Genomic DNA, 54688 nt, shown 5'->3' with positions numbered 1-54688 from the left:
CGAGGTAGTCCAGTAGCCGGCCGATCTGCGCGTCGGTGTGCGCCAGGAAGCCGGCGTACACCTCTGCCATGCGGCTGAACAGCCGCTGCTCCTCACCGGACAGCGAGTCCCACGGCCTGGTGTAGTCGAGGGCCGGGTAGGGCTGGTCGTTGGGGCCGGTGCGGCTCTCGGGCGTCCCGATCGGATTCAGCGGCGGCAGGTTCGTGTCGGGCGGGACGATGCCCAGCTCCTTCTGACGAGCCAGCGTCTGCTCCCGCAGGACTTCGTAGCCCATGTCGAAGCGTCCCTTGAAGCGATCGATCCACTCCTTCGGCGCGTGGTGCGGGGCGTGACAGGCGCCCGGGGCGTAGTAGAGGAAGAACGGCTTGTCCGGGGCCATCACCTTGGCGTCCGTGATGAACTCCAGCGCCCTGTCGGTGAGGTCCTCCGTGAGGTGGTATCCCTCCGCGGGCGAGAGCGGCGGGTCGACGGGGTGGTTGTCGTAGACCAGGTCCGGATACCACTGGTTCGTCTCGGCCCCGAGGAACCCGTACCACCGTTCGAAGCCCCTGCCGCTCGGCCAGTTGCGCCGCGAGGAGGCCAGGTTCATCTCGGACTCCGGACACAGGTGCCACTTGCCGACCATGTACGTGTTCCAACCCTGGGCTCCGAGGATCTCCTGGATCTGACCGTTCCCGGGCGGGATCACCCCGTTGGCATTGGGGAACCCGCTGGCGCACTCGGTGATGCACGCCATGCCGTTGCGGGTGTGGTTGCGGCCGGTCAGCAGGCAGGAGCGCGTCGGCGAGCACAGCGCCGTCGTGTGCCACTGCGTGTACCGCACCCCGGCGCCGGCGATCCGTTCGATGTTCGGCGTCTCGACCGGACCGCCGTAGCAACCCATGGCCGAGAACCCCACATCGTCGAGCACGATGTACACCACGCTCGCCGCGCCCTCAGGCGCCTTCGGCGGCTCGAACGGCGACCAGTCAGGCACCGAATCACGGATGTCGGTATTGATAACTCCCCTGAACGGCTCACCCATGATCGACTCCCTCGAACCAGCCTCCCCGGGGCGCAGCATCACGCCACCGGGCTATGCCACCGACACTTGTCGGTCCGCGCCCGCCTCGCGTCCCCCGCCGCGGATGAACAGCGGATCGCAGACCGGGCGACCACAAAGCGGAGTGAAGTCAAGAACGGTCGGACTGAAATCCTGCTGGGGGCACCGCTACAAGCGATCGCGGCAGGCCGAAGATCGACAGGACGGTGTCTTCGAAGCGCGTCATGGCGCTGATTCGGTCGCCGGTGAGGGTGATGGTGAAGAGGCCGACTCCGTGGGTGCCGGTGGGGGTAGGTCGATAGACCCCGAATGCCGGTTGACCATTGGCTCGCGTCGGTACCAGTTCGAATCTTTCCACCGAGCCGAAGATGAACTCGAAGAAGCGGGCAACACTGTCCCGGCCGCGGTATTCCCGCGGCATCGGTGGCATCGACATGAAGACGTCGTCGGTCAACAGAGCCACCAGTGCGTCGATGTCGGCAGATTCGTAAGCGCTCACGAACTTCGTCACGATCGCGTCCTCGGCAGGAGAGTCGCCAGCAGGCGGTTGCTCTCGAGCAGTCATGACCGGCAGTCGGCGCTGCATTCCTGCACGCGCGCGTTTGAGGGCACTTTTGACCGATTCGACGGTGGTATCCAGCATGTCGGCTACCTCGTCCGCGTGGAATCCGAGGACGTCGCGCAGGATGAGGACGGCGAGCTGGCGAGGCGGCAAGATCTGCAGGGCGGTCACGAAGGCCAGGGAAATGGACTCGGTCTGCTCGTAGCGCGCCTCCGGACCGAGCGGCACAGTGATCGCACCGTCCAGTAGGGCGTCGGGATAGGGCTCGAGCCAGTGGATCTCGCCAAGCCCAGTGGGTTCTGGTGGTTCAGTTCCCGGGATGTCCCACTGCTTGGCAGGACGTCGGCGAGCGGAGCGCAGTGTGTCGAGGCAGCGGTTGGTGGCGATGCGGTAAAGCCAGGTGCGGAGTGAGGCGCGTCCGTCGAATCGTTCGAGGCCTCGCCAAGCGGCGAGCATCGTGTCCTGGAGAGCGTCTTCGGCATCCTGGAACGATCCGAGCATCCGGTAGCAATGCACCTGAAGCTCTCGGCGGTGCGGCTCGGTCAGTGCTCGGAATGCGTCTCCGTCGCCGGCCTGCGCCCTCGACATCAGATCCGTTCTCGCCAACTCCACTCCCGCCACACCTTTCCTTGTGTGCAGTCCCATCCTGTATGGACGCCGACCAAGGCGCGAACGGGGCGGTCGCGCAGCGCCTCCTTTCTGATGACGGCGTCGTCTAGAGCAGTGATAGCCGACAACATCGTCAAAGGAGCACGGAGATGGGAAAGATCGTCATCAGCTCGAATGTCACCCTCGATGGAGTGGTGCAGGACCCGGACGGTTCGGAGGGCTTCGAGCGGGGCGGGTGGTTCCACCAGTTCGTGGGGAGCAAGGACCTCGAGGACTGGCAGGCCCGCGAGACGCAGGAAGCGCTGGATGTGGAGGCGCTGCTGCTGGGCGCACGGAGCAGTGAGTGGTTCGCGTCCCGGATGGTGTCGGGCGTCGGCGCGGCTGTCCGGGTAAGCCCGGAGTGGGCGGACAGAATCAACAGTCTTCCCAAGTACGTCGTCTCGTCGGCTCTCGACGAGCCTCTGTGGACCAATGCCACGGTTCTGAGCGGCGATGCGGTGAAGGAGATTTCGGAGCTGAAGCGGAAGGTGGACGGCGAGATCCTGGTCTACGGCAGCTATCAGCTGCAGCGCACGCTGATCGAAGAGAACCTGGCCGACGAACTACGGCTGGTAGTTTTCCCGGTCATGTTGGGAACCGGCCGGCGTCTCTTCGACGAGACCAGCGACAAGAAGCCGCTGCACCTGGTCAACACCCGGAAGCTCGGTGACAGCCTGGTGTTCTACACCTACGAGTTCGTGCGGAGCTAGACCTTCAGCGGCGAGACGTGCGGCGGGACTTGCAGTGGCGGTACCAGGCGTAGGCGAGTAGGGCGCAGATGGAGCCGTTGAGGAAGCCGGCGCCCACGTCGGTGACGTGGTGCATGCCGCGGTAGAGACGGGCGAACGCCACGAGCAGCGGCATGGCCAGGCAGAGGACGACGGTTGTCCAACGCAGCCAGGGGCGTTCGATGCCTAGGGCGAGTAGGGCGAAGGCGACGTACAGGCCGGTGGACGCGCCGGTGTGGCCGCTGGGGTAGCTGGCGGTCGGTGGGGATGCGTCGAGCTTGTCGACCTGGGGGCGGTCGCGATCGACGACCCTGGCTGCGATCAGGAAGATCAGGCCCTGCATGGCGATCGCGATCGGGGCGACGAGGGCCAGGCGTAGGTCGTGGGTTCGCCAGAGCAGTAGGGACGAGACGACGATGCAGACCGCGATCACACCGGCGGTGTTGCCGATCTGGGACCAGATCGCGGTGATCGTGTCCCAGGTGCCGGTCCGGTTGGCGGCAAGATCCTTGTTCACCGCCTCTTCGCTGTGGGAGAGCCCGTCGAGTGGTCCTTTGAGGGCGAGGCCGATCCCGATGATGAGTCCACCGAGTGCTACGCCGGGTGCGACGGTCCTGGTGAGGAGGTCGACGCCGTCTTGCCGATGAACCCGATCCATGAGGCGAACATAATGCCTAGACCGAGAATGTGCCCGGCGAGAATGTCGGACGGGAAGTGCGCGCCGATGAAAAGCCGGTCCAGACCGACGATCACCGGCACCACGATCGCGAGTACGACGGCGACGCGCCGCCAGGTCGTCGACAGCAGCGGCCAGAGCAGGAAGACCATGACGGCGGCCGCCAACGTGATGTTCAGCGTATGGCCGGAGGGGAACGAGTAGCCGTGGGCATGCGGCACCTGACCGTCGACCACGGGCCGTGCACGCTGTGCGATCGGTTTGGAGATGCCGCCGATTCCCCAACCGACCATCATCGTGACGAACGCCCACAACGCCCGGCCCTTGAGCTTCTTCGACGTCCACACCCAGACAGCCACCCCGGTCGCGACGATGTACACGACGAACGGCTGGCTGACGGCCTGGAGCACAGTCAGCGCCGGCACCAGCCCGTGCCGAAGGCTGAACCCGGTGGCCGCCCGGCTGAGCGCGTTGTCGGCCCTGATCAACGGCTCGAACTGCTGCCGCACCGCCAGCCCGAGAAACACCACAGGCAGCGCGAACACCAGCATCGCCAGGACACCACGGAACAACCGCCAACCCCGCGTCCGAACGACAGCCGCCGCACCTGCCCGCCGCGTCGTCATAAGCCATCCTGTACCCACCGAGAGCTAGATCATGGATAGGCGAGAGGGATCTGACGTGCACGTAGTGGTCGGGGCTGGGGCTGTGGGCAGTGTGGTCGCTCGGCTGCTGGTGGCGCGGGGGGAGCGGGTTCGGGTGATCACGCGGTCTGGGGGTGGGCCGGATGGGGTCGAGCGGGTTGCGGCGGATGCTGGGCAGGGGCTGACGGAGTACGTCGAGGGGGCGACGGCGATCTACTCGTGCGCGGGGCCGGCGTACAGCAAGTGGACTGCGCAGTGGCCGCCGCTCGGCAGAGCGTTGATTGCGGCGGCCGAGGCGTCCGGTGCGACTCTTGTGACGACGGGCAACCTCTATGGGTACGGTGCTGTGGACCGGCCGATGACCGAGGAGCTGCCGTTGCTGCCCAACACGGTCAAGGGGCAGGTGCGCGCGAGGCTCTGGGCCGATGCGCTCGCGGCGCATGAGGCCGGACGGATTCGGACTGCGGAGGTTCGTGGGTCGGACTACCTCGGGGCCGGCGCGGTGTCGCCGTTCAGCGTGACCGTGTTGCCGAAGGTGATCGCCGGTAAGCGCGGGATGATGCCGGGCGACCTGGACGCGCCGCACAGCTGGACGTACGTCGGCGACGTCGCGCGGACCCTGATCGCCGTCGCCGGCGACGAGAGCGCGTGGGGCCGAGCCTGGCACGTGCCCACGCCCGCTCCGGTATCGGTCCGCCAACTCGCCGACCGCGCCGCCGAACTGGCCGGCGCGCCGAAGGCGAAGGTGGCCGCGATGCCGCCCTGGATATTGAAGCTGGCCGGGTTGGTCGACCCCGCCGCGCGCGAGATGGTGGAGATGCAGTACCAGTGGCAGCGGCCGTTCGCGCTCGACTCGACTGCCGCGACAGTTGCCTTCGGCATCAAACCGACGGCGACCGACGATGCACTCCGGGAGATGATCGGCCGGCCCTGATGCGATGCTAGCGTCCCGGGTTCGCCGAATTGTGGAAGGGCAAGGATGAGTTCACCGAGACCGCGCCGCTGGTTGCGGCGGTTGGTGGTCACCGTGTTGGTGCTGGCGGTTCTGGCGGTCGTCGTCGACCGGGCGGCCGCGTACGTCGCCGAGAACCAGCTCGCCTCGATGGCGGACAAGAAGGCCGCGCAGTACGACGTACGCTCGGCCGACACGTCGGTCAAGATCGGGGGCTTCGGGTTCCTGCCCCAGCTGGTCAAGGAAAACTTCTCCAAGGTCACGCTGACGATGGAGCGGCCGACGTTCTCCGGGATCCCGGGCGAGGACCTGAAGGTCCAGCTGCACGACGTACAGGTGCCGCGCGGACTGCTGACCGGGCAGGCCGGCGCGGCGGTCACGATCGACTCGAGCGACCTGAGGCTCCAACTGTCGCCGCGCGAGCTGAGCCGGCTCGCGGTGGCCAGCACCGGGCTGGACGGTCTGTCGCTTGAGGTGGTCGACGGCCAGCTGCACGCGAAGCTGTCGGTGCGCGGCTTCAACGCTGATGTGCCGATCACGCCGCAGGTCCAGAACGGGCGGATCACCTTGGCTCTCGGACAGCTGTCCGACTCGATCCCGTCGTTCGTCCGGACGGCCCTGCAGAACCAGCTCGCCCGCGGCATCACGATCCCCGAACTGCCGTTCGGCGCCCAGCTCACCGGCATCAGCATCGTCGACAATTCGATCGTCCTGACCGCGGCGGCGAAGGAGCTCAAGTTCAGCGCCTGACTCCCTTGGGTTGCGATGGTTCGCGATATATCGTCGAACTATCGCAATCACTTTTCGTAGGGACGGGTGGTCGAGATGACCGGATCGGCGTACGCCGCGGGCTGGCCTTGGCAGCAGTTCGCGCGGCATTGTTCGAACTTCGACGACATCCTGGACGAGCTGCGCGCGGCGATGACCGGCCGGCGCGGGCACCAGGGCCATCGGCAGCAGCAGCACTTCGGTCCCCAGTGGGGGATGTTCGGTGGCGGACAGATGTTCGGTCCGCCGTGGGGCCCGCCGCCGCGGTGGCGCGGTCCGAAGGCCCGCAGGGGTGACGTTCGGGCCGCGATCCTCGCCGTACTGGCGGAGCAGCCGATGAACGGGTACCAGATCATCCAGGAGATCGCCGAGCGCAGCGGCGGCGTGTGGAAGCCGAGCCCCGGCTCGATCTACCCGACGCTGCAGCAGCTCGAGGACGAGGGCCTGGTGACGGCTGACGCCGAGGTCGGCCGGCGGACGTTCCAGCTGACCGACGAGGGTCGTGCGTACGTCGCCGCGCACCAGGACGAGGTGTCCGCGCCCTGGGAGGCGATGAGCGCTCCCACCGGTGACGACGAGAACGGGTTCAAGCCGGTGCTCGGGCAGGTGGCGTCGGCGATGTGGCAGATCATGGCCAGCGGTACGCCGGAGCAGCAGGCGAAGGCCCGCGAGGCCGTCGGTGACCTGCGGCGCAAGCTGTACGGCATCCTCGCCGAGGACGACGACAGCCCGGAGAACAACGAGCAGGACCGGGCATGACAGCGGCCGACCGGGGCCGACCCCATCGGGGCGGTCCCGGCGCTCGCGGCAACCGCCGCGGGCGCGAATGGCAGGGCTGGGGCGGCGAGAGCTGGGACGGTCGCGGCTGGGGCGGTCCCGGTTGGGGCGGTCAGCGTGGTCCCGGCTGGGTCGGTGACTGGCGCGAGACCAGCTGGGACGACCCACGGACCGCCGGCTGGAACCGCGCCGAGGACGACCGCGGGCAGGCCGGCGCTCGGCGGCGTGACGACGTACCTGTGAAGCGGGTGCGGATCGGCGACGCCGAGCGGGACCAGGCGGTTTCGTTGCTCAGTGACCACTTCGTCGCCGGGCGGTTGACGCAGGCGGAGTTCGAGGAGCGCAGCGAGCAGGCGACGCGCTCGCGGTACAACGACGAGCTCGATCCGCTGTTCGACGATCTGCCGACCTCCACGGACCTCCAGGTCGCACAACGCGGCCCGGCAGGTGTACGCCGGAGGCCCGGCCCGCCGCCGCCGATCCTGATGCTGATGCCGTTCCTGATGCTCGGTCTGGTGATCAGCTCGCTCGCGCTGGCCGCGCCGTGGCTGTTGTGGGGCGTGTTCTGGATCGTCCTGATCAGCGGCATGTCCAAGCGCCGCTGGCACAACTACCGCCGCTGACGAGCCCGCGGGATCTCCTCCGCGAACTCGACGACAAACCCATCCGGGTCGGCAACGTGGACCGTCCGATGTCCCCACGGACGGTCCGCCGGCCCGCTCAGCACCTGTACGCCGGCCGCCGCCAGCCGCTCGGCGTACGCATCCACGCCGTCGACCATGACGACCACTTCCCCGCCCGCACCCGGCGTCACGTCATGCCCGGTCAACCACTCCGCACGCCGCCGCTCGTACAACGCGAACCGCACTCCCCCGGCGTCGAACTCCGCATACCCCGCATCCGTGAACTTGTACGTCAGCCCTACCACATCCCGGTAGAACGCCACGGACCGTTCCAGCTCCCCGACATACAAGATGACGTACCCGATCTCCATACCCACAATTGTCGGTATGACGACTGTGCTCCGGTACGCCGCTTTCACGCTCGACCCGGCTGGTGGGAATCCGGCGGGGGTGGTGCTGGATGCACGCGGGCTGGATGACCAAGCCATGCAGGCGATCGCGGCGGAGATCGGGTACTCCGAGACCGCGTTCGTGATCGACCGATCGGTGCGCTACTTCTCGCCCAAGGCAGAGGTGCCCTTCTGCGGGCACGCGACGGTGGCGACCGCGGTCGCGCTGGCGGAGCGGAACGGGCCGGGTGAGTTCGTGTTCTCGACCCCGGCCGGTGTCGTCCCGGTGACTGTGGACGACGGACTGCGCGCGACCCTCACCAGCGTGGAGCCGTCAGTCGAGCCGGCTGGTGATCTGACGGATGTGCTTGACATCCTCGGATGGAAGCCCACCGACCTCGACCCGGACCTGCCGGCCAGGATCGCGTACGCCGGGGCGCGGCATCTCGTGCTGAGTACGGCGACCAGGCAACGACTTGCGGATCTGGACTACGACTTCGATCGCCTGCTCGCGTACATGCTCGAGCGCGACCTGACCACGCTGCAGCTCGTCTGGCAGGAGTCGCCGACCGTCTTTCACGTGCGGGATCCGTTCCCGGTCGGTGGTGTCGTCGAGGATCCGGCGACCGGTGCGGCCGCGGCCGCGTTCGGCGCCTACCTGCGGGAGCTCGGACTCGGGCAGCCGACAATCACGCTGCACCAGGGCGACGACCTCGGTCGGCCCAGCCTCATCACGGTCGAGCTGTCCGACGAGGACAACCGCGTGCGTGTCAGCGGGAACGCCGTACCGATCACGACACCCGCGTGAGCCACTCCTCGGTGCCGAACTTCTCCGCAACCCGTTCCTGAGCAAGCTCCACGGTCGCGGCGTCGATGGCGCCCGACGTCAGCCCGTAGCGGTTCCGGAACGTTCCGACCATCCGCTCGATCACGTCCGTACGGTCGAGGCCGGTCTGGCTGCGCAGCGGGTCGACACGCTTGTTCGCGCTCGTCGTCCCCTTGTCGGACAGCTTCTCGCGGCCGATCCGCAGTACGTCGAGCATCTTGCCGGCGTCCATGTCGTACGCCATCGTCACGTGGTGCAGGACCGCGCCGCCCGCGAACCGCTTCTGCGCCGCGCCCGCGATCTTGCCCGCCGGCGAGGTGATGTCGTTGATCGGCTGGTACGTCGCCGCGATGCCGAGATCGTTGAGTGCACCAATGACCCAGTCGTCGAGGAACGCGTACGACTCGATGAACGACAGGCCGGACACGAGCGACTCCGGAACATACAGCGAGTACGTGATCGTGTTACCCGGCTCCACGAACATCGCCCCGCCACCGCTGATCCGCCGTACCACTGTCACGTCATGCCGGGCGGCGCCGTCCAGATCGACCTCGTTGCGCAGCGACTGGAAGCTGCCGATGATCACCGCGTTGGAGGCCCATTCCCAGACACGCAGCGTCGGCGGACGTTCACCGGATCCGACCTGCTCGGTCAGTACTTCGTCGAGCGCCATCTGCAGCGCAGGCTCCCGCGGTACGTCGTGCACGAACTCCCACTCGTGATCGCGCCAACCCGTTGCCCCGGTCAACGCACGCCGTACGGCGACCGCGACCGCCTCCGGGGAGAAGCCGAGCATCTCGACGCCATCGCCCAGCACACCACGCACGCGCGCCGCGATCTGGGCCGCGGGCAACGCGATCGGCAAGCCGGCCAAGGCGCCGTTGATCCGCTCGAGCGCATCGTCCGGTTCGAGGAAGAAGTCGCCGGAGATCTGCGCGTTCCGGACGTGCTCGTCGACCACGTCGAGATCCGCGACGACGAGCTTCCCACCGGGCACCTTGTACTCACCATGCATACTCAGCAACAACTTGCGCTGGTCAACGGTTGTTCCCGGGGCGCATACTCCCGGTCATGGGGGAAATGAGCATGAACAAGGCGATCCACGCCGCCGTACGGCGCGACCTCGATCGCTTCCTAGACGCACTGGACCGGTTCCGGGACGCGGACCGGCGGCGGGCCGAGCAGTTGGCGGTGGCCTGGCAGAACTTCGACGAGCAGCTCGTCCGGCATCACGAGGGCGAGCACGAGATCGCGTGGCCGGCGCTGGAGAAGGTCGGTGTGAGCCGGGACCTGCTGACACAGCTGGATGCCGAGCACGACACGATGGCGACCGCGCTCGCCGCGACCCGGACGGCGATGGGCAAGCTGCGGAAGTCCGCGAGCGCGACGGATGCGGCCGCCGCACACGCCGCGATGCTGGAGCTGCGACGGGTCACCGTCGTACACCTGGACCACGAGGAGGCGGAGATCGAGCCCGTCTACCTCGCGAAGAAGGACGCGCCCGAGATCAAGGCGATGGGCCGCGAGTTCGCCAAGGTAGGCCCGGTCCAAGGCGGCACCTTCTTCGCCTGGGCCCTCGACGGCGCCGGCCCCGAGGAATCCGAGGCCATCACCCACACCGTCCCCAAACCGGTCCTCACAGTCATAGCCGGCCTCTTCGGCCGCACCTACCGCAAATCAGTAGCCCCCACCTGGCAACAGTGAAGGTGCGCACAGCAACTGGTTCAGGCGGCGGGTTTTAGTTCTACGGCGACCTGCCAGACGCGGGTGCGGACGGTGTCTATGTCGGCGGAGGCGTCTACCTCGTGGTGGATGCCCCGGTTCGCGTAGAAGTTGATCAGGGGTGCGGTCTGCTCGTGGTAGATCTCGAAGCGGCGGCGGATGACCTCTTCGGTGTCGTCGGAGCGGTGCTCGATCTCGGCGCGGCGGAGGAGCCGGTGGACCAGCGAGTCGACCGCGACCTGGAGGACCAGGGCCGCGTCGAGCTCGCGCCCTTGCTCGTCGAGGATGTCGTCCAGGACGCCGGCCTGGGCGAGCGTACGAGGGTAGCCGTCCAGGACGAAGCCCGCGGCGGCGTCGGCCGCGGCGAGCCGGTCGCGAACCATTTCGTTGGTGACCTCGTCGGGCACGTACTCGCCCGCGTCGAGGTAGCGCTTGGCCGTCCGCCCGAGCTCGGTGTCGTCCGCGATGTTGCGCCGGAACAGATCACCGGTGGAGATGACCGGCACCCCGAGATGGTCGGCCAGGTGACCCGCGTGCGTCCCTTTACCCGCCCCCGGCGGCCCCATCAGCAAGACAGTGGTCACGGCACCCTCCTGACCCTCGGTAAGTCCCAAAGAATATTGGACCTTCCGCAACTGCGGTACGGCGTACGTCACTCCGGATGCCCGAAATACGTCACACCGCGCGTTACTGTCCGGAATCACTGGTTCTCGAGCAAATCCCACGTCGAGAGGCAGAACGGATGCCCGGCCGGGTCCGCGAACACCAGACAGTGATCGGCATTCGGCTGATGTTCGTACTGCGTCGCACCCGCCGCGAGCACCAACTCGGCGGCGGCCGCGAGGTCCTCGACGTAGAAATCGAGGTGGAACTGGATCGGCACCGCGGGATCCGGCCAGGTCGGCGGCACATGTGCCGGGTCGCTTTGAAAGTCGATCCGCCCGCCCGGCCCGTCGACGGTCGCCCAGACCGGGTCGGTGTAGACCACCTTCCCGCCGGTGATCCGGGCGTAGAACCGGCCGAGCGCCGCCGCGTCCGGGCAGTTGATCGTCGGCGAACTCAGCCGGATCCCGGTGCCGTTCATCTCAGAAAATCATCTCTGGGCGGAGCTCGATGACGTCGCCCGGCCCGGCGAACTTCGCCGCCAGCTCCTCGGCCCGCTCCCGGGTCGCGCAGTCCAGCACGAAGAACCCGGCCAGCTGTTCCTTCGACTCGGCGTACGGCCCGTCGGTGCTGACCGGCCGCTTCCCCTCCCACCGGTACGTGCGTGTCGTCGACGGCGCGTCCAGCGCCAGCCCGCTGACCAGCTCGCCGGACGCGGACAGCTCGGCCAGCATCGCGTCGAACTCCTTGCCCATCGCCTCCCGCTCGTCCGCGGGGATCGAGCGCCCCACCTCGGTGAAGTCGATCGTCGGGTGACCCCACGGCTGCGGGTTGGAGTGGATCAGAACCACGTACTTCATCTTTGACCTCCAGTCTCAGCCGGTACGCCGTACTGCGCCCCGGCACCGATGACGTCGGAGGCCCTCGACAGACCTCGACATTTCTCCTCGATGTATTCCAGCTCACATCCGGTCACACTCGCCCCGCCGGGTTCCGTCAGCCGGTTAGACGCGAAGAGAGAGGAACGAACACATCATGAGCACGATTCTGGTGACGGGTGGGACCGGAACGATCGGACGCCACGCCGTACCGCTGCTGCAGGCGGCCGGTGCCAAGGTCCGGGTCCTGAGCCGGCACGCGCACGACCGCGGCGACGGTGTCGAGTACCTGGCGGTCGACCTGCTCAAGGGCGACGGTCTGGACCAGGCGGTGGACGGCGTGGACGTCATCCTGCACCTGGCCGGCGGCCCGAAGGGCGACGACATCGGCACCCGCAACCTGGTCAAGGCCGCCGAGCAGGCCGGGGTCGGCCACTTGGTCCACATCTCGGTGACCGCCGTCGACCAACTCCCGCTGACGTACTTCAAGTCCAAGCTCGGCGCCGAGCAGGCCGTCCTGCAGTCGTCCGTCCCGTCCTCCGTACTGCGGGTCGCCCAGCTGCACGACTTCGCCTGGAACACGGTCCGGATGATGGCGAAGATGCCCGTCCTGCCGATGCCCGGCGGCGTCCGGTTCCAGCCGGTCGACGGGCGGGACGTGGCCCAGCGCCTCGTCGAGCTCGCACTCGGTGAGCCGCAGGGCCTCGTCCCGGACCTGGTCGGCCCGAAGGTTTACAGCCTGTCCGAGCTCGCTCACGACTACCTGCACGCCACCGGCAAGCACCGGTTGTCGCTGCCGATCCACGTGCCCGGCAAGGCCGGCAAGGTGTACCGCGCCGGCGGCAACCTCAGCCTCAGCGGCGCCGACCGCGGCACTCACACCTGGGAAGACTTCGTCGCCGCACAGGTGTAGGGCTCCAAGAGTTCCTCCAGATCCGGCGTACGACGCCGCGCGATCCCGGCGAGGAAGTCCGCCACCTGCACTCGCGGATCGTGCTTGGAATCAACCTGTGTGAACGACCGCAACGGCGGTGGCTCCGCCTGCTCGGCCAGGAACGCTCCCAGCCGCGCCACCCGACCAGGGGTCAGCGCACTCTGCTCGTCATGCACCACGTCGATCGATCGATGGCCGGCGCTCCAGTACAAGACAGTCTCCGCGAGCGCCGGCACCAGCGGCTCGAGAGGTGGCGGGATCTCCGGATCCTCGTCGATCAGCCGCTGCATCACCTTCTCGACACGCGCGCGAGTCACCGCACGCAACGCCGGTACGTCGGAGGGCATCGTCGCGAAGAAGCGATCCACGGCCTCGTGATCCATCAGCCGCACCCGCTTGGTCCGGGCCAGATCCACGAACGCCGTCAGGAACCCGGTCCGCTGCCGGAACGTTGCCACGGCCTCGGAGTGATCCGTCCCGAGGCTGGTCCCCGCGCCGTACGACGGCTCCTCGGTGAACAGCTCCAGCACCCGCGCAGCGACGTACGACGTCTTGTCGATGACGTGGACGTGCGCATGGCCGCGGAGGGTGGTGAGCAGCCACTCGAGCGCGGGGCGCTGCTCGGGGCGCAGTAGCTGGTTGGACTTGTACTCGGTGCGCTGGCGCAGACGGGTTCGCAGTACGGCGATGATGCCGGCGGCCGCGGGTTCGTCGAGGTCGACGCTGGCGTGGGTGATGACGGGCGAGGCGGGGTCGAGCAGGTTGGTCCCGGAGAACCCCGACTCGTCACACGCGACCTCGAACTGGGTACTCATACACAAGCTCCAAGGCTGAAGGACTGCACGCTACGGAGCCCGTCCGCAGGACGGGCGTGATCAGGTCGCGCGCCAGGGTTCATCGGGGCGCGATGCGATCAGTGAGCGGCAGCAGCCTTGGCAGACACGCGACCCATCATGGTCCGGCCGACGGCCGGACACCAGTGAATTCCTAGGGCTTGCGGCCGAGGGCGACCATGAGGAGCTGGCCGGCGCCGGTGGAGCTGAGGGTCTGCTCGTCGTGCGGCCACCACGCGGTCAGGTCGACGAGCCCGGGCTTGACCAGCTCGAGCCCGCCGAGGAGCTCCTCGGTCTCGGCCCTGGTACGGAACCGGATCTGCGGGAACGGCTCCTGCAGCTTCTCCTCGATCGCGGTCGAGAACTCCGCCAGCCGACCGCCGTCGCGCGGGTTGAGCGGATTGGTCAGCGCAATGTAGGAGCCGGACGGTACGGCGGCCACGTAATCCGCGATGACGCGAACAGCCTTCGGGCTCGGGACGTTGTGCAGAACCAGCCCGAGCAGGATCCCGACCGGGCGCGTGAGGTCGAGCCCCGCGGTCACGTCCGGGTGGTTCAGTACGGCGGCCGGGTCGCTCAGGTCGACACCGGCGAAGAAGGTGCGCTTGTCGTCGGCGAGCAGGGCCTGCCCGTGCGAGATCGCGGTCAGGTCGTGGTCGACGTACACAACCTTCGCGGCGACGTTGGCCTGCTGCGCGATCTCGTGCGTGTTCAGCGCGGTGGGCAGGCCGGCGCCGAGGTCGAGGAACTGGTCGATCCCGCCCTCGGTCGTCATCCGGCCGATCACCTCGGCCAGCCAGCGGCGGTTCTGCTTGGTCAGCTCGGGCAGTTCGGGCGCGATCTTCAGCAGCTCCTGGACGAACCGCCGGTCGACCTCGAAGTTGTTCTTCCCGCCGAGCAGCAGGTCGTAGACCCGCGCCTGGGACGCACGGTCGAGGTCGATCAGGTCCAGCTGCCCGTAGTCCGGCATGGCCTGCTCCACCTCGTTCCGTCATCCGAAAAGCGGGATTGCCGGAAGGCTATCCAGCAAATCCGCCGAGCGCTGCACCGGGGGCGTCTTGCCGGCCTCGCGATGAGTTTTCTCCGGCTCGTTCGTCTCAACACCTACCAACGAAACGAGCAGGAGGATTCATGGCGAAGGTGTTGTACTCGGTGACGATGTCGGTGGACGGCTTCATCACCGGGCCGGACGGTGACATGCAGTGGATGCGCCCGTACCTCGGTCCCAATCCGGAGGTCGACGAGCTGATCCCGCGGATCGGATCGATCCTCGTCGGCCGCCGGTCGCACGACGGGGACGATCCGTTCAAGGGTGAGTCCGGAGAAGGTCAGGCGTTCGGCGGCGGGTGGAGCGGACCGTTGTACGTCGTCACCCACCGCCCGCCGGCCGACGCGGAACCCGACGTCACGTACGTCGACGACTTCACCAAAGCACTCGCTCAAGCCAAGGAGGCGGCCGGCGACAAGTACGTCAACGTGATCGGCGCCAACATCGCCAAGCAGTGCATCGAGGCCGGCGAACTGGACGAGGTCCTGCTCCTGTTCGCGCCGACGATGCTCGGCGACGGCACCCGTCTCTTCGACTACCCCGGCGGCCACACGGTCCGGCTGGAACGCAAGAGCGTCACCGAGACGGCGATGGCCACCAGCATGTGGTTCACGGTGGTCTAGAAGTCCGCAGCGGTCGGGTGCATGACCGCGCGGATCTCGACGGAGCGACCAGCGGCTCGCGCGTCTGGCAGCAGGCGCGCGAGCTCGATCGCTCGTTCCCGGGTCTCCACGTCGATCACGTAGTACCCGTCGATCTGGCTCGGCTCGCACTCGGGGAGCTGGACGGACAGCTGCGGATCGGCGAGCAGTTCGCCGCCGACCAGTTCGCCGGCGTCGTGGGCAACTCGCTCGAACTCGTCGCGCTGCAGGCGCGGCTCACCATCACCCTGCAGGAGCAGTAGGAACTTCATCGGCGCACTCCTCTCCACTGATAGGACGGAGTCGAGCGCGCGGTTTTGACATGATGGCCCGATGTTCGTGCGTACCGAACGGCTGACCTTGCGCCGCTTCCTGCCGGCCGACGCCGAGCGCTTCGCGGCGTACCGCTCGGATCCTGACGTCGCCCACTACCAGGGCTGGGAGGCGCCGGTGCCGCTCGCCGACGCCCAGGAGACGGTCGAGCGGTTCGCGGGCGGCGATCCGGAGGCGCCCGGCTGGTTCCAGTACGCCGTCGATCTGGACGGTGTGTTGATCGGCGACCTCGGTCTGAACCTGCACGAGAACCTGATGCAGGCCGAGCTCGGCTTCACGCTCGCAACGGAGTACCAGGGAATGGGGTATGCCTCGGAAGCCGTGCACGGGCTGCTCGAGCACCTGTTCGTCGAGCGTGAGTTGCATCGGATCTCCGCCGAAGCCGATGCCCGCAACACCGCATCGGCCCGGCTGCTCGAGCGGGTCGGCTTCACGCGCGAAGGCCTGCGGTTGTCCAACTCATGGTTCAAGGGCGAGTGGACCGACGACCTGCTGTTCGGCTATCTCCGCGACGACTACCTCAACCGATCGCGGCCCACGCCCGCGCCGTCAGCCTGATCGAGCCGTCCGCCTCGATCGGCAGCCGCTCGCGGACGCCCTCGCGCATCGCGTCCTGGTCAGCCGGATCGAGGCTGCGCAGGTACGCCGGCGCCACGCCCGTCCCGCCGAGGAACGGCTTCCAGTAGTCGTCGAACGACGTGAACACCGTCGGTACGACGATCTCGCGCGTCCGCACGTCGCCGAATCCGGCTTCGCGGAAGAGACCTTCGAGCCCTTCCGCGGTACAGAAACCGAAGCGGGAGCCTTCGTCGTGGTGCGCATCCTGTGGGCGCAGCTCGAGCATCGTGTCGAAGAAGTAGCGGAGCAACTGCATGCCTTCGGCGTAGTCCCACACGTAGACCGCGACCGTCGACCCGATCTCCCGCATCCGGCGCAGCGCCTCGACCCGCTCGGGGATGAAGTTGAGCACCAGCCCGGCGACCACCACGTCGAACGGACCGTCCGGCAGCTCGGCCGCCGAGCGTACGTCGAAACTCGCGCGCCGATCCTGGACGGCCTGCTGGGCGTACTCGACGAAGCCCGCCGAGGGGTCGACCCCGAGCACCGTGGCCGGGTCGGCCGCACGAAGGATCGTGTTGGTCAGAACGCCCGTACCGCAGCCGACATCGAGCCAGCGCAGAGCCGCCGGCTGCTGCAGCCAGTCGACGAACTCCGCCGCGACGAGCCGGCTCCAGCGGCCGATGAACGACTCGTAGACTCCACCGTCCGACCACTCATTCACTTGGGCAGGATAGACGGGAGCGACACCCCCGTCAGGCCTTCGGCGACACTCCACAGCCGGGCGCTGGTGGCGGAGTCGAGCGCGGCCTTCGGCTCGCCGACCTGCTTGGTCGGACCGACCAGACCGAACCGGCCGGACGGACCGTAGTACGCGCCGTGCTGGGCCGCGGGATCGGCGGCGGCGAAGAGCAGCGGCTCGGTGCCGACCTCCACGCCCTGCGACGGAAGCGGGTTGAAGCGGAACAGGAGCTCGGTGAGAACCGACGGACGCTCCCGGCCGAGGCTGGCACCCGCGCTCTGCAGGTTGGTGCGGGTGTAGCCCGGGTGCGCGGCGACGCTGAGCAGACCCCAGCCGCGATCGGTGGACAGCTTGGCCAGGTGGTTGCTCAACATCAGGTCGGCGAGCTTCGACTGCGAGTACGCCGCCATCCGGCGATAACGCTGCTCCCACTGGAGATCGTCGAAGTTGATCTTGCCGAAGTTGGCCGCACCGCTGGCCATCGTCGCGACCCGCGGCGCCGGAGCGGCGAGGATCAGCGGCAGCAGGCGGACCGTGAGCGCGAACGGGCCGAGGTAGTTCGAACCGAACTGCAGCTCGAAGCCGTCCTTCGTGGTCTGCCGGGTCGGCGGGTGCATCACGCCGGCGTTGTTCACCAGCAGATCGAGGTGAGACTCGTCGGCCGCGAGCTTCTCGGCGAACTCCTGGACCGAGGCCAGGTCGGCAAGGTCGATCCGCCGTACTTCGAGCTGCGCGCCCGGGTGCTCGGCGAGGATCTCGGCCTTCGCCGCCTCGCCCTTGGCCGGAGTCCGGACCGCCATCACAACCCGCGCGCCCGCGGCGGCGAGCCGCTTGGTGGCCTCCTTGCCGGTGCCGCTGTTGGCGCCGGTGACGACAACGAGCTTGCCGGTCTGATCGGGAACGTCGTACATGATCCACACTCCGTAAGAGACTGATGGTCTGTTATGGCTCCGACGTTATCAGACCACCGGTGTGATAACAACAGACCGATGGTCTGTAGAATGTGAGCGTGACGACATTCCAGCGCGCGCGAAGCGCGGAGCAGCGGGCCGAGCGGCGGCGGGCGATCCTCGCGACGGCCGCCACGATGCTGACCGAGATGCCGGTCGCCGACGTCAGCCTGAACGAGCTGAGTCGCCGCGTCGGCCTGGCGAAGTCGAACGTGCTGAACTACTTCGACTCCCGCGAGGCCGTCCTGCTCGAGCTGTCCAGCAGCGAGCTCGCGGCCTGGGTGAAGGATCTGGACGATGCGGTCGGCGACGCGCTGCCCGAGCTGTCGATCGATGATCGGGCGGAGCAGCTGATCACGGCCATCGTCGGCACGCTGTCGGAGCGGCCGGTGCTCTGCGACCTGATCAGCGCGCAGGCGGGCGTTCTGGAACGCAACATCACCACGGAGACGGCGCTGACGTTCAAACGCGCGGCCGCGACGGCGTACGAAGACATGATCGCGGCGGTCGTCGGCGTACTCCCCGAGCTGGGCCGGGACGGGGCCGGTCAGTTCATCGCTACTGCCAGCCTGCTCGCGGGCGCCATCTGGTCCCACTCGCATCCCGTCCCGGCCATCCTCGCGGCGTACGAGGCCGACCCGTCCCTCGGCGCCATCCGGATGCGGTTCGAGCCGGCGCTCACCGACTCGCTCCGCACCCTGCTGTACGGCGCCCTACCCCGTGATCAGGGCAGGTAGTAGTTCGGGTTCGGGAGCTTGAACGTACGGTCCGCGAAGCCGCCCTTCAGGTCGGAGAACTGGTCGCCGAAGTTCGCGACGATGTCGTAGCCGAGCGACTCGATATGCGCGCGGGTCGCCGACTTGTAGTGGATCGTCGTACACGAGCCGTTCGGGTCGGCGGCGCAGGCCTTCTTCAGGTAGTCCGGGTAGTCGGCGACGGCCGGCTTGGTGAACAGGCCGTCCTCACCATTGCTCAGCTTGGTCGGCTGCGGGTAGCCGGCATCGACGCCGATGCCGTCCGAGGTCAGGTTGCCGAGCGTCGCCGGCTCCTGCGCGGCGCCCCGGCCGGTCAGGAAGAAGATCGCGTACCCCTCGTGCGAGGCCTTCTTCACCAGGTCGACCATGCCCGGTACGGCCGGGAACCGCTGGTTCAGCACGTAGTCCGCGTTGGTGGTCGGGTTGAACGCCCAGTTGCTGAAGATCTCGTAGTTCCAGGTCGCCAGCGAGGTGTCGTCGACGTCCAGCAGGATCGCCTTGGTCTTGTGCGTGTGGTGCTGCGCGGCGAGGTACCGCGAGCCCGCGGCCGCGACCGAACGAGCTTCCTTGGCGTAGTTGCTGTCGTCCGCGAACGTGCCGCTGCCGAGCGGATCGCCGTAGTAGTTGCGCAGCTGCTGACGCAGTACGTCGATGTTCGTGACCTGCTTCTCGCTGCGCGGTGTCGACGTCTGGATGGCCGGCTGCGGGTTCGCGGCACCGGCCGAGTACGCGACCCCGCCGACGACCGATGTCATCGCGACTGCTGCAACGCTGGTCAGAACCATCCGGCGGGACGGCCGGCGCCAGGAACGGAATGCCATGGTGACCTTCTTCGGAGTACGGGAATGCTTGCCAAAGCAAACTAACCCCGGTCCGGCCGGGCTGACCGCCCGACAGCCTGAAGTGCAGGGGAATCCTGCGTCTGTTCAGACCGACTTCACGTAACGGTGGCACGGGACCGGTACAGTTCCGCCCTCCACCGCGGCTGGGTAGTCGAACGCGCCGCCGTCCCTCCAGCCGCTGCGCTCGTAGAACCGGCGGGCCCGCGCGTTCCCGGTCGCCACGGCCAGCCAGGCTTCGCTGTGCCCTCCTGCTTTCACCTGCCGTTCAGCTTCGGTGAGTAGCGTCCCGGCTACTCCCGATCCGCGGTGATCGCGCGACACGTACACCTGCTCGACCTCGTCCCCCACGACCATCACGAACCCCGCGACCTCGTCCCCCGCCAGGGCAACGGTGGTGTCCGGAACCCGTTGTGCAGCACGCGTTCCGAACGATTCCTCGGTCCGGAAGGCGACCAGTTCGTCCGGCACATTCCCGAGATGCCCGTCCCGCCAACCGGCGTACCAGATCGCCGCCACAGCATCAGCATCACCGGCAACAGCAGGTCGCACGATCACAGTCATGCGGTCAGCGTAAATGAACCCGGTGCGCCCCTACGCTTGCTCCGTTCGGCCTCCCTCACGAAGGAGAACACGCCATGGCCACTGGCCTGGTCAAGACCAACGATCCGTGCTTCCCGTGGGGAGACTCGATCGTCGAAGCCGTCAGCGAGACCACCGATCGCCTCGTCCGTTGGCGCGGCATCGACTTCGTCGTCCGGCCGGACGACCGCCCGGGAATGAACGCAGTCGACGCACTCCGGTCGAACGACAGTCCCCTGGTCCTGCCGGAGGAACTGGCCGACGCGGTTCGCCGGTATGGCGCCGGGCAGCCGGCGCAGGGCGACCGGGAACGGCTGGTCCAGGCCACCGCACACACGACGTCGCAGTCGGTCGGATTGAGCAGCCCGCTGTTCGACAACATCGGCGGACTTCACCAGCCGGAAGCGGATCTGGACGACGGGCTGGCCGATGTCTGGACCCAGGAACGCCTGCCGCAGCTCTGGTCGAAGACCGAATCCAGCAAGTTCCTCCCGGCCGCAGAGGTGCCCGACTTCGCCTTCGCCGGCCGGAACCCGGCGGCGGCCGCGGCAGCGCGCGCACTGATGGCCGAGATCGTTCGGCGGCAGGGCGGCACACCGGCCGAGCCCGAGGACTACGCCGCGCTCTCCGACTGGCTGATCTCGGTCAAGCCCGAGGAGCGGTACGGCGAGATCCTCTCGCTGCTGCCCGGCACCGACGAGCTGTCGCCGCGAGACCTGTTCCGGGCCGAGGTCACGCTCCGGAACGGTTTCACCGAGGCCGTCGCGAAGAACGACCCGTCACTCGCGTCCGCTGCCGTCCAGGCGGCGTCGGAGAAGATCGACCCCCAGCTACGCAGGCTGATCGAGGATTCCGCCCTGGCCTCGGCGAGCGGCGCGATCACCGCCGGTGCCGGCTACAGCGCGACCGGGCCGTCGACGATCCAGCCCGGTCGCGAGCAGCGAGGCCTCGGCGGCTAGGCCGGGTCGTAGGAGAGGTTGGGGCGGAGCCAGCGTTCGACTTCCTCGACCGACAGGCCTCGGCGTACGGCGTAGTCCTCGATCTGGTCGCGGCCGAGGCGGCCGACGCTGAAGTAGCGGGACGCCGGATTCGCGAAGATCAGGCCGCTGACCGCAGCGGCCGGCGTCATCGCGAACGACTCGGTCAGTCCGAGACCGAGCTTCTCCGCCTCGAGCAGCTCGAACAGCTCCTTCTTCTCGGTGTGGTCCGGGCTCGCCGGGTACCCGAGCGCGGGCCGGATCCCGCGGAACCGCTCCGCGTGCAGATCCTCCAGCACCGGCTGTACGTCGGGCTCGAACCAGGCCTTCCGCGCCTCCAGGTGGATCCACTCGGCGAACGCCTCCGCCAACCGGTCGGCCAGCGCCTTCACCATGATCGCCCGGTAGTCGTCGTTCTTCTCCTCGTACGACTTCGCCAGCGCCTCGGCACCGTGGATCGCGACCCCGAACCCGCCGAGGTGGTCACCGGCCGGCGCGACGTAGTCCGCCAGGCAACGGTTGTGCCGCCCCGCAGGCTTCTCGGTCTGCTGCCGCAGCATCGGGAACGACACGTCCAAGCCGTCGAGAATGATGTCGTCCCCGGAACTGTGCGCCGGCCAGAACCCGTAGACGCCCTCGGCCTGGAACGACCCGTTCGCGATGATCTCGTCCAGCAACGTGTTCGCGTCGTCGAACAGCTCGCGCGCGACGGGGTTGTCGAGGATCGCCGGGTACTTGCCCTTCACTTCCCAAGCCAGGAAGAGGAACTGCCAGTCGATCATCGCGCGCAGCGTCTCCAGCGAAGGTGTCTCGCGGCGCAGACCGGTGAACGCCGGCACCGGCAGCTCACCGAACTCGACCGGCTCGTTGTTCGCCCGCGCCTCGGCCAGCGTCAGCAGCGGGCTGCGCTGCTTGTTCGCGTGCTGCTCGCGGAGCCGCTCCTGCTCAATACTGTTGCTCTTGGCAAGCTCTTCCGCGCGGGTCTCGTCGAGCAGGTCCGACACCACGCCGACCACCCGCGACGCGTCCAGCACGTGCACAGTGGTCTTCTCGTACGCCGGTGCGATCCGGACCGCGGTGTGCTGCTTCGACGTGGTCGCACCGCCGATGAGCAACGGCAGCTTCAGCCCGCGCCGCTGCATCTCGTTGGCCACGGCAACCATCTCGTCGAGTGACGGTGTGATCAGCCCGGACAGCCCGACCGCGTCGGCACCCTCGGCAACGGCCGTGTCCAGGATCCTTGCCGCCGGCACCATCACGCCGAGGTCGATCACCTCGTAGTTGTTGCAGCCGAGCACGACGCCGACGATGTTCTTGCCGATGTCGTGAACGTCGCCCTTGACGGTCGCCAGCACGACCTTGCCCTGGCCACGGACCATCTCCGCGCGGCCCTCGAGCCGGGCCTGCTCCTTCTCCGCCTCCATGAACGGCTCGAGGTAGGCGACCGAGCGCTTCATCACCCGCGCGCTCTTCACCACCTGCGGCAGGAACATCTTGCCCGCCCCGAACAGGTCGCCGACGATCTTCATACCGTCCATCAGCGGACCCTCGATCACCTCGAGCGGACGCGGCAACTGCTTACGCGCCTCCTCGGTGTCCGCCTCGATGTAGTCGACGATGCCGTGCACCAGCGCGTGCGACAGCCGCTCCTGCACGGTGCCCTCGCGCCAGGTCAGGTCGATCTCGCGTTTGGTGCCCTTGCCCTTCACGTTCTCGGCGAAGGCGACCAGGCGGTCGGTGGCGTCGTCGCGGCGGTCGAAGATGACGTCCTCGACCAGCTCCAGCAGGTCCTTCGGGATGTCTTCGTACACAGCCAACTGGCCGGCGTTCACGATGCCCATGTCCAGGCCGACCTTGCCCGCGTGGTACAGGAAGGACGAGTGCATCGCCTCGCGGACGATGTCGTTGCCGCGGAACGAGAACGACAGGTTCGAGATACCGCCGCTGATGTGGACGCCCGGGCAGCGTTCCTTGATCAACGGCAGCGCGTTGATGAAGTTCTTCGCATAGCCGTTGTGCTCGGACATGCCCGTCGCGACGGCCAGCACGTTCGGGTCGAAGATGATGTCCTCGGCCGGGAAACCGATCCCGGTCAGCAGGTCGTACGCACGACCGCAGATCGCGACCTTGCGCTCGACCGTGTCGGCCTGGCCCTGCTCGTCGAAGGCCATCACCACCGCGCCGGCGCCGTAGTCCATGATCTTCCGGGCGCGCTCGAGGAACTCCTCCTCGCCCTCCTTCAGGCTGATCGAGTTGACCACGCCCTTGCCCTGCACGCACTTCAGGCCGGCCTCGAGCACCGACCACTTCGAGCTGTCGATCATGATCGGGATCCGGGCCACCTCGGGCTCGGTCGCGATCAGGTTCAGGAACGTGGTCATCGCCTGCTCGCTGTCGAGCAGATCGGCGTCCATGTTCACGTCCAGCAGGTTCGCGCCGCCGCGCACCTGCTCGAGCGCCACGTCGACCGCGGCCTGGTGATTGTCGCCCTCGATCAGCCGGCGGAACCGAGCCGACCCGGTCACGTTGGTCCGCTCGCCGATCATCACGAACCCGGTGTCGGCGCTGATCTTGAACGGCTCGAGCCCGGAGAACCTGGTGGTGTGATCACTCTGTACGACGGTCCGCGGCTCGATGTCCTGTACCGCGGCAGCGATCTGCTTGATGTGAGCCGGGGTCGTGCCGCAGCAGCCGCCGACGATGTTCACCAGCCCGGACTGCGCGAACTCCTCGAGCATCGCGGACGTCTCTTCGGGCGTCTCGTCGTACCCGCCGAAGGCGTTCGGGAGGCCGGCGTTCGGGTGCGAGGCGACGTACGTGTCGGCGAAGCGCGCCAGGTCCGCGACGTGCGGGCGCATCTCCGCGGCGCCGAGCGAACAGTTGACGCCGACGACCAGCGGGTTGGCGTGCTCGACCGAGCTCCAGAACGCTTCGACGGTCTGGCCCGACAGCGTCCGGCCGCTCAGGTCGACGATCGTGACCGAGATCCACAGCGGCAGCTCCGGCGCGACCTCGCGGGCTGCGGCGACGGCAGCCTTCGCGTTCAGCGTGTCGAAGATCGTCTCGATCAGCAGCAGGTCGACGCCGCCCTCGGCGAGCGCGGCGATCTGCTCGGCGTACGTCGCCTTGACCTGCTCGAAGTTCACCGCGCGGTACGCCGGATCCTCGACCCGCGGGCTCAGCGACAAGGTGACGTTCAGCGGGCCGATCGAACCGGCCACGAACCGCGGGCTGTCCGGGGTGGCGAACTCGTCGGCCGCCTGCCGGGCGAGCCGCGCACCCGCCAGGTTCATCTCGCGCACGTGCTGCTGCAGACCGTAGTCGGCCTGGCCGATACTCGAGGCGGTGAACGTGTTCGTGGTGGTGATGTCGGCGCCGGCCGCCAGATACTGCCGGTGGACGTCGAGGATGACGTCCGGCCGGGTCAGGTTCACCAGGTCCGGGTCGCCGGTGACGTCGTGGGTCGCGTCGTTGTAGCGCTCAGGCTGGTAGTCCTCGGGCTTCAGCTTGGCATTCTGCAGCATCGTGCCCCAGGCACCGTCGAGCACGACGATCCGCTGATCCAGCAGCTCGCGCAGCGCGGTCTCACTCATCTGCCAACCCCTCCAGAAGACTCTCCGGAGGCGCCCTTGCAGTCGTGCCCCAGGACGAGCGTGGCGGACCCGGGGTCCGTTGCAGCGCCTCTCGGCCTGGATGCTCCATGTTAGTGGCGTCACACCTGACGCCAAGCCCTATGTCCACATTTTAGGACGGGTGTTCAACTAGTGGATTAGGCTCTGGAGTGCCGGGGCGTAGAGGTCGGCGATCGTCTGCGGGTCGGCCGCGGCGATCGGGCCGCTCGTGCCGATCGCGATCGCGGCTCCGAGACCGAGCAACTGGCCGGTGATCAGCGCGGCCCGCAGGTCGGCGTCCGCGCCGGTCAGCCGGGCCGCGAAGGCGCGGGTGACCTGGTCGCGGAAGTGCTCGCGGATCTGGGCGCGCTCATCACCCTTGCCGGCCGCGAACACGACCCGGACGAGCAGGTCCTGCTCGTTCGCCCGGCGGTACTCGACGAGGGTCCGTACGGCGTGCTCGCCGAGCCGCTCGTTCGGTGCGGCGAGCAGCAACTGGGCGGCCTCGGTGAAGTCGGCGACGCGCTCGAACAGCGCTTCCTTGCCGCCGAAGTACTTGACGATCAGGGCGGCGCTCACGCCCGCGTCCGCGGCGACCCCGCGGAGCGTGACCGCGTCGTACGGCTCGCGCGCGAACGCCTTGCGGGCTGCTCGCAGGATCGTGGTCCGCCCCGGATCGGTCACTTCACCGCCACCTCGTACGCCGGCTCGGGACGCCGTACCGGGATCAGCAGGGCCAGCCCTGCCGCCGCCAGAGCCGCGATGCCCGCGACCACGAACACGATCAGGTACGCCGAGAGCGCGGGCGCGACCCGGCCGGCGCTCGCGATCGTGACGTTGGCGAGTACGGTCGCGACGATCGTGCTGCAGATCGCCTGCCCGACCGTGCGCATCAGCGTGTTGAGGCCGTTCGCGGCGGCCGTTTCGGTCACCGGCACAGCATGCATGATCAGCGCCGGGAGCGCGGAGTACGCAACGGCGGTTCCGGCAGAAACGACTGTTGCACCGATGACGATGCCGGCCACGTTGTGGCTGGTGAACAGGCGGACGACGTACCCGGCTGCCATGAGGACCGACGCGATCGCGAGTGTGAACCTGGGTCCGCGGGCGTTGGAGATCCGGGCCGATACCGGGGAGAGCAGCACCATCGCCACGCCGCCTGGGAGCAGGCAGAGGCCGCTGACGACGATGGACTCGCCTAGTCCGTAGCCGGTCCAGGTGGGCTCCTGGACGAGTTGGGCTGTGGAGAGGGAGTTGGCGTAGAAGGCGAATCCGATCAGGAGGGCACCGAGGTTGGTGAAGAGGACGCCTGGTCGCGCGGAGACGCGGAGATCGACGAGCGGGCTCTTGACGCGCAGTTCGTACCATCCCCAGATCGGCACCAGCAGCACGGCGACGGCGTACAGCGTGATGAGTCGCTCGACGCTCCAGGAGTTGGTCTTCGAGACGGCGAGCAGCAGGCAGATCAGGAAGGCGCTCAGGCCGATCGCGCCGACGATGTCGAAGCGGCCGCTGGTCCGGACGGCCGACTCGGGCACGATCAGCAGCACAAGGACGATGTCGAGCAGGCCGAGGCCGAGGTTGATCCAGAACATCGTGTGCCAGTTCGCGTACTCGACGACGAGGGTGGCGGCCGGGATGCCGAATGCGGCGCCGATGCCCAGGGTCGAGCTCATGATCGCGATCGACGGGATCACGCGGCGTGGCGGAAGTTCGTCGCGCAGGATGCTGATGCCGAGCGGGACCACCGCGACCGCGGCGCCCTGGAACGCGCGGCCGACGATCAGGACGGTCAGGTTCGAGCTGATTGCGCAGAGCAACGAGCCGATCACCATCGACGCCAGGGCGATCAGCAGGACGCGACGCTTGCCGTACATGTCGCCGGCCCGGCCGAGGAGCGGGGTGAAGACGGCGCCGGTCAGCAGGGTGATGGTGATCAGCCAACTGACGTCGGCCGCTGGGCTGTGGGTGATCTGCGGGAGGGAAGGGAGGAGGGGTACGACGATGGTCTGGCTGATCGAGACCAGTACGCCGCAGAACGCGAGCGCGGCCAGGATCAGGCGTGGGTGAGCGGCAGGGCGGACGGTCAAGCTGAGGTCCTCACGGGGGTGAACAGTTGTTTACTCAGGTTTCTCAGGCATGGTAAACGCTTGTTCACCCCTGATGGAAATGGACCGGCGAACTGGCCGCGGATTGGACCATCTGGCCGGGCCTGTGGGTGCCTAGGTTGGTTGTATGAGGATCTTCATCGCCGGTGGGACCGGCGTCATCGGTCGTCGGCTGGTTCCGCTGCTCGTTGCCGGGGGCCACGAGGTGATCGCGTTGTCGCGGCGGTCGCGGGTGCCTGGGGTGACGACCGTGCAGGGTGATGTGTACGACGCTGCCGCGCTCCGCGAGGTGGTCGCGGCTGCTCGGCCGGAGGTGGTCATGCATCAGCTGACCGATCTCACCTCACGGGATTTCGCCGCGAACGCCCGGATCCGCCGCGAGGGGACCCGGAATCTGGTCGACGCTGCGCTGGCGGCCGGCGTACGGCGGGTGATCTCGCAGAGCGTCGCGTGGGCGTACGAGCCGGGTTCGGCGCCGGCGGATGAATCCACGCCGCTGGACGTGAACGCCGCGGACGAGAGCCGCCGCGGGATGGTCGACGCCGTTCGCACGCTCGAGGCGATCACCGCCGAAGCACCCGAGTGGGTCGTCCTCCGCTACGGCATGCTCTACGGCCCCGACACCTGGTACACCAAAGGCGGCCTGATGGCCGACCTGGCCACCGCCGGCAACCTCCCCACCAACGCCGACATCACCAGCTTCCTCCACATCCAAGACGCCGCCACAGCCGCCGCCTCTGCCATCACCTGGCCCTCCGGCCCCGTCAACATCGTCGACAACGACCCGGCCCCAGCCACCACCTGGCTCCCCCTCTTCGCACAAGCCGTAGGCGCCCCCACCCCACCATCCCCCACCAGCACCTCCCGCACCCCGTGGGCACGCGGCGCCGCAAACACCCACGCCCACACCCTCGGCTGGTCCCCCATCCACCCAACCTGGCGCACCGGCTTCCTTTCCTGACCCAGACATAAAAGATCGGGCCCGGGCGCTCCGAGGGGGAGGGGAGCGTCGGGCCCGATCGGGCGGTCCGCCGGCAGCGGGGGGTGGCGCTGGGGTTAGCGGACCGGGCCGGTGATCAGTTCGATGGTGGCTTTGTGGGTTTGGCCGGACTGGTCTACCCAGCCGACCTCGACCTTGTCGCCGGGGTGTTGGTTGTTGAGGAGTGTCGACAGCGCGTCGGGCGAGTCGACGGTGTGACCGGCGAACGAGGTGATCACGTCACCGGCCTCGATGCCTGCGTCGTCCGCGTGGCCGTTGGCGAGTACGTCGCCGACGACCGCGCCGGTGGTGCCGTCGCTCGCGACGACCGAGACTCCGAGCATCGGCGAGGCGCCGATGTGTACGACGTCCGACGACTTCCCGTTCTCGATCTGCTGCGCGATGTCGAGCGCCTGGTTGATCGGGATCGCATAACCCTCGGTGGTCGTCCCGGACCCGTTCCCGGAACCGCCCTGCCCGTTCCCGAACCCGTTCCCCGAGCCGTTCCCAGACCCGTCACCCGAGCCGTTGCCCGACCCGTCACCCGAGCCGTTGCCCGACCCGTTCTGCGACCCCGACCCATCACCGAAGCCGTTCCCGTTGCCGAACGGGTCGCCAAACCCATTCCCGTTCCCGAACGGATCGCCGTAGCCGCTCCCGTTCCCAGCGGCAGCCAACGTCGCCGTCGCAGTGGCCCCGGACCTGACCGCCGTCTGACCCGGCGCGCCCTGCCCGCCGTTGTTCCCGTTCCCGCCGGCGACGTCGACCCCGACGACCTCGCCGCTCGCGTTCACCAGCGGCCCGCCGGAGTCGCCGGCCTGGATGTTCGCGTCGGTCTCGATCAGGTTGGTGAGGTTCTCCGGGTCCTGCCCGTTCTCGTCGGTCGCGGTGATCGCCTGGTTCAGTCCGGTCACCTTGCCGGCCGCGTAGCTCGGCGTACCGCCGGTGCCGCCCGCGTTCCCGACGCCGACGACCTGGTCGCCCAGCTTCACCTGGTCGGAGTTCCCGGTCTTCGCGGTCTCCAGTCCGGAGGCGTCCTTCAGCTTCAGTACGGCGATGTCGTGCTGCTCGTCGTACCCGACGACGCTCGCGGTGTACGTCTTCCCGTTGCCGATGTCGGTCACGGTGATCGATGTCGCGCCCTCGACCACGTGGTGGTTGGTGAGCACCTCACCGTCGGAGCTGAGCACGATCCCGGTCCCGGCCGCCCGGGCGTTCTCGTATCCGAGCACGGTGTTCACGTCGACCAGCCCCGGCGAGACCTTGGCCGCCACGGCCGACGCGTCGAACGCCGTCTGGGACAGCTGCGACGGGTTCGCCGCGCTGTGCTGGTCGATGCCCCAGGCAACCGATCCGGCGACCACGACAGCGGCCAGCCCGAGCACCCCAGCTCCCAGCAACCGCCGGCCGCGCTTCTTCGGCGGCTTCGGCGGGAACGGGTAGTTCGGGTTGTACTGCGGCCCCTGCTGGTACTGCGGATACGGCCCGTTCTGCGGGTTGTACTGCGGATACCCGCCATGCGCCGGCGGCCAACCTCCGTACTGCCCACCGTCGTACGGTCCAGGTCCAGCGCTCGCGTTCATCTCCCGTGCCCTCCTCAGCCAGTTCCCTCTGCCTACGAGTAGAGCTCGCCAGACTGAGAACTCCATCGGGCCAACCAATGAATCAGCTGAGAATCTTCTCCACGGCCGTCACCACCGCCCGCCGCCGCACCGTCGCGCTCGGTACGTCGGCGCCGTACTCCGGGTTCATCGACGACCAGCTCGTCGCGATCGCCTGGATCAGCGACAGCAACGTGACCGCGCTGAACTGCCGCGTGACCACCCGCCGCCGCATCCCCCGCTGCAGCTCGTCCAGCCGGCTGTGGTTGACCGCGACGATCGCCTCCAACGGCTGCCCCTCCGGCCGCTCCAGCCGGTACCACGTCGACAGCCGGAGCCGGTCGGGATGCGCCTCGAAGTAGTCGAACACGCGTCCCGCGTACGCCGGGAGGTCGTCGACGTCGAACCCGACCTCGTCGAGGTACTCGTCCACGTTGGCGCTGAACGCCGCGTCGAACAACTCGTGCTTGTTGCCGAAGTACGCATAGAGCATGGCCTTGTTGCATCCGGCCACCTCGGCGATCCGGTCGACCCGCGCACCGGCGATCCCGCGCGCGGCGAACTCCTCGATGGCGGCGGCCAGGATGCGGGCCTTGGTCCGGTCGGCGTTCCGTTGCTGCATCTGACCAGGCTAACCAACTGGTTGGTCGACTCGGGAATTAACCAACCAACCAGTTAGTTAGGATGAATCATGAACAAGATTTGGCTGATCACCGGCAGTTCCCGCGGCCTGGGCCGCGCCCTCACCGAGGCCGTGCTGGCCGCCGGCGACCGAGTCGTCGCCACCGCGCGCAAGCCCGAGCAGCTCGACGACCTGGTCGCGAAGTACGGCGAGCAGATCCGCGCCGTCGCCCTCGACGTCACCGACGCCGCGGCCGCACGCGCCGCCGTCCAGACCGCTCTCGACGCGTTCGGCGGCCTGGACGTGGTCGCGAACAACGCCGGCTACGCGAACAGTGCCCCGATCGAAGAGACTCCCGACGACGACTTCCGGGCCCAGATCGAGACCAACCTCTTCGGCGTCGTCAACGTGACGAAGGCGGCGCTGCCGGTGTTCCGCGCGCAGAAGAGCGGGCACTTCCTGCAGTTCTCATCGGTCGGCGGACGGGTCGGCGGCACGCCCGGGATGGGCGCGTACCAGACCGCGAAGTTCGCCGTCGAAGGCTTCTCCGAGGTGCTGAGCAACGAGGTCCGGCCCTTCGGTGTCAAGGTGACGATCGTCGAGCCGGGCGCCTTCCGCACCGACTGGGGCGGTTCGTCGATGCAGCTCGCGGAGGTGCACCCGGACTACGACTCCACCGTCGGTCAGATGAACCGCTACCGCCTGGAGACCGACGGCAAGCAGCCCGGCGACCCGGCGAAGGCTGCCGAGGCGATCGTGCACGTCACGAGCCTCGACAACCCTCCCCTGCGTCTCCTGCTCGGCAAGGACGCCCTCACCCACGCCGACCGCGCGTCCAAATCCCGCGCCGAGGAGGCCGCTACCTGGGCGCACCTGACCACCTCGACCGACTATTCAGCGGAGTGAGCTGAAGAACTCGCGGACGTCACCGATCAGGATCTCCGGCTCTTCCAGGGCCGCGAAGTGCCCGCCGTGGTCGACGTCGGTCCAGCGGGTGATGTTGTTGTCGCGCTCGGCGTACCGACGGACCGGTACGTCGTGCGCGAACGCGAGCACCGCCGTCGGTACGCCGGAGTTCTCCAGCTTGGTCCCCCACGGCTCCTGCTGCGCATAACCGACGTACGCCGCCGAGCCGGCGGTACCGGTGAGCCAGTAGATCATCACGTTGGTCAGCAGCCGATCCTTGCCGATGATTGCCTCAGGCAAGGTTTCGGCCGGCCACGTCCAGGCCATGAACTTGTCCATGATCCAGGCCAGCTGCCCGACCGGCGAGTCGACGAGACCGTAGGCAACGGTCTGCGGCCGGGTGGACTGGATCGAGATGTAGCCGAACTCCTTCTGCAGGAAGCCGCCGATCCGCGCGATCCGGTCCTGCTCGAGCGGCGTGAGCGTCTTCAGCTCCTCCTCGGGCAGCGGGTACGGCGGCAGCGACGGGCCGCCGTTCGTGTGCACACCGACGACCCGCTCCCGGGCCGCCCGCGCGACCGCCGGCGAGACGGCCCCGCCGATGTCACCACCCTGTACGCCGTACCGCTCGTACCCGAGCTCTTCCATCAGCAGCGCCCACACCTGCCCGACCCGCTCCCTGGACCACCCACTCGTAGGCACCGGCCCGGAGAACCCGAACCCAGGCAGAGAAGGGATGACCACGTGGAAGGCATCCGAGGCCTGTCCCCCATGAGCGACCGGGTCGGTCAGCGGGCCGATCAGATCGAGGAACTCGACGATCGAGCCGGGCCAACCGTGGGTCAGCAGCAGCGGCAGGGCATCCGGCTCGGCCGACCTGACGTGGAGGAAGTGGATGCGCTGACCCTCGATCTCGGTGGTGAACTGCGGGTACGAGTTCAGCTCCTTCTCGGCCGCGCGCCAGTCGTACGAGGTACGCCAGTAGTCGACCAGCGTCGACAGCCAGGAAACCGGTACGCCGGTGTCCCAGTCGTCACCGGGTAGCGGCGCGGGAAGGCGGGCGCTCGCCAGCTTGGCGGCGAGGTCGTCGAGCGTGCTCTGCGGAATGTCGATCGTGAAGGGCTTGATCATGTCCTTGATTCTGTCACCCACTTAGGACACCTTCAGTCCTAACCAGCTGACAGAATCAAGGACATGCTCGAGACCTCGGCCCGACTGCTCAAACTCCTCTCGCTCCTGCAGCAGCCCAAGGAGTGGAGCGGCTCCGCGCTGGCCGACGGGCTCGGCGTCGGCGTCCGGACCGTCCGGCGGGACGTCGACAAGCTCCGCAACCTCGGCTACCCCGTCGACGCCGTACCGGGTGTGGCCGGCTACCGACTCGGATCCGGCGCGGCACTCCCACCGCTGCTGCTGGACGACGACGAGGCTGTCGCCGTCGCGATCGGACTGCGTGCCGCCGCGTCCGGCACAGTCGCCGGCACCGAGGAGTCGTCGGTCCGCGCCCTCACCAAGCTCGAGCAGGTCCTGCCGTCCAGGCTGCGTCACCGGATCGAGCTGCTCCAGCAGATCGCCGTCACGCCGGCAGGCGGGCCGTCCGTGCAACCCGACGTACTGCTCGCCGTCGCGGCCGCCTGCCGCGACCGTCAGCGACTGCGGTTCGACTACAGCAACCACGACGGTACGGCGACCACCCGCACGACCGAGCCGCATCGGCTCGTGCACACCGGCCGGCGCTGGTACCTGGTCGCGTGGGATCTCGACCGGACCGACTGGCGGACGTTCCGCCTCGACCGGCTCGAGCCGCGGATCCCGACCGGACCGCGATTCACCCCGCGCGACGTACCGGACCTGACGACCACCAACCGCGGTGTCGCGTACGGCGGCTACCGGTACCAGGCGCAGATCCGAGTCCATGCCCCCGCAGAGCAGGTGGCCGACCGCTTCGGGCCGAACGTCGCGACCGTCACGCCGATCGACGAGCACACGACTCTGGTCGAGACCGGCGCCAATTCGCTAGACCAGATCGCGCTGCATCTCGGCCTGCTCGCCCTGCCCTTCGAGGTCCAATCACCGCCGGAGCTGATCGACTGCATTCGCGAGCTCACGACGCGCCTTGCTGCCGCGCTCCCGCCGTCCTGACCGGTACCGTTCAGGCATGCAGGATCGGTACGTCGAGACCGTGCTGGGCCGGATCCGCTTGCGGATCGACGGATCCGGGCCCGCGATGCTGTTCTGGCCGAGCCTGCTGATGGACGGCACGCTCTGGTCCGCCCAGGCCGCGCACTTCGCCGGCCGCTTCCAGGTGATCCTCGTCGATCCACCCGGTCACGGCAACAGCCAGCCGCTGACCGGACCGTTCACGTTCGAGCAGTGCGCGCAGGTCGTCGAAGCCGTCATCGACGACCTCGACGTCGACCGGGTCCATGTCATCGGCAACAGTTGGGGCGGCATGATCGGCGGCACCTTCGCGGCTCTGCATCCCGACCGGATCGGCATCGCCGTCCTGATGAACGCTACGGCCTCACCCGCGGGCCGACGGCAACGATTCGAGTACGGCGTACTGACCCGCTCCGCCCAGCTCCTCGGCGGGATCCGCGGGCCGCTCAAGGCGCCGGTGCGGGACGCGTTCCTCGGCCCGACCGCGAAACGCGAGAAACCCGAGGTCGTTGCCACAGTCAACGAACTCGCCGCCAAGGTGAACATCACCTCGGGCCGGCACGCGGTGACCAGCGTGGTGCCGCGCCGGCCCGATCAGCGCGAGTTGTTCGGCCGGATCCGCACGCCGGTCCTGGTCGTTGCCGGCGGCGAGGACACGACGTTCCCGCCGGCGGAGACCGAGGAGATGGCGGACTCGATCCCCGGCGCGCGGTTCGTCGTACTCGAGCAGTCGGCGCATCTGGCCGCGCTCGAGTCCCCGAAAGAAGTGAACGCCCTGATCGACGATTTTCTCGTCGATCAGGGCGTCTGACTCAGGTCAGCGGACCACGGCCCCGGTCTTCGGGTCCAGGATCAGCTTGCTCTTGCTCGGGCGCTGCCAGAAGTTGAACATGCCGTTCAGGCTGCCGGCGCGCTGGTCGAACGAGTGGTCGCCGATCCGGCCGGTGCGCCAGTTGTCCTCGATGAACTTCAGCACCGAGGACTGGTCGGTCACCGAGTGGTCGACGTGGTTGGTCTTCGCGTACGGCGAGACCACGAGCAGCGGCAGGCGCGGACCGTAGCCGCAGCGGTCGGCGTACCCGCCGGAGACCGGGTCCTTGCCACAGGTCGCGGCCTGGTCGAGCGCCGCGTCCTTCGAGCCGTTCACGGTCGGGGACTTCTGGTGGTCGTACCAGCCGTCGGAGTCGTCGTAGGCCAGGACGACCGCGGTCGAGGACCATTCCTTCGACTTCTGCAGCTGGTTGATCTCCTTGACCACGAAGGCCTGCTCGTCCAGCGGGTCGGAGTACCCGGCGTGCCCGTCCTGGTACTCACCGGCCTTCAGGAAGCTGACCGCCGGCAGGTTGTTCGCCGCGACCGCCGCGTCGAAGTCCGAGGTGTCGTACTGGTGGTTGGCCTGGTCGGTGTGACCGATCGCCTTCACCGAGGTCGGCGGCAGGTGCTTCGGGTTCGACGTCGACTTGTAGTACATGAACGGCTCGTGGTGCGGGCTGTAGTCCGCTGCCGCGATGCCGCCGATGTTGTTGTGCGTCGCGCCGCAGACGGCCTTGCCGTCAACGGTGCTGGTCGGCTTGAAGCCGCCCTGGAACCAGCCCCAGGTGACGTGCTTGGAGTTCAGCAGGTCGCCGATGTTCTGCCCGTGCATCACAGCCAGGTTGTTCGCCGACTTGCCGTTGTTGTTCGAGCAGTCGTCGTAGTACGGGTCGGGGTCGTTGGTGATCGTGCCGATCCCGTTCTTGTCCGGCGACTGGACGGCGTACGCGTCCGTGGTCGGCTTACCGGTCTTCGGATCGACGGCCTGGCCCCCGTGGGTCTGGCCGGAGATCAGGTTCAGCGCGCCCGGGGTGGACGGGCCGTAGACCGTGTCGTACGAGTTGTCGTTCAGCGAGTAGTGCTGCGCGTAGTTCCACATCGCGGTGACGGTGTTGCCGTCGTAGTAGTCCATCACCAGGCCCGGCTCACCGAACAGCACCGGCTGGCCGGTGCACTTGTCGGTCTCGGTGTTCTCGACGAACTTGTCCATCTTGCCGCCGTTGACGGCCTTCTGCTCCGGACCGTAGCCGTGGTTCTGGTCGCAGGTCAGCGCCTGCGACGGCGCCAGCCGCTTCGGGTTGTACGCGTTCGGGTTGTTCGTCAGCAGCTTCTTGGACAGCCCGTTCACCTTGGGCGTGTTCCGGGCCGCCTTGAACGGCGTGCCGTTCTGGTTGGTCGCGTTCGGGTAGGTGCCGAAGTAGTGGTCGAACGAGATGTTCTCGCCGAAGATCACCACGACGTGCTGGATCGGCGTCGACGGGTGGACCGTCGGGAACGAAAAGGCGGCGTCACCCACCTGTGCGCTACCGCCCTGACCGCTCACACTCCCCTTGCCGCCCCCACTGGCGACGCCCTGGTTGGTGCCGCCGCCGCTACAGGCGACCAGCAACAGGCTCGTCGCGGCCACACCGGCCGTAGCGAGCACACGGAGTCTTGCGCGCATGCCTTCTCCTCTTAGGTAAATCATGCGAGCAACGACCGCCCGAAGTGGTCGTTGCCGTCCCGAACACCGGGAAGTACAAAGAAGTAGCCGCCACCGACCGGCCGGATGTAGTCGACGAGTGGCTCGTCGATCAGCCGGGTCTGTACGGCCTCGAACTGCCGGGCGATGTCCTGCTGGTAGCAGCAGAACAGCAGCCCCATGTCCAGGTCCCCGACCGAGTCGGTGCCCTTGTCGTAGTTGTAGCCGCGGCGCAGGAACTGGCTGGCCGCAGTACTGGTGGTGCGCGGGTTGGCCATCCGGATGTGGCTGGTCAACGGGATCGCGCCGCCGGTCGGGTCGGCCGGGTAGTTGGGCAGGTCGGTCTCGTGGTTACCGTCCAGCGGTGCGCCGGAGTCGCGGCGACGGCCGAACATGTTCTCCTGCTCGCCGACCGACACCCGGTCCCAGAACTCGACCAGCATCCGGATCTGCCGCAGCACCTGGTAGCTGCCGCCTTCGGTCCAGGCCGGCTCGCCGTTCCCCTGACCGACCCAGACGAGCTTGTCGTGGTCGGCGTCGGCCGGCTTGACGATGCCGTCCTTGAAGCCCATCAGGTTGCGCTGCGTCCCGGACGGTCGCGGCGGGCTCTGGAAGCCGTCGACCCGCCAGCGCAGCTGCATCGCGCCGCGGGTGTGCCGGGCGATGTCGCGCAACGCGTGCAGCACGGTGTCGCTCTCGGTCGCGCAGATCTGCAGGCTCAGATCCCCGTGGCACAGGCTGTCGTCGAGGCTGTCGTTCGGAAATTCCTTCATCGGCTTCAACTTCGCCGGCTTGCGGTCCTTCAGGCCGTACCGCGCATCGAACAGCGACGCCCCGACGCCGACGGTGACGGTCAGGTCGTCACCAGGTATGTCCGGTCCGAGTACGCCGGAATCGGCCGGCGGAGCCGTGATCCCGAGCGGCGGAAGCGCTCCGCCCGCGGTCAACAGCCTCGCCCGGTCCGTGATCGTCTTGAACAGATCGGAGAGCTCGGCCTTGTTCGCGGCGATCACGTCGAACGACGCGAAGATCGCCTGCTTCTGCGGGTCGTTGGTGATACCTGCCTGGTGCTCGCCGTGGAACGGCACCGCAGTAGCCGTCTCCGCAGCAGCTGTCGAGCCGGCCAGTGCCGCCGCCCCAACGCCGGTCACCGCGGCGGCGCCGGCGCCTGCCAGCGTGCCGCGGAGGAACGAGCGACGGTCGAAGCCGGTCATCCAGCCCTCCGAACTTCACAGATCGCCGCAACCGGGGCGAGCTTCTCCAGCAGTTCTCCGACGGCGCCGTTGAGCTGTTCCCGGGTGGTCTGATCCAGCTGGGCGACCGGGGTGTTCTGGTGCGCGGTCAGCAGCGCGCGTACCCGGGCTTCCCACTTCTGCACCTGGGGCAGGTCGGGATCGCGGGGCTTGAGGACCGGGTCGAGGATGGCAAGCACGTTCGCCGTGCCGTTCAGGTTGGCCAGTGCGGTGTTCAGCGACGTACCGCTGCCCTGGTCGTTCTCGCCGGTCAGCTCGAACTGGAGCGCGTTCTCCATGATCTCGTGGGCGCGAAGGCCAAGGTCGTTCGGATCGACCTGCTCGTTGGGCAGGTCCTTCTGCAGGCCGTGTACGTCGGCCGCCAACTGGTCCGCGATCGGCTTCAGGCTGGCGGCGGAGCCGTTGTGCCACAGGCCCTTCTCCAACGGGTGGAAGCCGCCGGATCCGTCGATCTTGTCCGCGAAGTCGCCGAACGCGTCGTACGCCGCACCGAGCGAGTTGTACGCCAGATGCGCGGGCAGCCAGTCCGCCCGGGCAGCAGCGAGGTTGCCGGCGTCCACATCCGCACGCAGCTTGTCCGTCTTGACCACCAGGCCGGCGACGCCGGCGGCGACCGCGGCCTCGTACTGCTTCACCAGCGGCAACATGTCGTTCTTGGTGACGGCGACCACTGCGGGGCCGGCCTTCCCGTCGCCCGCGACGGTGACCGTCGGGCCGGTGAGCACGTCGGTGTCCTCGATCAGGCAGCGGATCGCGTACCGGCCGGCGCCGAGCTGCACGTCCATCGGCGCGGACGTGTTCGGGCCCAGGCCCTCCACCTCGCCGTACACCTTCTTGCTGTCGACGTCGACGAGATCGACCTCGGCGGAGGCGTCGCCGGTGTTGTGCAGGGTGATCGTCTGCCGGCCGGTCTTCGCATCGGTCCAGCCCTGGCCGCACGCACTGCGGGACACCGTCACCTGGGTGGGGCTACTGGCTGCGTTGGCCGTGCCGGCTGAGCCCTCCCAGGGCCGCCACACCGCCACGGCAACCACCGCGCCTACACCGACCAGCGCGATCGCAGCCGGTATCGGACGGGGAGTGCGCACGAGAGATTACTCCTGGTGATCGGCAATTCCATTCGCCGGTAATGCTAATCCTGCCGTCACCGGTGTCGAGCCGTGTTGGCCTTCTCGTCATGCATTGTTCGCCCTAGCGGCGGGCCGGAACCGGCGTCCGACTGAGGTCGGATGCGACCACGATCTCGCCGGAGAACTCGGCGGCGGCTTCGCTGAGAAAACGCTCAGGTTCCTGATAACGCTGGGAAAAGTGGGTCAGGACCAATTTGCGTACGCCGCACTCCGCCGCCACGCGGGCTGCCTGCCGAGCCGTCAAATGCCCGAAACGACGGGCTAAATCAGCTTCTGAGGACAGGTATGTCGACTCGATCACCAGCAGATCCGCGTCCTGCGCCAACCGCAGTACGTTCTCGCACAGGCGGGTGTCCATGATGAACGCGAATCGTTGGCCCGGCCGCGGTTCGCTGACGTCCTCGATGTTCACCGTCCGGCCGTCCACCTGGAGAGATCCGGCCTGCTGGAGCCGACCGATGGCCGGACCAACGATGCCGTGAGCAGCCAGTCTGTCCGGAAGCATCCGGCGGCCGTCAGGCTCGATCAACTGGTATCCGAACGAGTCCACCGAGTGCTCGAGCCGGCGCGCCCACAGCTGCCCGAACGAGCCGACCGACAACAGGCCGTCCTCCTCTACCGGCTCCTCGAGCAATTCGGCCCGCTCGAAGAACGACGCGGCGTACCGCAAACGCGCGAAGTACTTCTGGCCCGACGCCGGATAGTGCGCACGGACCGGATGCGGTACGTCGTCCAGCGACAACCGCTGCACGATTCCGGGCATCCCGAGACAGTGATCGCCGTGGAAATGCGTGATGCACATTCGCGTGATCGCGCCGGCCGCGACCCCGGCGTACAGCATCTGCCGCTGCGTGCCCTCCCCCGGATCGAAGAGGAAGCCCTCGTCGTCCCAGCGCAGGAAGTACCCGTTCTGCGTGCGTTCCCGCGACGGCACCTGGCTGCCGGTCCCGAGCACGACGAGCTCACGCAAGCGCGGCCACCAAGGTCGAGGACGACATGTTGCCGCCACACGACACGACCGCGACGCGTTTGCCGGCCAGTTCGGTACGGCGTTCACGTGCGGCCGCGAACGCCAGCGCCGCTGAGCCTTCGATCAACTGGTGCTCGGTATCGATGACCATGCGCAGCGCCTCGCGGATCGCGTCCTCCTCGACCAGGACCCAGTCGTCGACCAGTTCGCGACACAAGTCGAACGTGATGCTGCCCGGCTCGACGCTGCCCGCCGTACCGTCCGACAAGGTCCGCTCGGCGTCGACCTGGACGATCTCGCCCGCCCGCACCGAGGCCGCCATCGCATCGTCGACGGCCGGCTGTGCGCCGTACACGCGGATCCCGGGCAGATGCTTCTTCAGCACCGCCGCGACCCCGCTGATCAACCCGCCGCCACCGACCGACACGAAGACGGCGTCGAGCGGCTCACCGGCCAACTGCTCGACGATCTCGACCGCCACGGTCCCCTGCCCGGCGATGATGTCAGGATCGTTGTACGGCGGCACATACGTCAGCCCGTGCTCCGCCGCATACGCCCGCGCTTTCGGCTCGAGCACCCCGGAATCGTTGCCCTCAGCCCGCAATTCGAGCCCGAGCCGCCGCAACGCCGCCACCTTGCTCGGCGACGCCGTCTCCGGCAGATACACAATCCCGTGCCCGCCCAGCGTGGCCAGTGCGTTGCCGACGCCCAGCCCGTGGTTACCCGTCGACGCGGTAACCACCCCGGCCGAGCGTTCCGCGTCGCTCAGCGTGAGGATCTTCGCCATCGCGCCCCGCGCCTTGAACGACCCCGTCCGCTGCTGGTGCTCGCATTTCACCAGCAGCTCGACGCCGAGATCCTCGCTGATGGCGCCGTACGGGACGAACGGGGTCGGCGGCAGATGCTCACGCAACCTCGGCGCGAACACCTCCGACCGCTCGGCAGCCTCTGCGGGACTCAACGTCATGTGAAACCTCACTCAGCCGGGCTCAGGCTGGTGCCCAATGCTTGCCAGTCCAGGACCGGGGCGGCGAGTTGGCTGATGGTGGCGAGGAGGCCCAGGCGTGCGGCGCGGATGTCCGGTTCCTTGGCCATTACGAGGATTTCGTCGAAGAAGGCGTTGACTGGCTCGACCAGGACCGAGGCGGCGGCGACGAAGTCGGCCAGACCCGTCGGCGCCTGACCGATCTTCTCGACCGCCTCGTGCAGCGCGACCTCGGCCGGCTCGGTCAGTTTGCTCGAGTCGTACGACGCCTCGGTGCCTTCCGGGACGATCCGGCGTACCCGCTGGAGAACGGCGACCAGGTCGGCGAAGTCGCTGTTGCCAACCAGGCCCTGCAGGGTCTTGAGCGTCTCGTCGGCGGCTGCCGGAGCGGTTGCCAACGGCAACACTGCAGCGACCTGGAGGTGGTCGTCGCCGTGGTCGAGCAGCTGCTGCTCGTACCGCCGGACGGTGAACTCGGCTACCTCGTCCAGCGACTCCGCCGGTACGTCGATGCCCTGGGCACCGATCTCCGCGGCGGCGGCCTGCAGACCGACCGGCAGCGTGATCGCCCGCAGTTCCGGGTGCTCGCGCAGGATCGCGACCACACCGCCGGCGGCACGACGCAACGCGAACGGGTCCGAGCTTCCGGTCGGCTTCGCACCGACACCGAACAGTCCGGCCAGCAGGTCGAACCGGTCGGCCAGCGCGAGCAGCGCGCCCGGAGTCGTCGACGGCACCGGGTCACCGGCGGACCGCGGCAGCTCCATGTCGAACAGCGCCTGCGCGACGCCCTCGGTTTCCCCGGCGCGACGCGCGTACTCGCGGGCCATCGTGCCGGCCAGGCTGGTCAGCTCGACCACCATCTGCGAACCCAGGTCGAACTTCGCCAGCTCGGCCGCCCGCTTCAGCGTGGTCAGGTCGTCGCCGCCGAGATCGACCGTGCCGGCCAACGCCAGCGCGATACGGCCGATGCGACCCGCGCGATCGGCCATCGAGCCGAGCCGCTCCTCGAAGGCCAGCTTCTCCAGCTCGCCCTTCATCGACTCGAGCGGCGTCTGCAGGTCGGCGCGCCAGAAGAACGCGGCGTCCTCGTACCGCGCCCGCAGTACACCCTCGTTACCCGCGCGCACCACGTCCTCGTCGACGGAACCGTTGGCCACGGCAACGAAATGCGGGAGCAGTTTGCCATCCGCGTCCCGGACCGGCAGGTACCGCTGGTGCTTGCGCATCACCGTCGTCAGGATCTCGCTCGGCAGCTCGAGGTAGTCGGCGGCGAACCCGCCGAGGATCGACGTCGGCTCCTCGATCAGGTTGACGACCTGGTCGACCAGCGCGGCCTCACCCTCGAAGTCGACCGTGCCGTTGACGGTCTTCGCCAGCTCGGTCGCCGCGGCGACGATCTGCGCGCGGCGCTTGGCCGGATCGGCTTCGATGCCGTGGATGCGGAGCAGGTCGAGGTACCCCTCGGCCGAGGCGATTTCGACCTTCGGCGGCGCCGCGGTCCGGTGCACCCGCGTGGTCCGGCCGGCGGCGAGCGACGACACCGAGACCGGAACCACCTGGTCGCCGAGCAGCGCGACGAGCCAGCGGATGGGGCGGGTGAAGGACAGCTTGGCGTCGTTCCAGCGCATGTTCTTGTCGGAGCGGAGGCCGCTCACGATCTCGCTCAGTACGCCGCTCAGTACCTCGGCAGCCCCGCGACCCGGGTCGGGCTTGGTGACCGCGACGTACTCGACGCCGTCGACGTCCAGGTCGTGCAGCTCGCTGGGGTCGACCTTCTGACCTCGGGCGAACCCGGCGGCGGCCTTGGTGACGTTGCCGTCGACGTCGTACGCCGCCGACTTCCGCGGACCGCGCACCACCCGCTCGGCATCCGGCTCGCTGGCCTGGACCTCGGCGACGAAGGCGACGACCCGGCGCGGAGTCGCGTACGTCGTGATGGCGCCGTGCCCGAGCCGGGTCGCGCCGAGCTTCTCCTCCAGCGCGGAACGCACGGCCTCGGCGGTCTTGGTGACCTCCGACGGCGGCATCTCCTCGGTACCGATCTCGAACGTCAGCTGCCGCGTCCCGGTGATCGCCGGGAACCCGGTCGGCTCGGCCGCGGCCGGCGGAAGCTCGGCGAGACCCAGCGGGTACTTCAGCTCCTCGCGGCGCTCGGCCCACAGCCGGGAGACCTCGCGGGCCAGCGTGCGCATCCGGCCGAACGCCTTCGCGCGTTCCGTCGTACTGACGGCACCGCGGGCGTCGAGGACGTTGAAGGTGTGCGAACAACGCAGTACCTGGATGTGCGCGGGCACCGGGAGCCGGTCGTCGATCATCCGGCGGGCCTCGTTCGCGTACTCCTCGAACAGCCGCTTCTGCGACTCCACGTCGGCGTCGTCGAGGTAGTACCGGCTCATCTCGTACTCCGCCTGGCCGAACGCCTCGCCGTACGAGATGCCGGGCGCGTAGGCGATGTCCTTGAAGTGCGAGACGCCCTGCAGCGCCATCATGATCCGCTCGATGCCGTAGGTGATCTCCACCGACACCGGGTCGAGCGTCATACCGCCGGCCTGCTGGAAGTACGTGAACTGGGTGATCTCCAGGCCGTCCAGCCAGACCTCCCAGCCCAGACCCCAGGAACCGGTCGCCGGGTTGGCCCAGTTGTCCTCGACGAACCGGACGTCGTGCGCGTGGATGTCGATCCCGAGCGCGGTCAGGCTCTCCAGGAACAGCTCCTGCGGGTTGCCCGGGTCCGGCTTGAGCACCACCTGGAACTGGGTGTGGGTCTGCAGCCGGTTCGGGTTCTCGCCGTAGCGGCTGTCGTCGGGCCGCACACTCGGCTCGACGTACGCGACCCGCCACGGCTCGGGACCGAGCACCCGCAGGATGGTCGCCGGGTTCAGCGTTCCGGCCCCGACCTCGGTGTTGAACGGCTGCACGACCATGCAGCCCCGGTCGGTCCAGTACTTCGTCAGCGCCAGCAGCGCGTCCTGCATGGTGAGCACAGCAAACCTCAAGCCATCTTCCGGGGGTTTTCGGACCGAAGTCTATTAGCCCCGGGCGGGTGCTATCCCCCGCATTGCCAGGGTGAGCAATCGGTCGGCCTGGGCGGAGTCGTCGCCGCTGGCCAGTGAGATGCCGTTGACCAGCTTCAGCAGGTCCTCGATCCGGACATCCGCGGGTACGGCGCCACCGTCCTGGGCGCGCTCCAGCAAGCTCCGGCCGGCCGCGATCACCCGCGCGTGCGTGTCCGTACCGCAGTCCCCGCTCATCACCAGCACGGTCGCGAGGCCGCGGCTGCTGGTCGCGTGCCGGACCATCGCGCGGAGCCAGTTCGTCAACGCCTGCAGGGGATCCGGAGCATCGAGCAGCTCGACGGCCTGCGCGCAGACCGCGTCGACGCTGCTCCGGAACACCTCTTCCAGCAAGCTGATCCGGCCGCCGAAATGCCGGTGCAGCGTCGCCGATCCGACGCCGGCCCGGCGGGAGATCTCCTCGAGCGACGCCTCCGCGCCCTGCTCGGCAACGACCTCGGCCGCGACCGCTACCAGGCGGTCCCGGTTCCGCTGGGCATCTGCGCGCATCTCTTCGAAGTCCCTTGACGTAAGCGGGGTGGTCCCCCATATCGTAGCGGCTGACAACCGGGGGACCACCCCACTTAAACTCTGAGGAGATCCAGATGCGCATCGGCATGGCCTTCGGCGACGTCCGCGGACCCGCCCCGCTGCCGGAGATCACCCGGCAGATCCAGGAGGCCGCGGCGGCTGGTGTCGCCACCGCTTGGGTGACGCACGGCGTGGGCTGGGACGCGCTCACCACACTCGCGGCCGCCGGCCCGACCGCTCCGGGGATTGAGCTGGGCACCGCCGTCGTGCCCTTCCCCCAGCGGCACCCGCTCGTGCTCGCGAAGGAGGCGCTGACCGTGCAGGCCGCGGTCGGCAACCGACTCACGCTCGGCATCGGCGCCGGCATCGCCCGGATGGTCAGCACGATGTACGGACTGCCCACCGATCGTCCGGCGCGACGACTCCGTGAGTACCTGGAGGTACTGCGACCACTCCTCCGCGGCGAGGCCGTCGACCACCACGGCTCGGCGTACACCGCTGTCGGCGCACTCGACCTACCCGGCACCGAGGCGCCGTCCGTGCTTCTCGCAGCCCTCGGTCCGGCGATGCTCAAGGTCGCGGGCGAGCTCGCCGACGGAACGATCACCTGGATGACCGGGCCCCGAACCTTGAGCGAGCACGTCGTACCGTCGATCACGCGGGCGTCCGGCGGCCGCAGTCCGCGGATCGTGGCGGGGCTAGGTGTGTGCCTGACGTCCGCCGAGGACGCGGTGCGGGCGCGGTTCGCGGAACAGTTCGCGCTGGCCGGGCAGGTTCCGGAGTACCGCGCGATGCTCGACCGGGAAGGCGTCGACGGGCCGGCCGACGTACTGATCGTGGGTGACGAGGCATCGATCCGGAAGCAACTCGACCGTGTCCGCGACACCGGCGCCACCGACCTCATGCTCGCCCCGATCGGCACTCCAGAAGAACAGAGCCGGACGACCGCGTTCCTGTCTACAGTGGCGGGGTGACGGTTACGGAGGCGCATGGGGCGGTCGACGCGGTCTGGCGGATCGAGTCGGCGCGGATCATCGCGGGTGTCGCGCGGATCGTGCGGGACGTGGGTCTGGCCGAGGAGCTTGCGCAGGATGCGCTGGTGGCGGCGTTGGAGCAGTGGCCGCAGTCCGGCGTACCGAACAATCCAGGCGCCTGGCTGATGGCGATCGCCAAGCGCCGGGCGATCGACCTGATCCGGCGTAAGGACACGTACCAGCGCAAGCTCGCCGAGATGGGGCACGAGCTCGAGATCGACGGCGACAGCGTCGAGGACGACGTCGAGGCGATCCTCGAGGACCACATCGAGGACGACCTGCTCCGGCTCGTGTTCACCGCCTGTCACCCGGTGTTGACGATGGACGCGCGGGTGACGTTGACGCTGAAGCTGCTCGGCGGCCTGAAGACCGACGAGATCGCGCGCGCGTTCCTTGCCCCGGAGCCGACGATCGCGCAGCGGATCGTCCGGGCCAAGCGCAACCTGGCCAAGGCCGAGGTCCAGTTCGAGGTGCCGTCCGGGCCGGACCTGCTGGAGCGGTTGTCGTCCGTCCTCGAGGTCGTCTACCTGATCTACAACGAGGGGTACTCCGCGACCGCGGGCGACGACTGGATGCGTCCGGCACTGTGCAACGAGGCGATGCGGCTCGGTCGTCTGATCGCGGAGCTGATGCCGACCGAGCCCGAGGTACTCGGCCTGCTGTCCTTGATGGAGCTGCAGTCGTCCCGGGCCAACGCCCGCGTCGGGCCGGACGGCGAGCCGGTGCTCCTGCTCGACCAGGACCGCCGCCGCTGGGACCGGCTGCTGATCCGCCGCGGCCTCGAAGGCATCGACCACGCCTGGGCCTTGGAGAAGCCGCCCGGCCCGTACCTCCTCCAGTCCGCGATCGCCGCCTGCCACGCCCGGGCCGCCGTACCGGAGGACACCGACTGGGCCCGGATCGCCGGCCTGTACGCCGTACTCGCGCAGGTCACGCCGTCGCCCGTGGTCGAGCTCAACCAGGCAGTCGCGATCTCGATGGCGTTCGGCCCCCAGCGTGGCTTGGAGGCCGTGGACGCGATCGCCGACGACCCGTCGCTGAAGGACTACCACCTGCTACCGAGCGTCCGCGGCGACCTCCTCTTCAAACTCGGCCGCTTCCCCGAGGCCCGCGAGGAGTTCGAGAAGGCCGCCGCCCTGACCCGCAACGAACGCGAACGCAAACTCCTCCTCGAACGCGCCGCCGCCTGCTGACTCCTCCTACGAGTGATCTACGTCACACAGAGTCGAGCGGCGACGTAGACGCTCGACGCAGGGGTGAGATCGTCACCCACCAGGAGGAGTCACCATGAACACCGTCGTATCGAAGGACGGCACCACCATCGCGTACGACCGGCGCGGGGACGGGCCGGCGCTCGTCCTCGTCGACGGCGCGCTCTGCTCCCGTGCCCAGGGCCCGATGCCCGCGGTCGCCGAGGCGCTCGCCGACCGGTTCACCGTCTACAACTACGACCGGCGCGGTCGCGGCGAGTCCGGCGACACCGGCGTGTACGACGTCGACCGGGAGATCGAGGACCTCGCGGCCGTGATCGAGGCGGCCGGCGGGTCGGCGTACGTCTACGGCTCGTCGTCCGGCGCGGCGCTCTCGCTCCGGGCCGCGGCAGCCGGGCTGCCGATCGAGAAGCTGGTCGCGTTCGAGCCGCCGTACGTCGTGGACGACAGCCGCAAGCAGATCCCGCGCACCTGGGTCGCCGAGATGCAGGCGCTCGAGCCGGGCGACGCGATCAAGTACTTCTTCACCAAGGGGATCGGGCTGCCGGGGATCTTCGTCACGATGATGAAGCTGATGCCGGCCTGGAAGCCGATGAAGGCGATGGCCCACACCATCCCGTACGACGCGCAGATCCTCGGCGACAACTGCTTCGGCGAACCGATGGACGCGGCCCAGTGGGCGTCGATCCAGCAGCCGGTGCAGGTGGTGAACGGCGGCAAGAGCCCGGCGTGGATGAAGACGTCCACCCGTGCGCTGGCCGACGCGATCCCGGGCGCCGGGCACACCGAAGTACCGGGTCAGAACCACGTCATCAAGGCCACCGCGATCGCACCGGTGATCGCCGGGTTCTGTGCCTGAACAGCACGAAGGGCGTCCGGCCCGGCCGGACGCCCTTCGTCGTACTGCGTGGTCTGTCAGGCGCCGGTGATCAGCGCGCCGGCGCCGGAGCGGGCCGCGTCGAAACGGGCCTGGGCGTCGGCCCAGTTGACGACGTTCCACCAGGCCTTGACGTAGTCCGGCTTCACGTTCTTGTACTGCAGGTAGAACGCGTGCTCCCACATGTCCAGCATCGCGATCGGGGTCTGGCCGGCCGGCAGGTTGCCCTGCTGGTCGTACAGCTGGTGGATCAGCAGCTGGCTGCCGAGGGCGTCCCAGCCGAGGATGGCCCAGCCCGAGCCCTGGATCGTGGTCGCGCTCGCGGTGAAGTTCGCCTGGAACGCGTCGAACGAGCCGAAGAACTCGTCGATCGCGGCGCCGAGCTCGCCGTCCGGCTTGTCGCCGCCGTCCGGGGACAGGTTCTTCCAGAAGATCGAGTGGTTGACGTGACCGCCGAGGTTGAAGGCCAGCGTCTTCTCCAGCCCGACGATCGAACCGAAGTCACCCTTGTCGCGGGCCTCGGCCAGCTTGTCCAGGGTGTCGTTCAGACCCTTCACGTAGGTCGCGTGGTGCTTGTCGTGGTGCAGCTCCATGATCTCGCCGGCGATACTCGGCGCGAGCGCGCTGTAGTCGTAGGGAAGATCGGGAAGCGTGTACGTGGTCAACTCTGCTCCTTCGTCGGGGCCCACCAGGGCCGATATCTCCGATGTCCTGTCTCAGCGGCACCAGCTTGAAACTTCAACCACGGTTGAGGTCAAGGCAACACGCGGGCGAACGCGCCACCACCGACCGGTGCCCGGTCCGACCGCCTTCACACCCCGGCGTACGTCCCGGACACCCCCAGCTTCACATACTCCACCCAGCGACCCACGAGCGAGTCTCACCGAACCGCGAGCACCAGCTTCCCGCGGGTCCGGCCGTCCTCGAGACGCCGGTGCGCCGCACCCGCCTCGGCGAGCGGGAACACCTCCTCGACCTCGATCCGGACGGCGCCGCTCTCGATCAGCTCGGTGATCTCACCGAGCGCGTGACCGTCGGGCTCCACCAGGTACGACGCCACCCGGACGCCCGACTCCGCGGCCCGGTCAACCACTGCCTGCGGGCTCCCGGACGGTACGGCGACGACCAGGCCACCCGGCCTCGTGACCGCAACTGACTGCGTCAACGTCGCCTCGGTCCCGACCAGATCGACCACGACGTCCAGGTCCCCGGTCGCCTCGGCGAGCTCCTGCGAGTGGTAGTCGATCACAGCGTCCACGCCGAGGCCGCGCAGCCACTCGTGCTTGCCGGCGCTCGCCGTACCGACGACGTACGCCCCGAGCGCCTTGGCGATCTGCACGGCCAGGTGGCCGACCCCACCCGCGGCCGCGTGGATGAGCACCCGCTGGTCCTTCTGTACGTCGGCCAGCGCGGTCAGGATCTGGTACGCCGTGAGCCCGGCCAGCGGCACCGCGGCGGCCTGGATGTGGTCGAGGTTCGCGGGCTTGCGGGCGAAATGCCGGGACGGCGCCGTCACATACTCGGCGTACGCGGAAGCCGCCCGCGGGAACCACGGCATCCCGTAGACCTCGTCTCCGACCGCGAGGGTGTGGACGCCATGCCCGACCGCCTTGACGACGCCGCTCACGTCCCATCCGAGGATGAACGGCGGTTCGCCGAGCAGCCCGGCCACGCCTTGGCCGGCTCGGGTCTTGGCGTCCACGGGGTTCACTCCGGCCGCCTCCACGCGGACCAGGACCTCCGTGGGCAACGGCTCCGGCCGGGCGGTGTCGATCAGCTTGAGGACCTCGGGTCCGCCGTACGTGTCTTGGCTGATTGCTCTCATGGCTCGGGAAGCTATCCCGATGGCCCTAGTTTCCCGCAAGGACTACTGCTACCTTTTGGGAAGTATGACGACGAAATGCTCCACCGGCATGCACGACAAGCACGACGTGTACGCCTCGCAGTGCCCGTGCCGGGACGTTCTCGACCTGCTGGCGAACAAGTGGGCCGCCCTCGCGATCGGTGCGCTGGAGGACGGCCCGCTGCGGTTCGGTGAGCTGCAGCGGCGGCTGCAGGGGATCAGCCCGAAGGTGCTGACCCAGACGTTGCGGCGGCTGGAGGACAACGGGTTCGTGGACCGGGAGATCTTCCCGGCGGTGCCGCTGCACGTCGAGTACTCGTTGACCGCCATCGGCCGAAGCGTGTCGAAGCCGCTAGGCGCGCTGCGCACCTGGGTGGAAACCCACCTCGACCAGCTCAGCGCGTAGCGCCTTCGCGAACGGCTCGGGCTGGTCGGCGAAGCCGGTGTGCCCGCCGGGGAAGTGGGTCGGCTCGATCCCGAGCTGGTCGGCCAGCGCCGTCGAGGTCCGGTCGCACAGCTGCCCGGTCGACTCCTCGCCGATGCCGACGATGACGTTCGCCGTACGGAGCTTGTCCAGGTCCGGCATCCAGGTGATCGTCTCGCGCATCTCGTGCGAGAACCAGAACTGCTCGGCCGCGACCTGCTGCGGGTCGCGTTCGCCGCTGAACATCATCTCGACGACCTGGTCCGGTACGCCGAGGTTCGCCAGCCGGAAGAACTGCTGCCACGCGCCGACCACGTCCCCGGTCAGGTAGTCGGCCATCAGCTTCTCGGACTTCGCCAGCAACTCGTCGCCGTCCTCGACCAGCCGATCGAGCGGCGGCTCGTGGGCGATCACCGCGCGTACGACGTCCAGGTGCTGCTGGGCGAGCGCCAGCACGCTCACCGCTCCCCCGCTCGATCCGAGTACGACGGCAGGGCCGGCGTCGACGTGCCGGATCAGCCGGGCCAGATCGTCGGCGCGCTGCTCGGGTCGCGACGTACCACCGGGATTGAGGGCGCTCCGCTTCACCCCACGCGGATCGGTCGTCAGCACCGTGTAGTCGTCGGCCAGCAGGTCGGCCAGCGGTGCGAACGAGTCCGCGTCCATCGGCGCGCCGACCAGGACCAGCAACGGTCCTGATCCGCGCACCTCGTAGTACAATTCCGCCTCGGGAACCACCAATGTGTTGTTCATGCCACCTCCACGAACGACGGTGGCACGAATGGACATCAGTTCTGGAAGACGTCCGAGTCCGGACCGAAATCGGCCTCCTCGACGACCCGGCGCACCTCGACCTCGTCGCCGAGCGCCTCCGCCAGCCGGGCGGCCCACTCGATCGCCTCGTCGCGGTTGCGCACCTCGACGACGATCATCCCGCCGACGAGTTCCTTGGTCTCCGCGAACGGGCCGTCGGTGACCGTACGCCGCCCGTCCTCGACCTTCACCCGCGCGCCGAGCGAGCTGCGGTGCACCCCCTCCGCGAACAGCAGCACTCCCGCCTTCGACAGGTCCTCGATCACGCTCCCGACCCCCTCCGCAACCTCCGGCGACGGAAACTTCCCGGCCTCGCTGTCGGCATCCGCCTTGTTGATGATCATGTAGCGCATCGCTGCTGCTCCTCGTCGTGTCGATCGATCACTTACTCTCACGTCGATCAGCCCACACCAGGATCGACACGCGCCCTCGGATCAATCGCTCCCGGTTGCTTCGGCGATCGAGCGGGGGGCCCGGACCTGGGAGAACTGGAGGTTTCCGGCGGGCATCATCCAGGTCATGACCTCGACCGCGAGGCGGCCGGCTCGGACTGCGGGGTCGGCCTCGGCGTGTTGGCGGGCGGTTGCGGCGTCGACCGACCAGATGGAGAAGCCGCGGTAGCGCTCGTTGTCCTGGTCGACGAGTGGGCCGCGAGCCAGCACCAGAGCGCGATCCTGGAGGTCGGCTCCGTGGGCGAGGTGGCGGTCCTGCAGGTCGGCGGCCTCGTCGTCGGTCATCACCGGGGCGTCCGGGCGCAGCGTCAGCAGGATCACGGTGTATCGGTCGAAACGCATGTCGCCAAGCTACTCAGTTCGGCTGGTCGCCGTTGGGGTTGTAGGCGCAGGCGTCGACCAGATTCTGGGTCGGGCCGGGGGGTGGAGTGGTGGTGGTTGTGGTGGTCGGCTTGCGGGTGGTGCTGGGGGTGGTCGGCGTGACGGTCGGCGGCGGGGTGGATTCGAGGGCGTTCTCGACGGTGTCGCGGAGGGCCTGGTAGTCGGGGTGGAGGTACTTGAGGCGCAGCTTCTCCGGGTCGAGCGTCACGTTGGAGACCGTGCCGGACTTGACCTTGAGCGCGAGCTCGACCATCGCCGGGAGCAGTTCCTGCGGGATGTCCGTCCGGAGCAGGTGCTGCCCGGCCTTCGCGATCGCCTTGTACTTCGTGACCAGCGTCTGCGGATCCGCCGCGTCGACGATGCTCTTGATCACGCACCGCTGGCGGACCTGCCGCTGGTCGTCGTCGGCGCCGTACCGGCCGCGGGCGAACCAGAGTGCGTGCCGTCCGTCGAGGTGCTGGTTCGGGCCGGGCTCGATCCACTCCTTCGGCGGGATGTGCGAGCTGCTGATACCGCCCATCGCGACCCGCTCGTTGACGTTGACCTTGATCCCGCCGAGCGCGTCGACGATCTCCGGGAAGCTCTGCAGGTTGACCTGCAGGTAGTAGTCGAGCTTGAGCCCGATCGCCTCGCCGACCGATTGCTTGACCACGTCGGCGCCCTCGTTGTCGGACGGGCCGAGGATGCCGGGATGCGCGTCCGGGATGTTCTGGTACATCGCGGTCAGCATCCACTCCAGCCGGCCGTCGAGGCTGAGCCCCTCCTTGCCGAAACCGTCCGGGTAGTACTTGTGCAGCGGCGAGTCCGCCGGGAACGGCATGAAGGTCAGGTTCCGCGGCAGCGAGATCAGCGCGGTGTTGCCGGTCTTGGTGTCGATGCTCGCCACGATCACCGTGTCCGTTCGTACGCCCTCCCGGCTCGGCGCGTCGTCGCCGCCGAGCAGCAGCAGGTTCAGCCGCGGTTTGCCCTCCCACGGGTCCTTGACGTTGACCACCTTCGGCCGGGTCGCGCTCTTGCTCTCGCCCTCCGCCTGGAACACGTCCTGCACGAGCGTCCGCTGCGCGAGCACACTCTGTACGCCGACCGCCGCCGGCGCCGCGATCGCGAAGCAGAGGATCCCGACGAAGCCGGCCCCGAGCGCCCGGCCGCCCGCACCGCCCGTTGCCGGACGCAACGACCGGTGCGAGGCCACGATCACGACGATCCAGAGGAACGCGACCGCGGCGATCACGACCGACGTCATCAGCAGCCGGCTCGGTACGACGGCGGCCGCGAGGACCTGCTCCCGCCGGGTCAGCCCGACGTACACGCAGAGGCCGACCAGGCCGAGGAACAGGGTGAGTACGAACGCGCCGATCCGCCGGCGGCCGCCGATGATCAACCCGAGTCCTGGAAGCAGTGCGCCCAACAGGGTCAGCCCCAGCAACTTCGGCACCGATCGTGGCCGTCTCGTTGCCGCGCGCGCACGTCTCCCCATTGGCTCCCCTGTCCGCCGTCCGCTTCCAGTGTGCGCCACCAATCGCACCCTGTACCTCTTCAGACGTGTTACAGCGTTAATCGGTTGTCAATCGGCCGCATCCGGCCGGTAGGTTGACCGATCGTGCAGATTCTGGTTCTGGGTGGAAACGGGTTCGTCGGCCGCGCGATCGTCGAGGACGCGCTGGCGCACGGCGCGGAGGTCGCGTCGTTCAGCCGCGGGAAGAGCGGTACGCCGCTGCCCGCGCAGGTGACCGAGCTGATCGGCGACCGGGAGACCGGCGACTACGAGTCGCTGCAGACCGGCGAGTGGGACGCGGTGGTCGACCTGAGCGGCTACCGGACCCGGGACGTCGACCAGGCGATGGACGTGCTCGGTGACCGGGTCGGGCGGTATGTGTTCGTCTCGAGCCACGCGGTGTACGTCCGCGACCTGCCGGCCGGGACCGACGAGACCGCGCCCCGGCGCGAGCCGATGCGGGACGCCGAAGTACTCACCAACGAGACGTACGGGCCGTGCAAGGTCGCGTGCGAGGACGATGTCGTCGAGCGGTACGGCGATCGGGCAACGATCATCCGCCCCGGCCGGGTGACCGGCCCGGGCGACACCGCGAGCACGGTCCTCTACTGGGTACGACGCGGTGCCGCCGGCGGCCGGGTCGCGCTGCCGACGAAGCCGGAGCAGCCGCTGCAGTTCATCGACAGCCGCGACGTCGGACGGCTCGCGGTCCAGCTGATCACCGACGCCCGGTCCGGCGGGTACAACGCGGTCGGGCCGTTCAGCACGATCGCCGAACTGATCGAAACCTCGGCGGACCTGGCCGGCCGAACGGTTGAGTTGGTGCCGGTGCCGAGGGACGCGGCGCCGGCGCGCTTCCCGCTGATGGAGCCCGAGTCCGAGTGGGGCGAACGCCGCCGCAACCCGGCGAAGGCGCGAGGCGCGGGCATGTCCGTCACTCCGCTCCGCCAGACCATCGCCGACCTGGTCGCATGGGATCACGACCGCGGCACCCCGGACCTCGACTTCGGCTTCACCCCCGAGCAGGAAGCGAAGCTCCTGGCCTCCATCTGACCGGAGCTACTCCGGGAGGGCGAGGGTCCGGCCGGCGTCGCGGGCCGCGTTGATCGAGCGGGTGAGGGTGTCCTTCAGCGCGGTGGCCTCGTCGGCGAAGCCTTGGACGATCGACGTGTCGCCGACGGGCTCGGTGCGGGCGAGGAGTTCGATGTAGCGGTCGCCGTCCTCCAGCGCAGCTTCGGCACGCAGGGCGGCGTCGGCGGAGCGGACCCGGTCGGCGTACCGGTCGAGGAGGTCGACCTTGCGCTTGATCGCGTCGACGGAGAGCGCGAGGGCGCGGCGCTGCGGTCCGAGTACGGCGTCCAGCTCGGCGGACTCCATCCCTCGGGCGATGTCCTTCTGCCGCGCTCGCAGTACCGTCTGCTCCCGCAGTACCTGCGCGATGTCCCAGAGCTGCTCGGGCAGGACGAGCTCGTTCTTCATCTCGTCGAGCAGCCCGCGCCGGGTAACTGTTGCCTCAAGCACCGTTTTCACCGCACGCTGCGCACGCCCGAGCATCCGCGCCGCCGGCTCGTCGAAGTCCTCCGGCAGCAGGTATTTCCCGTGCTGGATCCGGACCGCCTTGTGCCCGCGGTCCTCGACCATCGACTTCACCAGGATCCCGCCGGTGGCGAGGACGGCGACGCCGGCCAGCGCCACCGCCGCCCAGGCCGCGACCGCCGTCGGCAGCGTCGCCGCCATCACGATCAGCGCCAGGATCCAGCCGCCGACGCACACCGCGAGCCAGACCAGCAGCGTGCCGAACGTGTTCCCGGGTGCCACCGACCACGACGTCTGCCGTTTCGGGCGGGACGCATCGGCCGCGACGAACAACTCCGGCCGGTGCTCGTACAACCGCGGTACGCCGACAGGCACACCCGGCGCGAACACAGGCTCCATCGCCACCTCCGGAGAAGTCGTCAGCACTCAGCGTAGCCGGGTCGCCAGCCCATCGAGGAAGACATCGAGACCGAACTCGAACAACTTGTCGAGGTCGTATTCATAGTCGAACCCGTCCGCAAGCAACTCCCGGAACGCGGGCAGATTCCCCATCGCGATCATCGCGCCGAGTTTGTCCGCCTGCTCGGTCACCCACTCGTCCGCGGTCACGCCCGTGTCCTGCTCGGCCTGGGCCTCCGCCTCCATCACCAGCGCGAGGCCGCGCACGTACGCGAACAGGCTGATCATCGCCGATAACGCCGAACTCTTCTCGAACCCGCGCAACGCCCGCAGCACCGCATCCGTGTGCGGAAGCAACCGCGGCACCAACTGCGGCCGGCTCAGACTGATCGCGCTCGCCAGCCAGAGATGACGCCGGTACGCCGCCCAGTGCACCCGCGCGACCATCGCGATCGCCTCGCGCCAATCATCCGGCGAAGTCCCCAGCGGGAACTCCCCGATCGCCGTGTCGACCATCTGTACGACGAGTACGTCCTTGCCCCCGACGTACCGGTAGAGCGCCATCGTCGACACCCCGAGCTCGCTCGCGATCCGCCGCATCGACAACGCGGCCAGCCCCTCGGCATCAGCGATCGCGATCCCCATCCGCACGACCTCGTCCCGATTCAGCTCAGGTTGCTCGACGCGACGCGTCGTACGAGGAGGTGGACCGACGACGGTCCCGACACCAGGGCTCGGATGCACGAGCCGCTCGGCCTGCAGCGCCTGCAACGCCTTCGTCGCGGTCGCC

58 protein-coding genes (2 of these 58 running past the window's edge) are annotated in these 54688 nt (G+C 68.5%); 21 read left to right on the top strand and 37 right to left on the bottom strand.

Features of this window, described 5'->3' with window-relative positions; translation table 11 throughout:
- Together FDA38_RS37810 and FDA38_RS37805 are read right to left on the bottom strand one after the other, a co-directional pair.
- A protein-coding gene (locus FDA38_RS37810; RefSeq protein WP_137258966.1) for an arylsulfatase crosses the window boundary here: on the bottom strand, nt 1–1024 show its 5' end (the start). 1334 nt of this gene lie to the left of the window's left edge; only the first 1024 of its 2358 coding nucleotides appear in the window; it begins with the start codon at nt 1022–1024; the stop codon falls past the left edge of the window.
- 148 nt (nt 1025–1172) lie between these two features.
- Entirely contained in the window at nt 1173–2216 is a 1044-nt protein-coding gene (locus FDA38_RS37805) for a sigma-70 family RNA polymerase sigma factor (protein WP_233715166.1), read from the bottom strand.
- Nucleotides 2217–2362: 146 nt separating this feature from the next.
- Here FDA38_RS37805 and FDA38_RS37800 point away from each other — a divergent pair, with 146 nt between their 5' ends.
- Complete coding sequence (locus FDA38_RS37800; protein WP_137258965.1) at nt 2363–2962, top strand: dihydrofolate reductase family protein; 600 nt, start codon at nt 2363–2365, stop codon at nt 2960–2962.
- A 4-nt stretch (nt 2963–2966) separates the two neighbouring features.
- Here the strand turns inward: FDA38_RS37800 and FDA38_RS37795 are convergent, their stop codons facing one another.
- Together FDA38_RS37795 and FDA38_RS37790 are read right to left on the bottom strand one after the other, a co-directional pair.
- A complete protein-coding gene (locus FDA38_RS37795) occupies nt 2967–3638 on the bottom strand; it encodes a phosphatase PAP2 family protein (RefSeq protein WP_137258964.1) in 672 nt (223 codons plus the stop codon).
- A complete protein-coding gene (locus FDA38_RS37790) occupies nt 3575–4282 on the bottom strand; it encodes a phosphatase PAP2 family protein (RefSeq protein ID WP_137258963.1) in 708 nt (235 codons plus the stop codon). The genes FDA38_RS37795 and FDA38_RS37790 overlap by 64 nt, the downstream gene beginning before the upstream one ends.
- 55 nt (nt 4283–4337) lie before the next feature.
- Here FDA38_RS37790 and FDA38_RS37785 point away from each other — a divergent pair, with 55 nt between their 5' ends.
- The 4 genes from FDA38_RS37785 to FDA38_RS42805 all read left to right on the top strand — a co-directional run bounded on the left by FDA38_RS37785 (nt 4338) and on the right by FDA38_RS42805 (nt 7420).
- Nucleotides 4338–5234, top strand: a complete 897-nt coding sequence (locus tag FDA38_RS37785; RefSeq protein WP_233715165.1) for an NAD-dependent epimerase/dehydratase family protein — start codon at nt 4338–4340, stop codon at nt 5232–5234.
- 45 nt (nt 5235–5279) lie between these two features.
- Nucleotides 5280–6002, top strand: a complete 723-nt coding sequence (locus FDA38_RS37780) for an LmeA family phospholipid-binding protein (protein WP_137258961.1) — start codon at nt 5280–5282, stop codon at nt 6000–6002.
- Between the two features lie 75 nt (nt 6003–6077).
- Nucleotides 6078–6779 (top strand): PadR family transcriptional regulator, encoded by a 702-nt coding sequence (locus FDA38_RS37775; RefSeq protein ID WP_137258960.1) that lies wholly within the window; start codon nt 6078–6080, stop codon nt 6777–6779.
- Nucleotides 6776–7420, top strand: a complete 645-nt coding sequence (locus FDA38_RS42805) for a DUF1707 SHOCT-like domain-containing protein (protein WP_202878020.1) — start codon at nt 6776–6778, stop codon at nt 7418–7420. The genes FDA38_RS37775 and FDA38_RS42805 overlap by 4 nt, the downstream gene beginning before the upstream one ends.
- On the opposite strand, the gene FDA38_RS37765 is transcribed toward FDA38_RS42805, so the two are convergent.
- Nucleotides 7408–7791: a VOC family protein gene (locus FDA38_RS37765; RefSeq protein ID WP_137258959.1), complete on the bottom strand. Its 384-nt coding sequence runs from the start codon at nt 7789–7791 to the stop codon at nt 7408–7410. The two genes, FDA38_RS42805 and FDA38_RS37765, sit on opposite strands and share 13 nt — an antisense overlap.
- 16 nt (nt 7792–7807) lie before the next feature.
- On the opposite strand from FDA38_RS37765, the gene FDA38_RS37760 reads away from it, so the two are divergent.
- Complete coding sequence (locus tag FDA38_RS37760; RefSeq protein WP_170990001.1) at nt 7808–8617, top strand: PhzF family phenazine biosynthesis protein; 810 nt, start codon at nt 7808–7810, stop codon at nt 8615–8617.
- Here FDA38_RS37760 and FDA38_RS37755 read toward each other — a convergent pair.
- A complete protein-coding gene (locus FDA38_RS37755) occupies nt 8601–9650 on the bottom strand; it encodes a lipoate--protein ligase family protein (protein ID WP_137258957.1) in 1050 nt (349 codons plus the stop codon). The two genes, FDA38_RS37760 and FDA38_RS37755, sit on opposite strands and share 17 nt — an antisense overlap.
- 56 nt (nt 9651–9706) lie before the next feature.
- Here FDA38_RS37755 and FDA38_RS37750 point away from each other — a divergent pair, with 56 nt between their 5' ends.
- Nucleotides 9707–10339, top strand: a complete 633-nt coding sequence (locus FDA38_RS37750; RefSeq protein WP_137258956.1) for a hemerythrin domain-containing protein — start codon at nt 9707–9709, stop codon at nt 10337–10339.
- A 20-nt stretch (nt 10340–10359) separates the two neighbouring features.
- Here the strand turns inward: FDA38_RS37750 and FDA38_RS37745 are convergent, their stop codons facing one another.
- The 3 genes from FDA38_RS37745 to FDA38_RS37735 form a co-directional block, all read right to left on the bottom strand.
- A complete protein-coding gene (locus FDA38_RS37745) occupies nt 10360–10941 on the bottom strand; it encodes an adenylate kinase (protein WP_137258955.1) in 582 nt (193 codons plus the stop codon).
- 116 nt (nt 10942–11057) lie between these two features.
- Nucleotides 11058–11441: a VOC family protein gene (locus FDA38_RS37740; protein ID WP_137258954.1), complete on the bottom strand. Its 384-nt coding sequence runs from the start codon at nt 11439–11441 to the stop codon at nt 11058–11060.
- 1 nt (nt 11442) lies between these two features.
- Nucleotides 11443–11820 carry a YciI family protein gene (locus tag FDA38_RS37735; RefSeq protein ID WP_137258953.1) on the bottom strand — a complete coding sequence of 126 codons (378 nt, stop codon included), beginning with the start codon at nt 11818–11820 and terminating at the stop codon, nt 11443–11445.
- 175 nt (nt 11821–11995) lie between these two features.
- On the opposite strand from FDA38_RS37735, the gene FDA38_RS37730 reads away from it, so the two are divergent.
- Entirely contained in the window at nt 11996–12751 is a 756-nt protein-coding gene (locus FDA38_RS37730) for an SDR family oxidoreductase (protein WP_233715164.1), read from the top strand.
- Here FDA38_RS37730 and FDA38_RS37725 read toward each other — a convergent pair.
- Together FDA38_RS37725 and FDA38_RS37720 are read right to left on the bottom strand one after the other, a co-directional pair.
- Nucleotides 12715–13587: a DUF3800 domain-containing protein gene (locus FDA38_RS37725; RefSeq protein ID WP_137258951.1), complete on the bottom strand. Its 873-nt coding sequence runs from the start codon at nt 13585–13587 to the stop codon at nt 12715–12717. The two genes, FDA38_RS37730 and FDA38_RS37725, sit on opposite strands and share 37 nt — an antisense overlap.
- 172 nt (nt 13588–13759) lie before the next feature.
- Complete coding sequence (locus FDA38_RS37720; RefSeq protein WP_137258950.1) at nt 13760–14575, bottom strand: SAM-dependent methyltransferase; 816 nt, start codon at nt 14573–14575, stop codon at nt 13760–13762.
- Nucleotides 14576–14736: 161 nt separating this feature from the next.
- Here FDA38_RS37720 and FDA38_RS37715 point away from each other — a divergent pair, with 161 nt between their 5' ends.
- Nucleotides 14737–15276, top strand: a complete 540-nt coding sequence (locus FDA38_RS37715; RefSeq protein ID WP_137258949.1) for a dihydrofolate reductase family protein — start codon at nt 14737–14739, stop codon at nt 15274–15276.
- Here FDA38_RS37715 and FDA38_RS37710 read toward each other — a convergent pair.
- The gene (locus FDA38_RS37710; RefSeq protein WP_137258948.1) at nt 15273–15566 is read right to left on the bottom strand and encodes a YciI family protein; all 294 of its coding nucleotides are present in this window, start codon (nt 15564–15566) and stop codon (nt 15273–15275) included. The two genes, FDA38_RS37715 and FDA38_RS37710, sit on opposite strands and share 4 nt — an antisense overlap.
- 61 nt (nt 15567–15627) lie before the next feature.
- Between FDA38_RS37710 and FDA38_RS37705 the strand changes: the two genes are divergently transcribed.
- A complete protein-coding gene (locus FDA38_RS37705; protein ID WP_137258947.1) occupies nt 15628–16185 on the top strand; it encodes a GNAT family N-acetyltransferase in 558 nt (185 codons plus the stop codon).
- Here the strand turns inward: FDA38_RS37705 and FDA38_RS37700 are convergent.
- Nucleotides 16148–16909 carry a class I SAM-dependent methyltransferase gene (locus FDA38_RS37700; RefSeq protein ID WP_137258946.1) on the bottom strand — a complete coding sequence of 254 codons (762 nt, stop codon included), beginning with the start codon at nt 16907–16909 and terminating at the stop codon, nt 16148–16150. The genes FDA38_RS37705 and FDA38_RS37700 overlap by 38 nt on opposite strands.
- Nucleotides 16906–17838, bottom strand: coding sequence for an SDR family oxidoreductase (locus FDA38_RS37695; RefSeq protein WP_137258945.1), 933 nt, complete (start codon nt 17836–17838; stop codon nt 16906–16908). The genes FDA38_RS37700 and FDA38_RS37695 overlap by 4 nt, the downstream gene beginning before the upstream one ends.
- A 98-nt stretch (nt 17839–17936) precedes the next feature.
- Between FDA38_RS37695 and FDA38_RS37690 the strand changes: the two genes are divergently transcribed.
- The gene (locus FDA38_RS37690; RefSeq protein WP_137258944.1) at nt 17937–18614 is read left to right on the top strand and encodes a TetR/AcrR family transcriptional regulator; all 678 of its coding nucleotides are present in this window, start codon (nt 17937–17939) and stop codon (nt 18612–18614) included.
- Here the strand turns inward: FDA38_RS37690 and FDA38_RS37685 are convergent.
- Together FDA38_RS37685 and FDA38_RS37680 are read right to left on the bottom strand one after the other, a co-directional pair.
- Complete coding sequence (locus tag FDA38_RS37685) at nt 18602–19453, bottom strand: HAD family acid phosphatase (RefSeq protein WP_137258943.1); 852 nt, start codon at nt 19451–19453, stop codon at nt 18602–18604. The genes FDA38_RS37690 and FDA38_RS37685 overlap by 13 nt on opposite strands.
- 105 nt (nt 19454–19558) lie before the next feature.
- Entirely contained in the window at nt 19559–20035 is a 477-nt protein-coding gene (locus FDA38_RS37680) for a GNAT family N-acetyltransferase (protein WP_137258942.1), read from the bottom strand.
- 74 nt (nt 20036–20109) lie between these two features.
- Here FDA38_RS37680 and FDA38_RS37675 point away from each other — a divergent pair, with 74 nt between their 5' ends.
- Entirely contained in the window at nt 20110–21012 is a 903-nt protein-coding gene (locus tag FDA38_RS37675) for a hypothetical protein (protein ID WP_137258941.1), read from the top strand.
- Here FDA38_RS37675 and metH read toward each other — a convergent pair.
- From metH to FDA38_RS42500, 3 genes are all read right to left on the bottom strand, one after another.
- The gene (gene metH / locus FDA38_RS37670; RefSeq protein ID WP_137258940.1) at nt 21009–24623 is read right to left on the bottom strand and encodes a methionine synthase; all 3615 of its coding nucleotides are present in this window, start codon (nt 24621–24623) and stop codon (nt 21009–21011) included. The two genes, FDA38_RS37675 and metH, sit on opposite strands and share 4 nt — an antisense overlap.
- A 168-nt stretch (nt 24624–24791) precedes the next feature.
- Complete coding sequence (locus tag FDA38_RS42505) at nt 24792–25325, bottom strand: TetR/AcrR family transcriptional regulator (protein WP_170990000.1); 534 nt, start codon at nt 25323–25325, stop codon at nt 24792–24794.
- Nucleotides 25322–26731: an MFS transporter gene (locus FDA38_RS42500; protein ID WP_170989999.1), complete on the bottom strand. Its 1410-nt coding sequence runs from the start codon at nt 26729–26731 to the stop codon at nt 25322–25324. Before FDA38_RS42500 ends, FDA38_RS42505 begins: the two co-directional genes overlap by 4 nt.
- A gap of 145 nt (nt 26732–26876) precedes the next feature.
- Between FDA38_RS42500 and FDA38_RS37660 the strand changes: the two genes are divergently transcribed.
- Nucleotides 26877–27710, top strand: a complete 834-nt coding sequence (locus FDA38_RS37660; protein ID WP_137258939.1) for an NAD-dependent epimerase/dehydratase family protein — start codon at nt 26877–26879, stop codon at nt 27708–27710.
- A gap of 95 nt (nt 27711–27805) precedes the next feature.
- On the opposite strand, the gene FDA38_RS37655 is transcribed toward FDA38_RS37660, so the two are convergent.
- Complete coding sequence (locus FDA38_RS37655) at nt 27806–29311, bottom strand: S1C family serine protease (RefSeq protein WP_137258938.1); 1506 nt, start codon at nt 29309–29311, stop codon at nt 27806–27808.
- Nucleotides 29312–29393: 82 nt separating this feature from the next.
- Nucleotides 29394–29951 (bottom strand): TetR family transcriptional regulator, encoded by a 558-nt coding sequence (locus tag FDA38_RS37650; RefSeq protein ID WP_137258937.1) that lies wholly within the window; start codon nt 29949–29951, stop codon nt 29394–29396.
- A gap of 69 nt (nt 29952–30020) precedes the next feature.
- On the opposite strand from FDA38_RS37650, the gene FDA38_RS37645 reads away from it, so the two are divergent.
- On the top strand, nt 30021–30857 hold the full coding sequence (locus tag FDA38_RS37645) for an oxidoreductase (RefSeq protein ID WP_137258936.1): 837 nt from the start codon (nt 30021–30023) through the stop codon (nt 30855–30857).
- Here FDA38_RS37645 and FDA38_RS37640 read toward each other — a convergent pair.
- Nucleotides 30846–32009, bottom strand: coding sequence for an epoxide hydrolase family protein (locus FDA38_RS37640; RefSeq protein WP_325053137.1), 1164 nt, complete (start codon nt 32007–32009; stop codon nt 30846–30848). The genes FDA38_RS37645 and FDA38_RS37640 overlap by 12 nt on opposite strands.
- 42 nt (nt 32010–32051) lie before the next feature.
- Here FDA38_RS37640 and FDA38_RS37635 point away from each other — a divergent pair, with 42 nt between their 5' ends.
- Nucleotides 32052–32996, top strand: coding sequence for a helix-turn-helix transcriptional regulator (locus FDA38_RS37635; protein WP_137258935.1), 945 nt, complete (start codon nt 32052–32054; stop codon nt 32994–32996).
- A gap of 16 nt (nt 32997–33012) precedes the next feature.
- Complete coding sequence (locus tag FDA38_RS37630; protein WP_137258934.1) at nt 33013–33825, top strand: alpha/beta fold hydrolase; 813 nt, start codon at nt 33013–33015, stop codon at nt 33823–33825.
- 6 nt (nt 33826–33831) lie between these two features.
- Here the strand turns inward: FDA38_RS37630 and FDA38_RS37625 are convergent, their stop codons facing one another.
- The 7 genes from FDA38_RS37625 to FDA38_RS37595 form a co-directional block, all read right to left on the bottom strand.
- The gene (locus tag FDA38_RS37625; protein ID WP_137258933.1) at nt 33832–35490 is read right to left on the bottom strand and encodes a phospholipase C; all 1659 of its coding nucleotides are present in this window, start codon (nt 35488–35490) and stop codon (nt 33832–33834) included.
- A gap of 20 nt (nt 35491–35510) precedes the next feature.
- Nucleotides 35511–36722 carry an iron uptake transporter deferrochelatase/peroxidase subunit gene (gene efeB / locus FDA38_RS37620; protein ID WP_137258932.1) on the bottom strand — a complete coding sequence of 404 codons (1212 nt, stop codon included), beginning with the start codon at nt 36720–36722 and terminating at the stop codon, nt 35511–35513.
- Entirely contained in the window at nt 36719–37849 is a 1131-nt protein-coding gene (locus FDA38_RS37615; protein ID WP_202878019.1) for an EfeM/EfeO family lipoprotein, read from the bottom strand. Before FDA38_RS37615 ends, efeB begins: the two co-directional genes overlap by 4 nt.
- A 103-nt stretch (nt 37850–37952) precedes the next feature.
- A complete protein-coding gene (locus tag FDA38_RS37610; protein WP_137258931.1) occupies nt 37953–38861 on the bottom strand; it encodes a ribonuclease Z in 909 nt (302 codons plus the stop codon).
- Complete coding sequence (locus FDA38_RS37605) at nt 38854–39828, bottom strand: pyridoxal-phosphate dependent enzyme (protein WP_137258930.1); 975 nt, start codon at nt 39826–39828, stop codon at nt 38854–38856. Before FDA38_RS37605 ends, FDA38_RS37610 begins: the two co-directional genes overlap by 8 nt.
- Before the next feature lie 8 nt (nt 39829–39836).
- Nucleotides 39837–42824 carry a glycine--tRNA ligase gene (locus FDA38_RS37600; protein ID WP_170990012.1) on the bottom strand — a complete coding sequence of 996 codons (2988 nt, stop codon included), beginning with the start codon at nt 42822–42824 and terminating at the stop codon, nt 39837–39839.
- Between the two features lie 54 nt (nt 42825–42878).
- Nucleotides 42879–43412 carry a TetR/AcrR family transcriptional regulator gene (locus tag FDA38_RS37595; RefSeq protein ID WP_137258928.1) on the bottom strand — a complete coding sequence of 178 codons (534 nt, stop codon included), beginning with the start codon at nt 43410–43412 and terminating at the stop codon, nt 42879–42881.
- A gap of 95 nt (nt 43413–43507) precedes the next feature.
- Between FDA38_RS37595 and FDA38_RS37590 the strand changes: the two genes are divergently transcribed.
- The 3 genes from FDA38_RS37590 to FDA38_RS37580 all read left to right on the top strand — a co-directional run bounded on the left by FDA38_RS37590 (nt 43508) and on the right by FDA38_RS37580 (nt 46537).
- Complete coding sequence (locus tag FDA38_RS37590) at nt 43508–44407, top strand: TIGR03564 family F420-dependent LLM class oxidoreductase (RefSeq protein WP_137258927.1); 900 nt, start codon at nt 43508–43510, stop codon at nt 44405–44407.
- The gene (locus tag FDA38_RS37585) at nt 44404–45660 is read left to right on the top strand and encodes an RNA polymerase sigma factor (protein ID WP_137258926.1); all 1257 of its coding nucleotides are present in this window, start codon (nt 44404–44406) and stop codon (nt 45658–45660) included. Before FDA38_RS37590 ends, FDA38_RS37585 begins: the two co-directional genes overlap by 4 nt.
- A gap of 94 nt (nt 45661–45754) precedes the next feature.
- Complete coding sequence (locus tag FDA38_RS37580; RefSeq protein WP_137258925.1) at nt 45755–46537, top strand: alpha/beta fold hydrolase; 783 nt, start codon at nt 45755–45757, stop codon at nt 46535–46537.
- Between the two features lie 56 nt (nt 46538–46593).
- Here FDA38_RS37580 and FDA38_RS37575 read toward each other — a convergent pair whose 3' ends face one another.
- A complete protein-coding gene (locus FDA38_RS37575; RefSeq protein WP_137258924.1) occupies nt 46594–47220 on the bottom strand; it encodes a superoxide dismutase in 627 nt (208 codons plus the stop codon).
- A gap of 215 nt (nt 47221–47435) precedes the next feature.
- On the bottom strand, nt 47436–48380 hold the full coding sequence (locus FDA38_RS37570; protein ID WP_137258923.1) for an NADP-dependent oxidoreductase: 945 nt from the start codon (nt 48378–48380) through the stop codon (nt 47436–47438).
- Nucleotides 48381–48444: 64 nt separating this feature from the next.
- On the opposite strand from FDA38_RS37570, the gene FDA38_RS37565 reads away from it, so the two are divergent.
- Nucleotides 48445–48804: a winged helix-turn-helix transcriptional regulator gene (locus FDA38_RS37565; RefSeq protein ID WP_170989998.1), complete on the top strand. Its 360-nt coding sequence runs from the start codon at nt 48445–48447 to the stop codon at nt 48802–48804.
- Here FDA38_RS37565 and FDA38_RS37560 read toward each other — a convergent pair.
- The 4 genes from FDA38_RS37560 to FDA38_RS37545 form a co-directional block, all read right to left on the bottom strand.
- On the bottom strand, nt 48751–49575 hold the full coding sequence (locus FDA38_RS37560) for an alpha/beta fold hydrolase (protein WP_137258922.1): 825 nt from the start codon (nt 49573–49575) through the stop codon (nt 48751–48753). The two genes, FDA38_RS37565 and FDA38_RS37560, sit on opposite strands and share 54 nt — an antisense overlap.
- 35 nt (nt 49576–49610) lie before the next feature.
- Nucleotides 49611–49988 (bottom strand): YciI family protein, encoded by a 378-nt coding sequence (locus tag FDA38_RS37555; RefSeq protein WP_137258921.1) that lies wholly within the window; start codon nt 49986–49988, stop codon nt 49611–49613.
- An 81-nt stretch (nt 49989–50069) separates the two neighbouring features.
- Complete coding sequence (locus FDA38_RS37550; RefSeq protein ID WP_137258920.1) at nt 50070–50429, bottom strand: YciI family protein; 360 nt, start codon at nt 50427–50429, stop codon at nt 50070–50072.
- A 13-nt stretch (nt 50430–50442) separates the two neighbouring features.
- The gene (locus FDA38_RS37545; protein ID WP_233715163.1) at nt 50443–51903 is read right to left on the bottom strand and encodes an LCP family protein; all 1461 of its coding nucleotides are present in this window, start codon (nt 51901–51903) and stop codon (nt 50443–50445) included.
- Nucleotides 51904–52068: 165 nt separating this feature from the next.
- On the opposite strand from FDA38_RS37545, the gene FDA38_RS37540 reads away from it, so the two are divergent.
- The gene (locus FDA38_RS37540; protein ID WP_137258919.1) at nt 52069–53016 is read left to right on the top strand and encodes an NAD-dependent epimerase/dehydratase family protein; all 948 of its coding nucleotides are present in this window, start codon (nt 52069–52071) and stop codon (nt 53014–53016) included.
- Between the two features lie 6 nt (nt 53017–53022).
- Here the strand turns inward: FDA38_RS37540 and FDA38_RS37535 are convergent, their stop codons facing one another.
- Together FDA38_RS37535 and FDA38_RS37530 are read right to left on the bottom strand one after the other, a co-directional pair.
- Nucleotides 53023–53898 (bottom strand): hypothetical protein, encoded by an 876-nt coding sequence (locus FDA38_RS37535; RefSeq protein ID WP_233715162.1) that lies wholly within the window; start codon nt 53896–53898, stop codon nt 53023–53025.
- Nucleotides 53899–53925: 27 nt separating this feature from the next.
- Nucleotides 53926–54688 carry the 3' portion of a GntR family transcriptional regulator gene (locus tag FDA38_RS37530; protein WP_137258918.1) on the bottom strand. It continues 119 nt past the right edge of the window, so 763 of the gene's 882 nt are visible here — the last part of the coding sequence; the start codon falls outside the window, past its right edge — the gene reads right to left on this strand; it ends in the stop codon at nt 53926–53928.

Source organism: Kribbella jiaozuonensis (assembly GCF_005233875.1).
Taxonomy (GTDB): domain Bacteria; phylum Actinomycetota; class Actinomycetes; order Propionibacteriales; family Kribbellaceae; genus Kribbella; species Kribbella jiaozuonensis.
The sequence above is the reverse complement of the archived record's forward strand: the minus strand, read 5'-3'. Positions and strand labels throughout refer to the sequence as shown.

What these genes read in the sequence shown, in the direction of transcription:
- FDA38_RS37800 (WP_137258965.1), top strand. Translation starts at nt 2,363, where the DNA reads ATGGGAAAGATCGTCATCAGCTCGAATGTCACCCTCGATGGAGTGGTG.
- FDA38_RS37795 (WP_137258964.1), bottom strand. Translation starts at nt 3,638, where the DNA reads ATGGATCGGGTTCATCGGCAAGACGGCGTCGACCTCCTCACCAGGACC.
- FDA38_RS37790 (WP_137258963.1), bottom strand. Translation starts at nt 4,282, where the DNA reads ATGACGACGCGGCGGGCAGGTGCGGCGGCTGTCGTTCGGACGCGGGGT.
- FDA38_RS37780 (WP_137258961.1), top strand. Translation starts at nt 5,280, where the DNA reads ATGAGTTCACCGAGACCGCGCCGCTGGTTGCGGCGGTTGGTGGTCACC.
- FDA38_RS37775 (WP_137258960.1), top strand. Translation starts at nt 6,078, where the DNA reads ATGACCGGATCGGCGTACGCCGCGGGCTGGCCTTGGCAGCAGTTCGCG.
- FDA38_RS42805 (WP_202878020.1), top strand. Translation starts at nt 6,776, where the DNA reads ATGACAGCGGCCGACCGGGGCCGACCCCATCGGGGCGGTCCCGGCGCT.
- FDA38_RS37765 (WP_137258959.1), bottom strand. Translation starts at nt 7,791, where the DNA reads ATGGAGATCGGGTACGTCATCTTGTATGTCGGGGAGCTGGAACGGTCC.
- FDA38_RS37760 (WP_170990001.1), top strand. Translation starts at nt 7,808, where the DNA reads ATGACGACTGTGCTCCGGTACGCCGCTTTCACGCTCGACCCGGCTGGT.
- FDA38_RS37755 (WP_137258957.1), bottom strand. Translation starts at nt 9,650, where the DNA reads ATGCATGGTGAGTACAAGGTGCCCGGTGGGAAGCTCGTCGTCGCGGAT.
- FDA38_RS37750 (WP_137258956.1), top strand. Translation starts at nt 9,707, where the DNA reads ATGGGGGAAATGAGCATGAACAAGGCGATCCACGCCGCCGTACGGCGC.
- FDA38_RS37740 (WP_137258954.1), bottom strand. Translation starts at nt 11,441, where the DNA reads ATGAACGGCACCGGGATCCGGCTGAGTTCGCCGACGATCAACTGCCCG.
- FDA38_RS37735 (WP_137258953.1), bottom strand. Translation starts at nt 11,820, where the DNA reads ATGAAGTACGTGGTTCTGATCCACTCCAACCCGCAGCCGTGGGGTCAC.
- FDA38_RS37730 (WP_233715164.1), top strand. Translation starts at nt 11,996, where the DNA reads ATGAGCACGATTCTGGTGACGGGTGGGACCGGAACGATCGGACGCCAC.
- FDA38_RS37725 (WP_137258951.1), bottom strand. Translation starts at nt 13,587, where the DNA reads ATGAGTACCCAGTTCGAGGTCGCGTGTGACGAGTCGGGGTTCTCCGGG.
- FDA38_RS37720 (WP_137258950.1), bottom strand. Translation starts at nt 14,575, where the DNA reads ATGCCGGACTACGGGCAGCTGGACCTGATCGACCTCGACCGTGCGTCC.
- FDA38_RS37715 (WP_137258949.1), top strand. Translation starts at nt 14,737, where the DNA reads ATGGCGAAGGTGTTGTACTCGGTGACGATGTCGGTGGACGGCTTCATC.
- FDA38_RS37710 (WP_137258948.1), bottom strand. Translation starts at nt 15,566, where the DNA reads ATGAAGTTCCTACTGCTCCTGCAGGGTGATGGTGAGCCGCGCCTGCAG.
- FDA38_RS37705 (WP_137258947.1), top strand. Translation starts at nt 15,628, where the DNA reads ATGTTCGTGCGTACCGAACGGCTGACCTTGCGCCGCTTCCTGCCGGCC.
- FDA38_RS37695 (WP_137258945.1), bottom strand. Translation starts at nt 17,838, where the DNA reads ATGTACGACGTTCCCGATCAGACCGGCAAGCTCGTTGTCGTCACCGGC.
- FDA38_RS37685 (WP_137258943.1), bottom strand. Translation starts at nt 19,453, where the DNA reads ATGGCATTCCGTTCCTGGCGCCGGCCGTCCCGCCGGATGGTTCTGACC.
- FDA38_RS37680 (WP_137258942.1), bottom strand. Translation starts at nt 20,035, where the DNA reads ATGACTGTGATCGTGCGACCTGCTGTTGCCGGTGATGCTGATGCTGTG.
- FDA38_RS37675 (WP_137258941.1), top strand. Translation starts at nt 20,110, where the DNA reads ATGGCCACTGGCCTGGTCAAGACCAACGATCCGTGCTTCCCGTGGGGA.
- metH (WP_137258940.1), bottom strand. Translation starts at nt 24,623, where the DNA reads ATGAGTGAGACCGCGCTGCGCGAGCTGCTGGATCAGCGGATCGTCGTG.
- FDA38_RS37660 (WP_137258939.1), top strand. Translation starts at nt 26,877, where the DNA reads ATGAGGATCTTCATCGCCGGTGGGACCGGCGTCATCGGTCGTCGGCTG.
- FDA38_RS37655 (WP_137258938.1), bottom strand. Translation starts at nt 29,311, where the DNA reads ATGAACGCGAGCGCTGGACCTGGACCGTACGACGGTGGGCAGTACGGA.
- FDA38_RS37650 (WP_137258937.1), bottom strand. Translation starts at nt 29,951, where the DNA reads ATGCAGCAACGGAACGCCGACCGGACCAAGGCCCGCATCCTGGCCGCC.
- FDA38_RS37645 (WP_137258936.1), top strand. Translation starts at nt 30,021, where the DNA reads ATGAACAAGATTTGGCTGATCACCGGCAGTTCCCGCGGCCTGGGCCGC.
- FDA38_RS37635 (WP_137258935.1), top strand. Translation starts at nt 32,052, where the DNA reads ATGCTCGAGACCTCGGCCCGACTGCTCAAACTCCTCTCGCTCCTGCAG.
- FDA38_RS37630 (WP_137258934.1), top strand. Translation starts at nt 33,013, where the DNA reads ATGCAGGATCGGTACGTCGAGACCGTGCTGGGCCGGATCCGCTTGCGG.
- FDA38_RS37625 (WP_137258933.1), bottom strand. Translation starts at nt 35,490, where the DNA reads ATGCGCGCAAGACTCCGTGTGCTCGCTACGGCCGGTGTGGCCGCGACG.
- efeB (WP_137258932.1), bottom strand. Translation starts at nt 36,722, where the DNA reads ATGACCGGCTTCGACCGTCGCTCGTTCCTCCGCGGCACGCTGGCAGGC.
- FDA38_RS37605 (WP_137258930.1), bottom strand. Translation starts at nt 39,828, where the DNA reads ATGACGTTGAGTCCCGCAGAGGCTGCCGAGCGGTCGGAGGTGTTCGCG.
- FDA38_RS37600 (WP_170990012.1), bottom strand. Translation starts at nt 42,824, where the DNA reads ATGCAGGACGCGCTGCTGGCGCTGACGAAGTACTGGACCGACCGGGGC.
- FDA38_RS37595 (WP_137258928.1), bottom strand. Translation starts at nt 43,412, where the DNA reads ATGCGCGCAGATGCCCAGCGGAACCGGGACCGCCTGGTAGCGGTCGCG.
- FDA38_RS37590 (WP_137258927.1), top strand. Translation starts at nt 43,508, where the DNA reads ATGCGCATCGGCATGGCCTTCGGCGACGTCCGCGGACCCGCCCCGCTG.
- FDA38_RS37580 (WP_137258925.1), top strand. Translation starts at nt 45,755, where the DNA reads ATGAACACCGTCGTATCGAAGGACGGCACCACCATCGCGTACGACCGG.
- FDA38_RS37570 (WP_137258923.1), bottom strand. Translation starts at nt 48,380, where the DNA reads ATGAGAGCAATCAGCCAAGACACGTACGGCGGACCCGAGGTCCTCAAG.
- FDA38_RS37565 (WP_170989998.1), top strand. Translation starts at nt 48,445, where the DNA reads ATGACGACGAAATGCTCCACCGGCATGCACGACAAGCACGACGTGTAC.
- FDA38_RS37560 (WP_137258922.1), bottom strand. Translation starts at nt 49,575, where the DNA reads ATGAACAACACATTGGTGGTTCCCGAGGCGGAATTGTACTACGAGGTG.
- FDA38_RS37555 (WP_137258921.1), bottom strand. Translation starts at nt 49,988, where the DNA reads ATGCGCTACATGATCATCAACAAGGCGGATGCCGACAGCGAGGCCGGG.
- FDA38_RS37550 (WP_137258920.1), bottom strand. Translation starts at nt 50,429, where the DNA reads ATGCGTTTCGACCGATACACCGTGATCCTGCTGACGCTGCGCCCGGAC.
- FDA38_RS37535 (WP_233715162.1), bottom strand. Translation starts at nt 53,898, where the DNA reads ATGGAGCCTGTGTTCGCGCCGGGTGTGCCTGTCGGCGTACCGCGGTTG.